This is a genomic window from Methylophaga sulfidovorans, assembly GCF_900114205.1.
GTDB lineage: Bacteria > Pseudomonadota > Gammaproteobacteria > Nitrosococcales > Methylophagaceae > Methylophaga > Methylophaga sulfidovorans.
The window spans coordinates 1-57,671 of record NZ_FOSH01000003.1 but is presented as its reverse complement, the minus strand read 5'-3'; the positions used below and the strand labels follow the sequence as shown (position 1 = coordinate 57,671).

Genomic DNA, 57,671 nt, shown 5'->3' with positions numbered 1-57,671 from the left:
CGAGTTTCATCGAGTACACGCTCAATTAACACTTCAACTTTGCCACCGCTATCCTTCACACCAAATAAGCGTGCAGGAATCACTTTGGTGTTATTAAACACCAATAAATCCTTGGGATTCAGCAGTGATAAAAGATCGGTAAATTGTAAATCCTGACGCTGTCCACTATTCCCATCCAAAAACAATAATCGACTGGAAGTTCGGTTTTCAGAAGGGTATTGGGCGATTAGCTCTTCAGGCAAATCAAATTGGAAGTCACTCGTTTTCATGGCGCGATCATAGCAAAATGTCTGTCAAAACAGCATTTAATTAATACTTATCACCACTATTCGGCTGCAATAAATTCATCTTTAGCTATTACGATCAACCAGTTAGATTTTGGCGTCGGTTACAAATGAAAATCGGTCTTCCCATCCACATGGGTAGACGTTATAATTTCGCGCTTAGGTTGCCGGGGTGGCGGAACTGGTAGACGCGCCGGATTCAAAATCCGGTTGGGGAAACTCAGTGTGGGTTCGATTCCCACCCTCGGTACCAACTTTTTTATACAAATCAATAGACTAGAATCTTAACAAATCCAGAGTGGCGGTAAAATGGCGGTAGCCATAATAACCCACACCATCCCACAGAAAATTTCTAACTAAATCAAATAGACAGTTTTCACACAGTACTCTCAGTGAAATCATTGGGCAGAACCATTTTTACTGCTTAGCAGAAAAATCACTTCAAAATAAAGTCTCGAAAAATATTACTTCCGAACACGACATAATCATTGGACTAATTCCATAAACAAGCTTGATTGAGACTCTACTTTTTTGAAAACTGCCAGACATCTGGATAAGAATAAAAATGAAACTAAACAGATAGCGCTTGTAATCTAGACATCCATTCATTGAATAAGATACATTCTTCTCTCATCCTTTCCACACCGACATCCATGGCAATGAGAGAGCCGTGTAACACTTTGTCGTAGCTCTTACATATCTCCATAATTCTTTTGCTTGGGGCTGTTACAGGACTATTGTTTATATGCTCAGGAGTTTGGAAAGCATTTCTTATTTGAATTAACTTCTGTTCTAACTGACTACCGATTTCGCTTGCAATAGATGCCGGACAGCTGAACAACAATGCCTCAAATTCATATAGCTGAATATAAGGTATAAACCTAGTCAAAGCATCATCACCGATATCTTCTTTCAACTTCTTAAGAAAATGCTCTATCAGAATGCGACTTTTATCAACCGGCTGATTCTGGCTAAGGGCTTCTTGTTTACCTGGAAAATCTTCAGGTAAGCCATAAAAATCGAAAAATGTAGTGCAAAACGAGTTCTCATCATCAAGTAGTCTATTTCGAATATCACGTAAAACTCTCTCGTATTTGAAATTACCACCTTTATGACCAGGTTTTCCTACCAAAGATGGGTAGAGATATATACCCTTGATTGCTAATGGTTCGCACAAAACCTCGTTTACAAACATTTCTTCTGTTTGCCCCTCACAGATAATGCATTAGCAAAATAAACATAGGCGGCAAACGCCCACTTTGGATGACATTAGGGGGTAATGTTTTTTGTTAAGTGGGGCTTGCCATAGAAAAAAAGCGGGCACCTAAAAAGCAACAATTGAAGCCGAGGAGAGAGTGAGAGAGGCGTTACTGATGCCCGCGATTCAGAAAATATAGCATTCAATTATGACTATTTTATGAATCGGCCAGACATCTTCGTTCGCTCTTTGACTTGGTCGAGGATAAAGACGTCTAGCTGTTTTGGTAACAAAGGCTTGAATAGGTCTTCTGCCCTGCTCCTGAACTGATATTTATCCCGAGTGTTTTTCAAGTAATCGTTTTATCAAGGCAAAAGATACTGGCTTTTCTTCTAATATCACATTGTCAGGTAGTGTCAGCGTTTTCGTTAAAGCAGCTTTATCCTGCTTGGTCATGATGATGATGTTGGCGTGCTGGGTCTCAGTGTTCTTTCTGATAGCACGGGCCATGTCTATCACATCAATATTATCGATATCCCAATCAATCATAATCAGGTTTGGTTTATAAAGGCCGGACATAATCAGCGCATCTAAGCCACTATCAGTTATGTGAATATTTGTCGGTAATCCTTCCTGCCACTGCAGTAACTGGGACTTGTATAATTTAGATAAATCGCGATCTTTATCCACAAGCAAAACTGTCAGTTGAGCATTCAGGTTGATCGTCGAGTTTTTTTGTCTTTTTAGTTCTTCCGGAATCGGTTTCCCTAATTTCTCAGCTAGTCGAATCACTTCATCCTCAGAGATTCGTCGATGCCCACCGAGTGTTTTTACAACGTTAATCAGCCCATTATTAGACCAGAGCTGTATTGTTCTAGCTGTAACACCAAGTAAGCTCGCAAGTTGAGTAGTGGTAAACAATCTTTTTTCCATAACAGTCACACCATATTAAGTTGTGTGCAATAGTTTACACTAATTTAATCACTTTTTTGATTTTACGCTTAGATTAGGAGAATAAGTAAAATTAGTTATAAATTTGAAAGATACAACCTCTCTATTGTACTAATATGAAAGACTGAGATTTTTGAAAGCAAGAGGCATTACTATGGATACGAGTTTGCATTCACTGGAAAATTTATTTCTCCAGCTGGGTTTAGATAATGACACTGCAGCCATGGATGAGTTTATAAAACAACATAAGCTAGAGGCTGACCAGCCTATTGAGCAAGCTGAGTTCTGGACAGCCTCACAAAGAGGTTTCATTCAGGAATGTTTATCAGAAGATTCAGACTGGGCAGAAGTCGTGGATCAACTGAATGTGCTTCTTCATGAATAACTAACGAATAGATCGATACGTTTCTAAACGATCACGCTTAGTCAAAACAATTTGCCATAGCTGCCCTTGCCGTGACTTGAAGAATCCGGCGCAGCTCATCAGATAATATTTCCACATCCGATAAAAGCGTTGGCTGTATTTTTGTGAGAGTTCTGGCCAGGCCTCTTCAAACTTATCCCACCAGGCCAGTAATGTCAGCGCATAATCTTGTCCAAAATTATGCCAATCTTCTATGACCATACGTTTGTTTAACACTGCTGCTATCTGTTCAGCTGATGGCAGTTGTCCATTTCTAAAAATATATTTATCAATCCAGGGATCAACACGATGGATGGTTTTGTAAATACCAATCGTATGTAGTAGAAATAAACCATCATCTTTCATTAAACGATTTACGGTGTCGAAATAAATGGGATAATTTTTTTCACCGACATGTTCAAACATCCCTACCGAGACAATCTTGTCAAACTGCCCTTGTAAGTCGCGATAATCGGTCAGACGAATTTCGACAGGTAAGCCTTTACAGCGTTGTTGAGCTAATTTTTGTTGTTCTTGGGAGATGGTGATACCTAAGACTTCAACACCATAATTTTTTGCAGCATGTCTGGCTAAGCCACCCCAGCCACAGCCGATTTCAAGTAATTTTTCACCAGGTTTAAGCTGCAATTTTTTACAGATCATATCCAGCTTATCCAGCTGAGCTTGCTCCAGTGTATCGGCCTTTTGCCAGAAACCACATGAATAACTCATCGTCGGGTCCAACATGGCCTCAAACACATCATTACCGATATCGTAGTGTTGCTCACCGACCTGATAAGCACGCTTTACCGTTTGCAGATTAAAAAAGCGATGTCGAAGACTTTGAAAAATTAGTGCGAACTTACCTACACCTACCAGATGCTCTTCAATATTGGCTCGCATGATTCGATAGAAAAGCTCATCCAGCTGTTCACTGTCCCATAGTCCGTCCATATAGCTTTCACCAAAGCCTAATGAACCTTTGGTTAATATCTGGGAATACACATCACGATGATGTACCTGGATATCCCAGGGTTGCTTGCCGTTAAAGCGCACATCACATTGTTTAGCTAAATCTCGCAGAATTGCGGGTGGAGAAAGGGATGCCTGACTTTGCGTTGAATAAATCAAGGCATCATCACTTTTATCATGTTGCTTGAATCTAGTCATGCCTTTCCCTACCTCCAGAGAGTGAGCCTGAGTAAATTGAAGAATTTGACTTATAAGTAAATTACCTAGTTAAAGCAGAAATTACAATTCGTATATTAACGTATGACATCATAAAAAAACCCGAGCAGACTTATGTCGTGCTCGGGTTTGTATTTCTGTAGAGCTTTATTATTATTCTGCTTCTTTAACGATCTGTGCTTGATGATAGTTTTGCAGACCCATTTTCTCAATCAGGCCAAGCTGTGTTTCTAACCAGTCAACATGCTCTTCTTCAGAATTTAAAATATCCTGAAATAAATCACGGGTAACGTAGTCACCAACAGATTCACAATACTTAATGCCTTCTTGTAAATCAGGAATGGCTTCTAGTTCGAGAGCTAAATCACTTTCTAGCATTTCTTTTGTGTTTTCACCGATACGCAGTGCACCAAGATCCTGCAGGTTAGGTAAACCTTCCAAAAATAAAACACGCTCGGTTAATTTATCAGCATGTTTCATTTCATCAATTGATTCATGATATTCATGTTCGTATAGATTATGTAAACCCCAATCTTTATACATTTTGGCATGAAGAAAATATTGGTTGATAGCTACCAGCTCATTTCCTAATACTTTATTTAAATATTCGATAACTTTTTTATCGCCTTTCATAACAATTCCTTATTTTTGTATAAAGTTGCCATGATTATCGTTTGTCTTATTCAAATGTCAAAGTTAAACGACTGTTTTAAAAATAAAATCGGAATTATTATCATCTAGATTGAAATATGGCCGAGGTATAGAACGAAAACTTTCAAGAGATATTTTGCAGGATAAAAATCAAAAACACCTTAGTGTTTATCAACTTAGATTAAATAAGGATGAAGAACTAAGCTCTGCTAGAAAGAGCTGACAGTGACAGATTTGACTGATGGTAATAATAAGAATCGCTAAGGATTAAACCGACTCAGCTATTGGTTGCGGGAATATCAAGCTTCGCCTGAGCAAGCAGAAGGCATTACATCTTCCTGCTGAAAATCATTCAATAAACGATTGACTTTAAATTGGCATTTACCACAACATGCAGATGCACCTGTCTGCTCACGAATATGATGCAGGCTATTTGCACCAGACTCCATCGCTTCGGTAATAGTGTCTGAATTTACATTGTTACAGATACATACAATCATTGCAGTGCCTATTTATGATGACCTTGATGTTAATGATAATGATTGTTATTTCATGAGTCAATTGTATTTTTAGATTATTCCTAAATAAAATGATGCATTTTTCACAAAGCCCATACATCAATACGTTATTCTTATGTTGCACACAATGAAAATTAAGGATGAATAGATGAAAATAAACCCAGCAACGGTGCTCATCGTAGAAGATCATCAGGATCTTGCGGCGAATGTAGGGGACTTTTTAGAAGAAGGTGGCATGACTGTGGATTTCGCTGCTGATGGTCTGACTGCATTAAAGCTATGCAGCCAGAATCATTATGATGCTGTGATCCTGGATGTGATGATGCCGGGTATTGATGGATTTGAAGTCTGTGAACGTATACGCGGTGAGTTACAGTTAGATATGCCCATTGTGATGCTGACAGCCAGAGATACACTGGATGATAAATTGAGCGGCTTTGAGTACGGTGCTGATGACTACCTGATCAAACCGTTTGAGATGAAAGAATTAGAGGCAAGGTTAATCTCGCATATTCGTCGCCATCGTGGTGAGATGGATACAAAATCATTACAGATTGCTGATATGGTGTTTGACCCGAAAACGATGCGCGTTACTCGTGCAGGAGAAACGGTCCGGCTCTCCCCTATCATGCTACAAATTCTGAAAATTCTTATGCGTGAATCACCTAAGCTGGTTACCCGTGAAAAACTAGAAACAGAGATCTGGGGCGAGGACACGCCGGATAGTGATACCTTACGCAGCCATCTCTATAACCTCAGAAAACTGATTGATAAACCTTATCAGCAACATTTATTACACACCATTCCAGGGGTCGGTTATAAATTGTGTGAAGAAAAAGACTTATAAATACTGAGTTTTTATCTGTGATTTAGGGAAATGCACACTTACTTCCGTGCCTTTGCCTAATTCACTGGTAACGCGAAGATGCCAGTCATATCGATTACATAAACGTTTTACTATGGTCATACCCAAACCATAGCCTTTCTCGTTGTTATTGCCCTCTCCTCGGTAAAAAGGCTCAAACACATTTTTGACTTGCTGTTCACTCATACCGACGCCACTATCGGTAACCGAAAAGCCCTGTTGCCAGATGGTTATGACCACATTGCCTCTGGGTGTGTAATTAAAGGCGTTACGCAATAAATTACTCATCAGAATCGAAACAACTGATTCAGGTGCTTTCACGACTAATTTCGCTTGTTCATCAATACGCACACTAATCTCTTTATCTTTGAATAGAGACTCAAGCGTATCAAGCTGTTTCAATGCCATCGCATTTATATCGACATCCTGAGCCGGCAGTACGGCCTTTTCTTCTCTGGCCAGTATTAATAAGGTTTCAATCAACGATTCCATATCATGTAAAGTGCGATAGACCCGTCGCATCGTTTTATCATTAGCAACATCATAACGACGCTCAAGCAATTCCATCGCACTTCTGATAACGGCAATCGGAGTTCTTAGTTCATGACTGGCATCACGAGTAAAATGGCGTTCTCTATCGATAAACAGCTCAAGACGCTGAGTAAATTGATCAAGTGCCCCTACTAAACTTGATACTTCATCATCAGGAATATCGCGTAATTCCTGCAAATCAAAATCAGGAAGACTGCCATATCTGATTTCGGCCTCTCTGACCGACTTAGCCAATTTCACAATTGGGGATACCGCTTTATGCGATTGGCGATAGGCTATCCACGCCAGAATATATAACACGACAAGAACACCAGCCAGCGGCAACATACCAAACAACAAAGCGAGACGAGATACTTTCACTTCATCAAAAAGCAGATAAAGTCGACTGTTACCTTTATCTTCTATATAGACAATCGGTGTTTGTTGATTCACTTGTGCCCGTTGATAACCTGGTGACAGGTTAACCAAATCTTTGGGTAAAGTGGAATAATCGCCATTAGTGATCAAATAGGCCTTTAAATTCATGGTATCGGGCGGAGAAAAATCTGGATTTTTCTCACGCATTTCCCAAAAATGCTGAGCTTCTCCCTCTAAGGCTTTGCGTACCAACATCCCTTCAACCATGGTTTTAGCTGCATAGATGCCACCAACGGTGACCAGACTAATTAAGACAACCTGTATCAGGAAAACTTTGATTAACTTGGCATGAAGAGTGGTTTTGTTTTTCGCCATCAGTCGCTCATTTTTTCACAAAAAGATAATGTCCCACTAACCACTGATTACCATTATCAAAGCCAAACAACTCGGCACACGCCATAAAAAACAAACGCCAGCGCTGTAACCAGGTATCAGCCTCATCGCCATAGACTTGACGAAATAAACGTAACACATTGGCCTCATTCTTATCGGTATTTTCCAGCCAGGCCTCGGCTGTTTTCTGATAGTGACTGCCATTAATCAACCATTGCTGCTGTATGGCTAGTTCGGACTGGAAATACAACAAGGTATCAGCAGAAGGCATCAGTCCACCGGTAAAAAAATAGCGTCCCATCCAGTTATCATCCCCTTCTGTTTCAAAGGGGTAAACCACTTCTCGATGACAGAAAATATGAACAAATAACTTACCTTCTGCTTTTAGCCAGTCACCAATCTTATCGAATAAGCGCTGGTAATTACGCATATGTTCAAACATCTCAACCGATACTACCCGATCATATTGCTGTTCCAGTTCCAGCTCATTAACGTCACAGGTAATCACCTGAACATTACTCAAACCTCTTTCAAGCAATTGTTCTTCAATATATTTTCTCTGAGAGTGAGAATTAGACACGGCGGTAATTTTGGCAAATGGCAGCTTTTCAGCCATATATATCGTTAACGATCCCCAGCCACAGCCGAGTTCGAGAATATCCTGACCATTCTTTAGATTGGCTCTTTCCAGGTAGATATCCAGCATGGCTTCTTCGGCATCATCGAGCGTCAGGCAACTGTTTGTCCAATAGCAACCACTGTACTTAAAGCGTTTACCTAATACTTCTTTATAAAATTCGGCAGGCACTTCGTAATGTTGTTCATTCGCCGCCTGTGTTTCTATCGCTATTGGGCTTTGTTTTAATTGCTCAATACAGTCTTGTTTACGCTGACTTAGCTTATCTGGTTCGGCAGCAAATTCTTCTTTTAAGCGTTGTTTCAATAACTGTCTTATCCCTATACGAATCAGACTATCCGGAAACCACTTCTTTTCGGCCAAATCAATCATGCCCATTTTTCTTTCTCCAAGGGATAAATGCACTGGTTGTTTTTTGATACTGTCGGTAAGCATCACCGCGACTTCTGATAGCCTGTTGTTCGGTATAGGGAATGCCTGTAATAAAATACAAAAAGGCAAACATCACCACAGGCATCAGCCATAACCACTCTCCACCAGCAATGCCGATGGCAATAACCGGGTAACTGAACCAGTGACACCATTCAAAAAAATAGTTGGGATGACGCGAATAAAACCACAAACCTTGCTGACAAACCTTGCCTTTATTGGCTGGATTTTGTCTGAACTCGGCCAGTTGTTTATCAGCAATATACACACCTATCCAGGCCGTCATGGTTAATAAAAACGCAATAACAAGCCATATAGGCTGAAACGACTCAACCTGAGCCAGCCACCAAATTGGTAAGGTAAATCCCCACGCCAATAAAGCCTGAAACTGAAAAAAGAAAAAATGATTGCGGTGGGTTTTATCCCCCCAATATTCACGGAGATAGCGATAACGCCCATCTTCAGGTTCTGAAAAAACCCGTGCTGAAAGGTGAACAAATAAGCGTAAATACCAAAGGCTCATTAATGCTGCACTGGCAACTCTTAATACTATGTCACCGTTCATCTGCCATGCGTACAAAATGGGTAAACTCAGCATCAACGCTGACCAGAGCACATCCACTACACCAGCATTATTGGTTTTCCCTTCGTATATCCAGCCTATCAGCATGGTGATACTGGCTATTAAAAGACTCAGCTCAAGCATGTCTTGCCTCCTCTTTTTCTCGCCAATGATTGGCAAAATGCATTAAAACAGGAATCCAGACAGCCCAGCTTATCGATACCACAGCTAATGCGAGGAATGGTGTGTGGAGTGTGACAGCACCAGCTTCACTGCCGGCATAATAAGATAAAGGAGCTGCGACAATACATAATAAAGCCAGTAAGACGGGTTTATATTGCAGCCAGCTTAGTGAGTGATTCAGGGTCAACATAAAGTTGATCCAAAGGCAGCCTATCCACCAAGGAGCGAGATGAATAAAGCTTTTATCGGCATAATTCATCAGATGCGTATTTAGCCATATACTGTCCAGGAGCATCCCGGCTAATAGCCCCAACAATATGAGCTTGATATCCGTTTTTTTCCATGGACTGAGCCATAACTGGATAGTCATAAACAATGCTGTTGCTAGTAAGGCATAACGGCTGCTCTCTGCTGCTGCCGAAAAAATACTGATAAACCAGACCAGCTGAAAAGCGATAAAGTTAAAGATATTAGCCACGTCCCGGAATCCACGATGGCTGTCGGTTTTCTGGTTTACTGAAGACTAAATGAACATCACTAATACTGCGTTCAATAAAACCACCTTCGCAGTAACAAAGATAGAACTCCCACATTCTTATGAAACGGTCGTCATAACCCATGGCTTTGACTTGTTCCAGCTTGTCGAAGAAACGTTCACGCCAGACTTGCAGCGTTTGAGCATAGCTTGTGCCGATATCTTCCAGATTGCTTAATTTCATCTCCGCTTTGGCTGCTGAGTTCACCAAGACACTCACGCAGGGAATAAAACTGCCAGGGAAGATAAAACGTTTAATAAAATCGACTGACTTAACAGCTTGCTGATAACGATGATCTTCCAGAGTAATCGCCTGAATTACGGCAACACCATCGGCTTTTAACAAGTCACTGCAACGCTGAAAAAACTCATCAATAAAATGATGACCTACCGCCTCAACCATTTCGATAGAAATAAGTTTGTCGTACTGGCCTTCTAAATCTCGATAGTCTTCCAGTAAAACCGTGATCTTGTCTTGCAAGTTATATTCACGGACACGACGAACGGCATAATCATACTGTTGTTGTGAAATGGTCGTTGTCGTTACCCGGCAACCATAATGAAGCGCTGCATAGACTGCACAACCGCCCCAACCTGTGCCAATTTCCAGTAAATGATCGTCCGGTTGTAAGTCCAGCTTGTCGCATAAACGGGCCAGCTTATTACTTTGCGCCTGCTCTAAACTTTCAGTTGAATCATAATAAAGTGCAGACGAATACATCATATGCTCACGATCCAGGAATAACTCAAATAAGTCATTTCCCAGATCGTAGTGAGCTGCAATATTCTTTCGGCTGCCAGCACGGGTATTTTTTCTCAGCCAATGCACGCCTTGCATTAATAAACCCGCCAGTCTGGCTATTCCCTCCTCCATGCCATCCACCAGATGACGGTTTCTCACAAATAAACGTATTAGTCGTGTTAGATCATCCACCTGCCACTCGGCATCCATATACGATTCAGCGACACCGACTGAACCACCTAATACCGCCGCTTCAAAAAAATGGGGATGTTTAACAAAAATATGACTTTTTAATTCAGCAGTCGAATCGCCAAATTCCAGCCGCAGCTCCGCCATTTCAATCACTAAAAATCCATCTTCAAGGTGTTTTAACTGCTTACAAAGAAGATGCAAACAAAGGCGATGAAACTTGCTGATTTTTAATTCACTTTGTCGTATAGCATGAATTGGCGGTGTCATGATTTATCCTTCAAAGATGATTTATTCTGATATTGACTGTTCTCGGACGATTCTTGTGGGTGACTATAGAAAGGTACTCTGCGTAGCCAGAGTTTTAGTGCATGCCAGTAAATACGCCAGACTATTTTGAGTGTCTGCATAGGAAAATCCAAAGGTAACTGTGACATGCTTTTTTGGTTAAGCGACTGAGCCTTCAGCATCATATCTGCCGTGAACTGTTTTTCATGATCACGAAACAGATGCATATCGATACTTAGTTCATCTTCACGCCAGAAGAAACGCCATTCATATTGAATATCCATTGGCATAAATGGCGAGATATGAAATTCTTTATCAAACACAGAAATCACCGACTGCGAAGACGTATTTTTCTCGGCTTTTAAGACATAACAATAACGCTCATCCCATGGCGTGTTATTGATATCAGCGAGCACATATTCAAGCTGGCCCTGATGATTAACACAAAAATAAAAGCTCACCGGATTAAAAACAAAACCGAGATAACGAGGATGTGTTAACAAATAGACCTTGCCCGAAAACTGTTCACCTGTGCGTTTAAAAATCAACGATTCAACCGTGGTTTTTAAATCACCGTTATGTCTACCAAGATAATCTTTACGCTTAAAACTAATCAGGTTAAAGCGCTCAACTGACCACCAGCGATTTCCCTCAAAGACGGATTCAATCTCATCCACATCCAGCATTAACATCGCAATCGGATACTGAAACTGGTGTTGCTTTGGTTGTAGGCGTGTATGGTTAATCTCGCCCTTCATCAGTGCAGTGGAAAACATCTATTCAGCCTTTCCATTAATTTGCTGCACAACGTTTAAGGCGCTTTTTACACCGTCTTCATGAAATCCCCAGCCCCAGTATGCCCCACAAAAATAAGTCTGCCGCTGACCTGAAATATCAGCCCAGCGTTGCTGTGCTGCCAAGGTTTTTTCGTTATACACCGGGTGGGAATAATGGCGCTCAAGTAATACTTTCTGAGGATCAACACGCTCAGCAGAGTTAAGAGAAACGACAAACTCCACCGGTGCCTCTAATTTTTGCAATGTATTCATATGATAAGACACCGTGCATTTTTCTTGTAAAGCCAGACTCACATATACATTCCAGCTTGCCCAGGCAGCTTCAGTAGGTGGCAGCACCGACTCATCTGTATGCAGTTGCATATGGTTTTTCTGATAATCGATATTACCCAGAACGGTGGCCTCGTCATAACTGGAATCAGCCAACATAGATAAAGCCTGATCGGAATGACAGGCTATAACAACGGCATCAAACACATGCTTTTTATCAGCCACGGTCAATACCACGCCATCATCAAGACGTTGAATTTTTTCGACAGCGGTCCCCTGATGGATCTGCCCGGTAAAGCGTTGCATAAATTGTTTTATATATTGGTTGGAACCGCCTTTCACCACACGCCACTGTGGCCGGGTAGTCAGCGATAACATCTTATGGTTGGCCATAAAGGCAATTAGGTAGCGAACCGGCATTTCCAGCAGACTGACAGATGGTCCGGACCATAAGGCACAGGCCATCGGTATCAGATGATCATCAATAAAAACATCACTGTAATGATGCTTTTTCAGATACTCGCCTACTGTTTGGGTATTATTGGGCTCTTTAAGGATATTGGGAGATTGTTTATAAAACCTCACAATATCGGTAATCATTCGATAAAAGCTGGGATTGATGATGTTTTTTCGCTGACAGAATAATCTATTGAGACTCGTGGCATTGTAATACAAGCCTGTATCAGCGTTATGCACAGCAAAACTCATTTCAGTGTCAAAGGCATCCACTTCAAATTCACGTAACAACTGACTGAAATGAGGATAGTTATATTCATTAAAGACAATAAAGCCGGTGTCTACTGACCATGTCTTACCAGCGATATCAATTTGATGGGTATCGGTGTGTCCGCCAATGTAATCATTAGCTTCATACAAGGTAACGTCATGCTGTTTTGATAAATACCATGCGGCTGTTACACCTGAGATTCCACCACCTACAATAGCAATCTTCATTTAATCACCTATATCCCTGCTCGGTGATCACGTTTGTCAGCTGAGATAGTTCGCATATCCCATATCAGCCCCAGTTTTTTCATAAAAACTAATAAGTAAAAGCTGATATCAATTTCCCACCAGTAAAATCCCTGCCGGGCTGATGATGCATGATAATGATGATTGTTATGCCATCCTTCTCCCAGTGTTAATAAAGCGAGGTAAAAGTTATTTCGACTATCATCCTTCGTGTTGTAACGACGTTTACCCCATTTATGTGCCAGTGAGTTAATCAGTAACGTTGCATGAAGTAAAACAACAGTAGAAATGAAATAGCCCCACACCAACATCTGCCAGCCATTGGTTTGCCACTCAGGTTTAAGCCAGTGCAGCCACTCACCAAAGCCAAACAAGGCTAGAGCAAGAACGACTGGCATCGCTATATCAAACCTGTCCAGCCAGCGTAGTTCGGGGTAGCGAGTCCAATCCTTCACCAGACTGTAATCGGCCTGAAAAAAACGTTTAGTCAAAAACCAGCCCATATGGCTCCATAAAAAGCCATCCTGTGGTGAGTGAGGATCTGATGTTGTATCAGCATGGCGATGATGCTGACGATGATGAGCAGCCCACCAGATCGGGCCACGTTGTGTTGAAGATGCACCTATCGCAGCAAACACAAACTGCACCGGCCTGCTTGTTTTAAAAGACTTATGTGCAAAATAACGATGATAAAACGCAGTGATGGCAAACATTCTGATGAAATACAAAAAGGCAGCAGTGAATACAGCAACAGGTGATACACCCACCCAGAAAACAGCAAGACAGGCTAAATGCAACACGATAAACGGGATGATTCTAAACCAATCAATCGTATTATCGGCCGAGGCATATACCGTGTCGTTATTACTATCAAACCAGTATCTGAGTGATTTCATATCAGTCCTTTAAAGATACTGAATAGCCTATTGAGCAATCTGTGAATTTGATGTGAAACAAGCTATGGTGCGGTTTCACCTTAAATTCACAGTATGGAGATTGTAATGCTATTGTGTTTCATTTTTTCAAATCGGGAAAGCAAATAGATGATGTTCAGACTATCACCCATGGTTATGGCAATATTTTTCTCCAGCCTCACATGGGCAGATAATAGTTTCCCTGATTCACTGCCAAACACATCACCGTCATTACAAAAATGTCATGAAACAGCTATTGATGTGATGGCATTTATTGATGTCGCCGATGCTGCTCTCTACCTTTTTGATTGCAATAAACTGCCAGAAATTCGTGGCGAGAAACAACTCTCATTTCTTTACCATCGTGCTATCAAGGGTGCTGATTTTGTTGAAGCGGCAGAAACCTTGCTAAAACGTAATTTATCGGTAGCTGACTACAAAGCTATTGAGGTGGAGTTAAAACGGTTTAATGCGGCTTATGAAGATGTTAAAGACGGCGACAGTTACGATATAAGACAAACGCAGAATGGTCTGTATTTATTTAAAAATGGCCGCCAACTTGCCCACAGCTCATCATCATTACTGGCAGAATCTTACTATCAGATATGGTTTGGCACTGACCCTTTTGATACTGATCTGAAACAAGACCTGCTCGCCCCCATATCAAATCAATATAACTAAGCTGAAGAATCAGCAACTGCTCTGTGTGTCGTACCCATTGTCTTTTTTTTCCACAGAAGTCCAACAGCTAATATCAGCAGACCACTCATGATGCCCGGTAAGCCTTCGTAGACGGCATTATGCAGACCAAAATAACGCCATGTTAATGCCACAGCCAAACCGGTAAACATCGCAATAATGCTAAGTCGTTGGCTAGGTCTGAACCCCATACATAAGGTAATAAGCAAAGGAGCAAACGCACTGGCCAGACCAGACCAGGCAAATATAACCAGGCTAAATACACTATCTGAACTGGTTAAAGCCCACAGTAAAGCGACCGTGACGATCCCTATCGTACTTAGTTTTAGGATCAAGGTGTTTTCGATATTGTGTGGCAGTAAATCATGTGTCACTGCTGCAGAACAATTCAACACCAATGAATCAGCGGTAGACATTGTTGCAGCAAATACTCCAGCCAGCACTAAACCGACCAGAGCTGGAGGTAATAACTCCATCGCCATTTTAGGTAGCGCCAACTCCGCATCAAAAGAATTTACATCGCCCAGATAAACGCGGGATAACATACCAACGCCAGTAGCCAGGCAGTAAAACGCAGTAAACCACAGGTAATACCACAAACGTGCTCGTATCATTTTATTGCCATGACTTAAGGCCATAAAACGAATCATCACATGTGGCTGACCGATGACTGAAAAACCAGCAAACATCCAACTGAGAGCAAATAAGACACCGCCAGTTAAACCGGGAAATACTAAATCTTGTGGAAATAAATTGAGAAAGCCATCGACTTTATCCATTTCATGGATAGCGGCTGAAGCACCTCCCAGAGAAGAAACCGCAATGACTAACATCAGGCTCATAGCCACAATCATGACTACCGATTGGGCAGCATCAGTCCAGATCGATGCACGAATACCACCAGCAAAACAATACAAGGTCACCATAACGGCACCGATAATTGCGCCAGTGTATGCCGGCCAGCCAAATAAAACATGCAGTGCTTTACTACCAGCAATCAGTTGAGCACCGGCGTAAGCCAGTAATAATACTAATGAAATCAAGGCGATTAAACGTTGCAAGACAATATCATTTTGTCCGTACCAATTGCTTAATACACCTGCATAACTTGGTTCAGCACTCTCACTGGTCGCACGACGCAAACGTGAGTGAACAAAACTAGAGGCAATCAGATCCCCTACAATCCAGCCAATCATGATCCAGATGGAAGCGAGCCCCGTAGCGTAGGTATAACCAATCACGCCAATAAACATATAACCACTGTTATTTGTGGCTACGGCAGATAAGCCAACAAGGCTGGGAGGAATGTCACTACTGGCTAGGTAATAATCTTTTTTGGTGCCGCGACTGAAAAAAACCGAACTCACACCAATAGCCACAAAAATGGCAAGAAATCCTAGAAAACTCCAAATCATGACATCCTCCTTTTGCAAAAAACCACCGCGCTAGGAGGCTTAACTTTCGACTGTATTTTTTAGTATGGCTTCCAATTCAGGATGTGACTTCAACGGCTCAAGCGCCGGATCATCATTACACTGTTCACGATAGGTATCGCTGCACTGAATAGCTTGCTTCAGATAACGGATAGCCTCATCAAACTGATTCATGGCAGTGTTGGCACATGCCAACTGATAAAAGGCATGACCATTTTCCGGATCAGACTCCAGGGCCTGATGACAGAGATTAGATGCCCACTGTGGTTCATCCAGCTCCAGTACCGCATCCGCTTTATAGGTTAATGCTTCAACATCATAGGGTCTTATCGCCATGATCTGGTCATATACCGCGATCTTGTTACTTGGGCTGGTTTCCTGCCCTGCTCTTAACCATAGCGACTGCACTTCCTGTGTGTTCTCAATCTTCTCGCGATTTTCCTCAATCTGTTGTGTTTCTTTACTCAGCTGCTGCTCAATAGCATGAAGACGTTTTTCATACTCATTAATCAAGCTGTTAATTTCTTGATCTGCCAATGTATGCACACGCTCTTTAATTTCACGAATAGACGACCAACCCACCAGTACCAGAACAGACGAAGCTGCAGCAATAAGATAGAAAAAATAGGTAACCGTATCGGTGGCATAGCCGACAGCCCTATCCGCAGCTGACAGTTCTTTATCAACTGTCATCTGAATCATTTCCGCTCGCTGAGCAGCCATATCAGTCCGCAGCTGTTTCAGCTCATCTAAAACATAGCGTTCTATAAAAGGGGTATAAAGAGGTTCTTTGAGGTTATTAACTGACTCACGCATCTGTTCATCAGTAGGAGCAGCCTGCTCAGCTGCAAATAGCTGAGCAGGTAACAATAGTGCAATAAATAAACTTATCGTTAAGAAGCGAGACATATAGCTCTACCATGATCGTGAATTTCTACCAGCACACTGTGCAGGCTCTTGATTGCATCATCATAATCATCTTCATTGACAATAAACTGCATATCAACCTGACGCATGGACTGATGCATGGCTAAAACACTGATGTTTTCTTTGGCAAGCGCACCAACTGTTTTTGCCAGAATACCCGGGATCTTCATATCACTGCCAATGGCAGAGACAATTGCTACCTTTTGTTGATTAATTTCAGCATCAACAAAACGCTCTTGTAACGCGTTACGAATACGTTTTATTGTTTTGAGATTAGCCGATAGATAATGTGTAATCGTATTGGCATTAATATCTTTAGAGATAATATGCGCTTTGAACCTGTCTATCATCGTCAGGATTTCACGATCATAAACGTCAATATTGCCTGCCATATCCTGATCAAAAAGTTCGAACGCATAGACGCCTTTACAGCCGGCAATAATCTCAACACATGGTGTCGCACTGACATAGTCGCCCGTGATTAATGTACCGGCATGTTCAGGCTCAAATGTATTACGTACACGCAGAGCAATCTCGTTTCTACGCAGGCCCTTAGCCGCTTTAGGATGAATGGCTTCCATTCCCAGATTGGCTAATTGGTCGGCAACATCATAGTTTGTACGACCAATTGGCACAGCATTGTCTTCACCCACTAAACGCGGGTCAGCACTGCTAAGATGGAATTCTTTATGAATGATCGCTTCGTTTGCTTCAGTCAGCACCGCAATACGACTAAAGCTCATTTCGCTGTAACCACGGTCAAACGTTGACATTAGACCATCGTCACTATGTGCATAGCCGGTGACGATAGGTAATTGTTTTTTAAGGTCAATATCCTTGAAAGCGACTTTGATACGCTCATCCAGAGGTAAGTGTCTGTCTGTTTGCCAGCCGGTTAAGTCAACAAAAATAGCATCAATGCCATCACGTTGAAGTAACTGGGTCATATTCCAGGCACTGTGAGCTTCGCCAATACTGGCCAGCATTTCACGTACAGTTTCAAGATGCATATCCAGCTCAAAGTGGCCATGCTGGCAGAGTCTTTGTAAATCAGCTAAGCAACGCTCAGCATCATCCAAGCGTTCACCAATAAATTGATTGGCTCGCTCAAGGTTGTCTGGTTTTTTGTAGAAGGTTTCATTGATAGCAAAGATCTTCTGCTTTAAGTCTGCTAAAGCTTGTTTCCAGCTATCATCATGCAGTCCGTTTGCAAATAAGCCGAACACACCTGGTTGTCCGGTCTTTTTATGTTCCAGCAACAGGTCGGTGATACCGCCATAAGCTGAAACAACAAATATTCGATTGTAGAGCGAGTCGTGATGAACCGGTTTCAGAATAATGTTATCGCGCACTGCAACATAGTCGCTCATAGAAGTGCCGCCGATTTTTTCTACCGTATGAAAACTCATTGTATTCTCTCTATTTCATCCTTTTTGGATTAGTATCTTGTTCACCGTTAAAACGACTAGTGAACAAGATATTCGTTGACTGATATAGCTTGAGGTAGGCACCGATCATGCCCTGATCGATGCCTGAGCAAGTTAGTCTTTAATAGTCTCTGCTTCTAATTCATAAGCACCATCTTTGTTATGAACTTCGGTGCCATGTAGTGGAGGGTTAAACACACATGCCAGTTTCATTTCTTTAAATGCACGCAGCATGTGTTTATCGTGTTTATCCAGGTTATATAAGGTACCTGGCGTGATGGCATATTTTTTCCCATCATCCAATGTTTCAACTTCACCTTCACCACTGATGCAATACACAGATTCCAGATGATTCTGATAATGCATTCTAAAATCAGCGCCTTCAAAGATAGTCGTAATATGGAAAGAGAATCCCATATTGTCATCTTTTAATAACAGGCGGGTGCTATCCCAATTACCATTAGGATCAACAATTTTACGGTCGGTTTTTTCTGCTTCCTGAAGTTGTCTAACAAGCATTTCATTTCCTCTTATTTGATTATTATCTGGAATAGAAACGGGCGGCAAACCACCCGTTTTCTTATAAGCAATTAAGACTGACGAGACATTTTCTCGACTTCTTCACTGACTGAATAATCACCTTCGAAGTAATCTTTTTCTTCTGGAATATTGTCAGCTTTAGCACAGACTTCTTTAATTGATTGCTCAAGAATGTCGATACCTTTTTCCAGGTTTTCTTGAGTGATAGTCAGTGGACATAAGAATTTGACCACGTGGTCATCGGTACCACTTGTCTCGATGATCAATCCTTTCTGGAAAGCGTTATGGGTGATTTTTCCAGCAATTTCACCACTCACACAGTTAATACCACGGAACATGCCACGACCATGTGAGTTAAAGTTGCCTTCACCATATAGCTCAACAATTTTGTCTACACGATTGGCAATGTACTCACCTTTTGCCTGTACTTCTTTAGCAAATTTGTCGTCTTTCCAATAGTTATCCAGCGCTGCCTTGGCAGTGATAAATGCAGGATTGTTACCACGGAATGTACCGTTATGTTCACCCGGTTTCCATTGATCCAACTCGGGTTTCATCAACACGATAGCGAATGGCAGACCGTAACCACTTAATGATTTTGATACTGTGACGATGTCAGGGTAGATACCCGCTTCTTCGAAGCTGAAGAAGGTGCCTGTACGACCACAACCTGCCTGGATATCATCGATGATCAATAGTACATCGTGTTTTTTACATACTTCAGACAGGCTCTTTAACCAGGTTGTTGAACAAGCGTTAATACCGCCTTCACCCTGAACTGTTTCAACAATTACAGCTGCAGGCTTGTCTACACCACTGCTTGAGTCTGAAAGTACTTTATCAAGATAATTAGTGGTATCAACGTCATCACCCATATAACCATCATAAGGCATACGTGTTGCACCACTCAGGCTAACGCCGGCACCACCACGATGATGACCATTACCAGTAATAGCCAGTGAACCTAATGTCTGACCATGCCAACCATTAGTAAATGAAACAATATTTTCTCTGCCAGTATATTTACGTGCTGTTTTTAACGCAGCTTCAACGGCATTGGTACCTGTTGGGCCGGTAAACATCACGATGTAATCAAGATCACGAGGCTTAAGAATGTTGTTATTAAAACTTTCTAAGAATTCACCTTTAGCACGAGTATGTAAATCCAGGCCTTGGGTAATCCCATCGTTATTGATGTATTCGAGAAGTTTCTCTTTGAGCAGGTCATTGTTGTGACCATAATTCAATGAACCAGCCCCTGCCAGAAAGTCAAGGTACGCATTCCCTTCTTCATCATAGATAAACTCGTCTTTGGCACGATTAAACATGCGAGGAAAAGAACGAGCGTAAGAACGAACTTCTGATTCAATTTCATCAAAGATTTTCATAGGTTTTTTTTCTCCTAATAGTATTTTTATTCGTGTCCAGATGTGCAGGAATTAATGACTTACAGCTCAAAAGGACCGACTTTAACCAACATTTCCGTTTCATGTTGGCCAGCAAAATGTTGTTGGCGATCAAACATCACAGAATGATTCAACTGTGTATTTAGTTTATTCGCCAGGCTCTCGAATAAGGCCCATGACGCACGATTATCGGGAGTGATCGTGGTTTCGATATATTTCACGGGTTTGCAGATATCACGTTCTAAGATGTGGCGGAGCATACGGCTTGCAAGCCCTTGTCCTCTTGCTTTTTCACCAACCGCGACTTGCCAGATAAATAAGGTGTCAGGCTGTTTAGGTAGAACGTACCCAGAAATAAATCCAACGAGGGTTCCATCCATCTCTGCAGCCACTGAAGTCTGAGAAAAATGACTGCTTTGCAGCAAATTACAGTACATGGAATTGGTATCAAGGGGAGGACAGGCTGAAATTAAATCAAAGACGGAGGCACCGTCTTCAGCTGTAGGCTCTTTTAATGTAATTGAAGCTTTTTCCGGTTTATTGTTAGTCATTATATAAATAGCTCTATTGTTTATATCTCTATTGTTTTTTTACTTGAAAAAAGCCTGAAAAATCTAGAAAACACATTACATTTCATAATAAACAGCAACTTGCGCAAATAATTCAGGCTGTTAATGATTTAATATATATAGTACACTAAATAAATATATTGTCCAGCCCGAGATTAATAACGTATATTCAATAGATGACATTACAGTTACATGACAACAAACAATGGCTTTGTTTTCTGATTGAAGATGAAACCTATGCACATGCAGTAAGTAAGATAAAGGAAGTTCACGACTATCTGATACCGGTGCCTGTACCTGGTTCACCTTCTTATGTGGAAGGCGTACTCAATATAAGAGGCGAAATAGTCACTATTGTTTGTAGCAGGAAATTATTAGGAATTGATGAGGCAGATAAGCATCGTCACATCATTATTATCGAATCACAGAATGGCTTAGTTGGTATTACTGTTGATGAAGTTGTGAAAATTACCTTGCTGGATTTACAACAAATGGTACCTGTAGAACAAAAAAATACTTTGAGCCCTATCTATGCCACTGTAAAACATAAACAACAGCTAATTATATTGGTCGATTTTGAACGTTGTTTTAATCAAATGGAAAATTATGAGTAAAACTATCGGTTTAAATTTAGATGCAGTTTATAATCTTGATCTAACTGATGAACAGAAGGATCACCTGTTGAACCAAATTGAAGAAGTATTGATTGCATTAAGACGCGTTATCCGTGCAACTGATTTGCACTCTAAATATCTTGCAAAGACAACTAGCCTAACCGCTCCACAAATTTTGCTGTTACAAAGCCTCAGAGATAAAGGGCAAATTACGATTGGTGAGCTTGCAAATGAAATGAGCCTGAGTCAGGCAACGGTGACAACCATTGTTGATCGTCTGGAAAAACGTGAACTTGTCTATCGTATGCGCTCTGAGTCGGATAAACGTAAAGTTCATGTGCATCTAACAGACAGTGCATTGGAAATCCTGAAAAAAGCGCCGATTCCTTTACAAGAGCAATTTACCCGCCAGTTTGGCGATCTACAGGAATGGGAGCAAACAATGATTATTTCTGCCCTCAAGCGTGTGGCTCAAATGATGGATGCCCAGCACATAGATGCCTCACCAGTTTTAGATATTGGTTTGTTAGACAGGCACGATGGCTTGATCGATACCCACACACCTTTTCTCGACGAAAAAGACAAAAGCTAATGCTTGAGTAATAAACTCAGTTGAGAGACAGGCAGTGGATGACTGAAATAAAACCCCTGAAACTCTGCACAGCCTAACTTTCTTAATACGTCAGCCTGCTCGCTTGTCTCAACACCTTCCGCAATAGTACAAAGCTGTAAGTTATCGGCTAACTGCACAATTGTTTGTGCTATCGCACAATCTTTACTATTGGTAACAATTTCTTCCACAAATGTACGATCAATTTTTAGGGTATCAATAGGAAAATTCTTCAAATAACTCAATGAAGAATATCCCGTACCAAAATCATCAATCGCCAGACGTACACCCAATTTTTTTAATGAGAAAAGTAATGGAATCGTCTCTGCGGTATCCTTTAACATAGCCGTTTCCGTGATTTCCAGTTCAAGTGTCTCTGGTAGTAAACCACTCTCTTTCAGGGTTTTTCTTACGGTTTCAAGCAGGTAAGATTGCGTGAATTGTGAAGCAGATAGATTCACAGCTATCCGATATGCACAGCCTGATTCTTGCTGCCACTGTCTCACCTGACAGCAAGCCTGCATCAATACCCAGTTCCCAATCGACAATATCAGACCTGTTGATTCAGCAATTTCAATAAAGTAGCCAGGCGTTAATAAGCCTTTTGTAGGGTGACGCCAACGCAGTAATGCTTCAAGACCAACAATCGCCATACTTTCAGCATCATATTGAGGTTGATAATAAACCTCGAACTGATCGTCGGACAGTGCTGCCCGTAAATCATTCTCCATTTCTAAACGTAATTTTAGGTAGTTATCCATGCTTTCAGAAAAGAACTGATAATTATTCCTGCCCTTCTCTTTTGCGTGATACATAGCTACATCAGCATGCTGTAACAGTGTCTCTACATTATGGCCATCATTAGGGTAAAGCGTAATCCCGACACTAATCGAAATATGTAAGTGTTTTTCACTAATAAAAAAAGGAGACGAGAAAGCACCAATGAGACGGTTTGCAATTTCAGCAACCTGCTCAACTCGACTTATATCATCAAGTAATACGGTAAATTCATCACCGGCTAAACGGGCAACCCGGTTATCAGTATCATAATTGGCTTTAGCCACCAGATCCGAATCTCTCACACATTCCCGTATCCGCTGTGCAGACTGGCACAACACTTCATCGCCAATGTGATGTCCATAGGTATCATTAATATATTTAAATCTGTCCAAATCCAGAAACATCAAAGCAAATTGCACCTGATGACGTTTTGCACTGGCAATAGCTGTTTCTAATTGTTCAATGAATAAACGTCTATTGGGTAAGTCGGTCAGCGTATCGTAATAAGCATAATAGGTAATTTCTTGTTCAGACTGTTTTCTTGAGGTGATATCGTGCAAAGTCCCGACAATCCGCCACTGACCATATTCAAAGCTAATATCTGTTCGTTCATTCACAAACAAAACACTGCCATCAGATCGGATTATTCGGTATTCGATATCGTATGACTGTTTTTCATAGATGGCTTGCTTAAGCGCTATGATTAATTTTGTCCGATCTTCAGGGTGTATTTTTTTCAGAGCAGATCGGACGGTCAGGTTCATTTCTTTGGGGAAGCCCAACATATCAAACATATCTGAGGAGCACTCAAGAAACTCTGACTCAAAATCCCACTCCCAATACACCAGATTAGCAATGGATTGCGCCTTAGCTAATTTGTTTTTATTAAGGCTTAATTCTTGTAAGGTTCTGTTAGCTTTTAGAATATAACGAACTCTGTGCTTGAAAAGTGGCCACTTTAGAGGTTTGGTAATGAAATCTGTCGCACCGGATTCAAATGCCTGCTCAATATCTTCAACATCATCAAGTGCCGTAACCATAACAATGGCACATTCTACGCCTTTAGGTAAGGCGCGCAGTCTGGCGCAACATTCAAAACCATTCATACCAGGCATGGAAACATCAAGTAATGTGATATCAGGCTTGTAAAGAGTGAATTGAACTATAGCTTCTTCACCAGAGGCAGCCTCAACAATCTGTAATTCAGTCGATGTTAAAGCTTGTGTCATTAACATCCTTGTGACTGGATTGTCATCAACAATTAACACCACTTGCTTTTTGATGGTATTTGCCATCAAATCCTCCGCCATTGTCCATTTAATAGTGACGTCAGTTCATCATAATAAGTATCTAGTTTATCTATATATGTATCAATTTGGTCAAGATTATTTTCTCGACCCAACTGTTCTATCTCTCTTGCCAGCTCAGCGATAGCTGTGGCACCGATATTCAATGAACTTGATTTAAGCGCGTGTGCAGATTTAAATAATTGTTCTGCGCTTTCCTCTATAAACGCCTGTTTAATTGCTTGTATCAAATCAGGCGTATGTTGCATATAGACCTGAAATATTTGTTGTACGATCTCATCGCCATTCTCGCCTATACCGTCAACAATCTCCATATTAAGGGTAGGATTCAACTCACTAACTTCTTTGTTGTTGTATGATCCTGAACCAGGCTCAATCGCTTTTCCTAAAAATTTATTAACTAAATCAATTAGTTTATTCAGTTCGATAGGTTTTATTAAAATATCATCAGCACCAGCAGCATAAAAATCTAACTTAACTTGTTCATTTGCATCTGCCGTTAATGCAATGATTGGGGTGGTAATCTGTAAAACCTTACGTAGATGATCTGTCGCCATAACACCATTCATCAAAGGCATGTGGTAATCCATGAATATCATGTCATAATTCTGTTCACTACATGATGTTATCGCCTCTTCGCCATTAGCCACCAGTGTCACTGTACAGCCAAGCTTTTCTAACAAACCCAAAGCGACAGACTGATTGACTTCATTGTCCTCTGCCACAAGTACATGATTCACTTTTTTTTCATCAATGGATGAATTGCTCTGAACTACCTCCTCAGGTAAGGTACTTGTCACCGAGACAATATCAACTGGAATCGTGAACCAAAAACTGTTTCCCTGAGTAGAAGTTTTCACTCCATGCTCGCCATGCATCAACTGAACTAAATAGGCATAAATAGTTAGACCTAAACCTAGTCCTGGATATTGCTGTTGATCATTTAACGAGGATTGCTGAAATGGCTCAAAAATACGTTCTTTTTCATCGTCATTGATAACCGTAGCAGAATCACTCACTGTCAATGTTAAAAAGTGCTGTTTATCCTTGGAGAATTCGCTGACAGAGAGTTCAATATCACCTTGCTCAGTAAACTTTATTGCATTATCAATGAGATTATTTAGAACATTTCTGAGCTTATGTGGATCGAGCATTACTTCCATGCCAGAACACGTCATATTTAAAGATAATATATTTTTCTTTTGTCTTGCTTTGGCGTAATTAACTTCAACCACAGACTTAAGAAAGCGATATAAATCAACTTGCTCGACCTCAAGAGTAAGTTGGTTTTCACTGAGTTTCGCATAATCTTGTAACTGGTTTACCACGTCTAATAAATGATGCATTGAATCATTTATTAGACTAATCGCTTCATTGCTTTTAGCCTCTGTTATATGCACCTTAAGCAACTCAATATAACTAATCACTCGAGACAAAGGCGTTTTCAGTTCCCGGCTAATAACACTAATCATCCCGGATTTAGCATCATCCGGCCGTGCAAGCCGGTTAATGGCATCACTTAGCACCTTATCTCGTTCGCTAAGATCTATCTCTAATTGCTGTTTTTGTTCTGTCAAAGCCTGTTTATCGGCATTAAGTTTGGTGAAGTTTTGCCTTAATATTTCAAACGCATTTCCACTACTGGGCACTGAGCTATCAGACTCTCCAGACACCTGGCGGAATAAGCGACTTAAAGGCAAAACATAACTTGTTGTAGAAAGCCATATTAATGCCAGCAAAAAACACACAGGATAAAAATAACCATACAAGACCAATAGAATAAAGGCTTAAATGGTGTATTAAGTAAGTACTTATCGACGGAGAGATAGACACTTGCTACAGCATTTTTGCTATCCAGTACTGGATACAGAAAATGAATAACATCAGAATCTGAATAAATCTGCTTTTTGGCTACTACTCCATCGTGTTGCCATTGTTCGATAATCTTATTTGAGATTGATGTGTTCTGCTTTTGATAATGCAAAAGGATCGTTCCATCTTTATCAAACACGATGGATTGCTTGATATATGGATAGGCTTGTAGCCATGACAATGAACCTTGCTTAACCTTAGAAACCGGTTTATCTGCCACTGCTAAGTTAGCTGATACAACCTGCAAGCTGCTCAAGCTGTTGTTGATTTGCCTTATCAATAAGTGATTTGTATTGAAAAAGAAAAGCGACAAGCAGCAGGATCGCCATCAATAAGATCATCCACCATCTGCTAGTTAAACTGCTCTTACTAAGCATAAACACAGCGGTCACTTAAAGAACGACAAGCTGTGTAAATAATAATGAATGGATAAATAGTGAAAATGGGACCGGATCAGGAAAAGGCAAATCAATTGTAGAAAGCTTACTATCTAAAAAACACATATTGCCCCTCCTTGTTGTTTCAACCTTGAAAATATTCATGACCTCTATACTCAGTTCACTCTATATGTTGTCGTCCTTATCTTGTATATATTTAATAATAATGAAAAAGTTTATGTTTTTAAGGTGCTGGATTAGGAATGCTTTGGTGAATAAGCTCGATTTCTGCCAGTAACTCTTCGGTTAATGTCAGTTCTTCACTAGCTATATTATTTTTAAGCTGCTCCATACTGGTTGCCCCGATAATATTAGTCGTTAAAAAAGGTCGTGAATTAACAAAGGCCAGTGCCATTTGGGCAGGATCGAGTTGGAAACGTCTGGCAAGTTCTACATAGCGGCGTGTCGCTTCAACTGCCTGAGGATTACTATATCGGCTGTAGTTAGGCCAGCGTGTTAGACGAGAATTTTCGGGTTGTTCATTAAGATATTTACCAGTCAGTACACCAAACCCTAATGGGGAATATGCCAGCAAGCCAACTTGTTCACGATGGCTAATCTCAGCACAACCTATTTCATACGTTCTGTTTAATAAGCTGTAGGGATTCTGCACACTGACCACCAGAGGTAAATCCATAGCTTTAGCCAATGTAATAAATTGCATAATCCCCCATGGGGTTTCATTGGATAAACCTATATGTCGAATTTTTCCTGCCAGAATTTGTTTCTTCAAACCTTGCAAAGTATCGATAATCGGTGTCAGATTTTGCTCATCAGCCGCTTGCTGATAACCCAGTCGACCAAAATAGTTTGTATTTCTTTCAGGCCAGTGTAATTGGTATAAATCAATATAGTCTGTCTTGAGTCTTTTCAGGCTGGCATCAACGGCAGCTTCAATTGTTTTTTCCTCAAATCGTGTACCACCACCCCTGATATGTGAAACCCAGTCGCCGCCAGGACCAGCCATTTTACTGGCAAGAATGATGTCATCCCGGCGACCTCTTTTTTGCAGCCAATTACCAATAATCTCTTCTGTCGCACCATAAGTCTCTGCACATGGCGGTATCGCATATAACTCTGCCGTATCAATAAAATTCACACCCTGGCTAACAGCATAATCCAGCTGTTCATGACCTTCCTGTTCTGTATTTTGCTCTCCAAAAGTCATGGTACCGAGACAAATACGACTTACATTCAGATCTGTATTACCAAGAGTATTGTATTGCATACGAACAGTTACCTTTTAATATCGATGGAAGGCATTAATCATACAGTAGCCATTTTATTTGCTAAACAAGGGATAAAAAAAAGGGTGGCTAAAAAAAGCCACCCTACTCCAAAAAGGAGATTTACGCAGATAGGATTACTGACGTACAGGTCAGTGAACGCCAGTGAAATTATGACTGCACGAATGAATAATTTATCCATTGGAATTAACGAATGAAAATGACTTAGTGAACAGCTAAATAAGAAAAAGGCGATGATGGAACCATCATCGCCTTCTCAAAACAGGGAGTAGAAATTACACCATTGACGATAGTCTCAGGTAACGTTATGACACGCTAGAGAAATATTGGTTGCAAAAAAGAATGTAAAGTTATGAAAAAAATAAGCCAGCTCATCGGGAATGAGCTGGCTAAAGGGTGGTTTGAACTGCTAACAAGGATAGTTCGATATCGATACTAGCACTCGGGCGCGAAATTTCTGTGAAATTTATTGACGGGCATAAACATCATTGTCGATATAAAATAACGGTTCATCATTTGCATCAATTCTGATATTTCTTCTAACAAATGATGGCTTCATATAAAACCAATTAAAAATCAAACACTTAATATTTTCTAATACGACTAAATAAATCATAAGTATTTTTTTGGTGCAATGATCTCTTAATTAAGGTGCATAAAAAAGGAAACAATATGCATTCACTTGCATTGCTAAAACCTATTCAATCTATTCTATGGAGCGTTGCTTTGCTTCTATTAGGGAATGGATTAATCAGCACTCTATTGACTCTACGAGGCACAACTGAAGGTTTTTCAAGTGCCATCATGGGTATCATCATGTCGAGCTATTTTATTGGCTTTATATGTGGAACCTGGGTGAGTGGAAGACTGATACGTCGCATGGGACACATCCGGACGTTTGCATTCTGTGCCTCTATTTGTGCCTCAGCTGCACTTTTACATATTATTTTTATTGATGCCTGGGTGTGGATTGTTCTGCGTTTCTTTTATGGGCTTGCCTATATTACCCTGATGACTGTCATTGAAAGCTGGCTAAACAGCCAGGCAGCAAGCCATGAACGCGGACGTATTTTTGCTTTTTATATGGTAGTCAATTTAGGTGCCTTAACACTCGCACAGCAATTGTTGCATATCGCCAGTCCCGATAAGTTTCTTCTATTTGCCATCGTCTCCATTCTGATTAGTTGGGCCATACTGCCACTTACATTAACGCGCCGAAACCAGCCGGTCATTAATTCAGCAAGACCAAAAAGCAGCTTAAAAAACTTATTAAAGATCGCACCGCTTTCAGTTGCAGGTTCAACTCTGTCAGGCTTAGCTATGGGAGCATTCTGGGCTATGACACCGATCTATGCCACAGAACTTGGCTACGATATTAGTGGAATTGCACTGATAATGAGTTTGACTATTCTGGGCGGTGCAGCTTTGCAGATCCCTATTGGGCGTTATTCAGATAAACACGATCGCCCCAAAGTCATCACCTGGGTGGTGACGTTAGCAGGCATCATCGCTCTATCAATTGCAGTTATTCCCTCTCAAACTGCATTATTAGCCATCTTTTTTATTTGGGGAGGCTTATCTTTCTCTATCTATCCGCTCTCAGTTGCACAGCTCATTGACCAATTACACCCTGACGAAATTGTTTCCGGTTCATCGGATATGCTGGTTCTTCATGGCTTAGGTTGTGCATTTGCACCCGTGATATCCGGTTCGCTAATGACTTTTATAGGCGCACAAGGATTGCCACTTTATATCGGCGCCGTATTATTAATTCTGGCGGCTTATACAGTCTATCGTCGCCGTCGTGTTGTTGATCTTGTCAGTGGAAATAATGCACATTTCGAACCTATGGTTCAGACCAGTTCCCAAGTGCTCAGCATGATGTTTGATCAACCACAAAGAGACTTATTTGATGATCCAAGCTTTTATGGAGAAGAAGAACGTGAGCGGATCATTAATGCTTTAAGACAAAGTGGCTCATGATCTGAATCGTTTTGAAAAACAAGAGAATAATTGGTCGGGACAGAAGGATTTGAACCTTCGACCCCTTGCACCCCATGCAAGTGCGCTACCAGGCTGCGCCATGCCCCGACGATAATATTGTTAATCTATTGATGCTTGAGATAAGCCCGATTAACGAGGTCGCTATATTAGCAAAGCCCGGCCTGAAAAAACAGGCCGGGCAATCGCTTTTTTAACTTTTAAGTGTGTTTTTCAGCTAGCGCTTGCCAAGTACTGACAACAGTATCAGGGTTAAGTGAAATACTGCTGATGCCACGCTCTAATAACCATTCAGCCAGGTCTTCATGATCTGAAGGTCCTTGACCACAGATACCGACATATTTATCCGCTTTCTTACATGCTGTAATAGCCATATCAAGCATCTTCAGTACAGCAGGATTACGCTCATCAAATGAACTTGCAACTAAAGCTGAATCACGGTCTAAGCCCAGCGTTAACTGAGTCATATCATTTGAACCGATAGAGAAGCCATCGAAGAATTCAAGGAATTCATCCGCCATCACAGCGTTGGATGGTAATTCACACATCATGATCAAACGCAGACCATTTTTACCACGTTCCAGACCGTTTTCTTTGAGTAAGTTAACCACTGACTCAGCTTCAGCTAAGGTGCGAACAAATGGGATCATTAACTCAACGTTTGTTAATCCCATTACATCACGAACACGCTTCATGGCTTCAATTTCAAGTTTGAAGCATTCTGCAAAATCTTCTGATGAATAACGTGAGGCACCACGGAAACCGATCATTGGATTTTCTTCTTCAGGCTCAAATAATGTACCGCCAATCAGATTAGCGTATTCATTTGATTTGAAGTCAGACATACGAACAATCACAGTCTCAGGATAGAACGCTGCAGCGATGGTGGATACGCCTTCAGTGATACGGCTGATATAGAACTCTACTGGATCACCGTAAGCCGTTGTACGTTCTTTAATCGCTTGCTTAACTTCACCTTCCATCTTGTCAGCATTCATCAATGCTTTTGGATGGATACCAATCATGTTGTTGATGATGAATTCCAGACGGGCCAGACCAACGCCTTTATTCGGTAACTGAGCAAAGCTGAATGCACGATCCGGATTACCGACATTCATCATAATTTTGACAGGTAACTCAGGCATATTGTCGAGTTCTTCCACACGGTGTTCAAACTCGAGTAAGCCAGCATAGATGTTACCTTCATCACCTTCGGCGCATGATACGGTGACTTCTGTGCCTTCTTGCACTTTTTCTGTAGCGTCGCCACAGCCAACAACTGCCGGAATACCTAATTCACGAGCAATGATCGCCGCATGACAGGTACGGCCACCACGGTTAGTGATAATCGCTGAGGCGCGTTTCATGATAGGTTCCCAATCAGGATCTGTCATGTCTGTTAATAATACGTCGCCTTCCTGGAATTTATTCATTTGATCAAGGCTGTTTAATAAACGTACTTTACCTTGACCAATTTTGCTGCCGATAGCACGACCAACTGAAATCAACTCACCTTGCTGTTTCAGAACAAATGTTTCACGAACATTTTTCTTGCTACGGCTTTGAACTGTTTCCGGACGCGCCTGAACGATGTAGATACGTCCGTCATTACCATCTTTAGCCCACTCCACATCCATTGGACGCTGGTAGTGTTTCTCGATAGTGACAACCATTTTTGCTAAAGACTCGACTTCTTCGTCACTCAGGCAGAAATGTAAACGCTCATCTTCATCAACATCAACTGTTTTAACCGGTGATGAGGCTTCACCAGAATAAACCATCTTAATTGCCTTATGACCAACAGTACGACGTAAGACAGATGGACGACCAGCTTCTAGTGTATTTTTATGAACATAGAATTCGTCAGGATTAACGGCACCTTGTACCACCATTTCACCCAGACCATAACTGCCAGTAACAAATACAACGTCACGGAAGCCGCTTTCAGTATCCAGCGAGAATGCCACACCAGCACTGGCAATATCAGAACGTACCATTTTTTGGATACCCGCTGATAAGGCCACTTCACTGTGATCAAAACCTTGGTGATCGCGATAAGCAATAGCACGGTCATTAAATAATGATGCAAATACTTCGCGAATCGCTTTTTTGATATTGTCTAAGCCGGAAACATTCAGGAATGTTTCTTGTTGTCCAGCAAAAGAGGCATCAGGTAAATCTTCTGCTGTAGCAGATGAACGAACCGCGAAACTGGCTTCTGAACCGTATTCTTTTTCCAGTGCAACGTATGCCTCATCAATGGCTTTTTCCATTGCTTCCGGATAAGGAAGAGTCATGATCCAATCACGAATTTCCTGACCTGTTTTTTGCAAAGCAGCGACGTCATCGACATCCAGCTCACGCAAGCGATCATTGATTTTACTCTGGAGGCCATCGTGCAGAAGAAATTCCCGGTAAGCATCCGCAGTTGTGGCAAAACCACCTGGGACATCAACTCCTAGAGGGGCGAGATTTTGCAGCATTTCACCTAAAGAGGCGTTTTTACCACCCACTCTGCCGACATCCTCCATGCATAGCTTATCCAGAGAGATAACATATTCCGACATAGTTATAACTACCTTGCTTTTATAGATTTATTAAACATTAAGACCGACTCTCTAACACGTTCTCTACCTAGACCAAGCGCTCGAACTACGCGACTAGAGATTTCTTCGATCGATGTATCGGTTGTTTCAAAAACGGCAACACCCGCTTTATCAAACATAGATTGTGCTTGTGCCAATTCAGCCTGACAAATTTCCAGTGAAGCATATTCACTTCCAGGGCGACGCTGGCGTCTGATTCGACTTAATGGCACAGGTTTAATCGTTAACCCAACAAGTTTATCAATATTATCCAATAAACATTGAGGTAATTCATCTGATGATAAGTCTTCTGGCGTAAGTGGATAGTTTGCCACTTTGAGTGAAAAGTTCATCGCCAAATAAAGACTGGTTGGTGTTTTCCCACAGCGAGAGACGCCAGCTAGAATAACATCGGCATCATTATAATGATCAGGTCTTACGCCATCATCATGTGTAAGAGCAAAATCAATCGCATCTAATCGGCGCTGGTATGTGGTATCACTGAATGCGATACGGGAAACACCTTGCTTGTGTGATGATTCCACACCAAAAAAGCTTTCAAGAGAGCCAATATAGCTATGAAACAAGCTGATGACACACGCATTTGCGCTCTCAATAATATATTGCTCATCATCGTGCACTAATGTGCTGAAAACTACAGGCTTAAGATTAGACTCGAGACTGGTTTCATTTATTTTTTCTCGTGCCTGCAACGCTTTTTCTGGTGTATCCACAAAAGCTAGCGTAATGGTCTCAAATTCCAAATCAGGGAATTGGGCAAGCAAACACTTTCCATAAGATTCGGCAGTAAGTCCGGTACGGTCTGAGACAAAGAAGACTTTCCGTATCTGTTCAGAATATTGTAGTTCTGTTTCTGTCATGTGTTAATCATGTGCCGAAATACAGGAATTGATCAACAAAAATTTATGCTTAGACAAATCAATGTTTACTCAATTCAGACCATACCGTATATATAAATTTAGTGAGGAAAAAGACTATCTGCGTCGCTTTCGATACTAAAATACGGCAATCAAAACCGTGAATAATCGCATCTTTTTACACGAAAAACCAGACTTAATCGTTATATTATTCAGTTTAAACATGGCGCACATCCGAGTAGATAGTGATATGAAACCAGGATATGAAAGGCATATATATTAATGAATGTATTTATCCATCCTAATGAAGCGCTTCACAATGAAGCAGCTCCACTCCCGTTAATCCCCGCCTGTGAACATTTTGCAGGTAATCGCCATATATTATTAAAAGCGTTCTCACTTCAGTCTGAATACGGTCCTGTTTTCGATATTACCTGTGATTGTGAAGACGGTGCGGCTTCGGGAGAAGAAATACAACATGCCAATATGCTTGTTGAGATTCTCAACAGTGAGCACAATATTCATCACATGTCCGGCGTCCGTATTCATGGCCGTGAGCATCCTGTATGGCAACAAGAAGTCGATATTTTGTTATCTGGAGCAAGAGAGAATATTCGTTACCTTACGATTCCAAAGGCAAATAATGCGGAAGATGTTGAGGTCATGATTGAATATATTCAGCAAGCTTGTGACAAATACCATCTAAAAGCTATACCTGCGATACATATTTTAATCGAAACACACGGTGCATTAAGAGATATCCATCAAATTGCAGCGATAGAACCTGTGCAAGTGCTGGATTTTGGCATTATGGACTTTATCAGTGCGCATCAAGGTGCCATCAGACATGATGCTATGTATAGTCCGGCGCAATTTGAACATGCACTGATTGTCAGAGCCAAAACAGAAATAGTAAGCGCCGCCGTAGCCGCTGGCTGTATCCCCTCACACAATGTCACCCTTGCTATTAAAGATGCCCAAAAAACCTTTGACGATGCCTACCGCGCGCGTCATCAATTTGGTTTTATGCGGATGTGGAGTGTTCATCCCGTTCAGATCAAAGCGATCATTGAGGCCATGTCTGCCAGTTTTGAGCAACTCCAGCTTGCCACTGATATTTTACTCACGGCACAACAGAACAGCTGGGCACCAATACGTCTGGACGATACGTTATATGATAAAGCTTCGTATCGTTACTACTGGCAACAACTGCAGCAGGCGCATGTTTCAGGTACCGCTCTGCCAATTGATGCACAACAGCGTTTTTTTAATTAAACGGTCGTTTGGAAAAGATGGCTCTGCTAGAAGGCAGGTTAACCAAGGCAAGCCAGATAACAAGTACCAATGACAATGAGTTGAATACAAAAAAGCCCATGTAAGCAATCTTACATGGGCCTTTTTTTAAGCGGTGAGAAACCTAATTTAAAAATGTTCTTAGTTCTTCAAGCTCTTTTAGTAGCTCTCGTACAATCTGCTTCTGATCTGTTTGATTTTCGGCAGTAGAACTTGTTTTTGCATCGGTTTCCAGTTGCTGTCTGGCGCCACCAATGGTGAAGCCTTGCTCGTATAACAAGCCACGAATCTCGCGAATCAACACCACATCATGCCGTTGATAATAACGACGATTACCTCGACGTTTAACCGGCTTGAGTTGTGAAAACTCTTGTTCCCAGTATCTTAGAACATGCGGTTTTACACCACATAGTTCACTCACTTCACCAATGGTGAAATAACGTTTTGCAGGTATTACAGGGAGTTCGTTGTTGTTACTTGCTTCCAGCATAATTGTCCACCCTTGCCTTCAATTTTTGTCCGGGTCTGAACGTGACCACGCGACGGGCTGTTATTGGGATTTCTTCACCAGTTTTTGGGTTACGGCCAGGCCTTTCACTTTTATCTCTTAACTCGAAATTACCAAAACCAGATAACTTTACTTGTTCACCTTTTTCTAGTGCCGTACGAATTTCTTCAAAAAACATTTCAACTAATTCTTTTGCTTCACGTTTATTGAAACCTAATTCGTCGTACAACTGTTCTGTCATATCGGCCTTAGTCAGTGCCATGTCTACCTCAAATTAATTCTTATTGTGTTATTAAACGATTTTAAGATCTTATCGTTGCATGAAGTTTTTGCGCCAGGGCTTCTGTCACATTATTCAGCAATGAGTCGACTTCATCATCTGTTAAAGTTCGTTCTTTATGCTGGAGTATAAAGGCTACTGCCAAACTCTTCTTACCAAGCTCGACTCCATCTCCACTATATACGTCAAATAATTGAAATGACTTAAGAATATCAGAATCGATCTCCCTCAGGCAATCTTCGATTTGACCGGCACTAATTGCATCATCAACCAATAATGCCAAATCACGACGTAATGCAGGGAATTTTGATAGCGTTTCGAATTCTGGTACATCTGTATCAAGTACGTCAGACAAGCTTAATTCAAACACATAAACCTTGCCATCAATATCGAGTGGTTTATTCAATTTTGGATGTAAAGCCCCCAGCCACCCTATAGCTTTGCCATTTTTATAAACACGTGCAGACTGCCCAGGATGCAATGCCGGATGAGACTCGACTTCAAATGTTATTTGACCACCGCCCAGTTTGAGCAGCGCTTCAACATCCGATTTGATATCAAAAAAATCGACATTCCGCGGCTTTTGAGACCATTGCTCGGCATATTGGCTACCATAGATCAAACCACCAATTTGACGATGCTGCTCAATATTCTCCAGCGTACCTTTAAATACACGTCCTACTTCAAACAGACGAATCCGTTCATGCTGGCGATTGGCATTATAAACCATAGCTTGCACTAAGCCTGACCATAGTGATGTTCTCATCACTGACAGATCAGCTGAAATCGGATTGGCTAATTTAATAGGCGCGGATGTGTCTTCAGCGAGTAATTGCTGAATTTTAGGTTCTACAAAACTGTAGGTTACGGCCTCATAATAACCACGGTCCACTAATACGTTCTGTAAACGCTCAACAGGTGTCAATGTTTCAGTAATGTTGGTAGTTAATACTGTTCCCTGAGGTCGTGTATTTGGCAATTTATCGTAACCATACAGACGCCCTAACTCTTCTATTAAATCAACTTCAATAGACAGGTCAAAACGGAACGAAGGCACCGATACTTGCCAGCCACCATCGACATCTTTGACAACGAGACCTAAGCGTGTTAACTGTTCAGACACCGTTTCTTTATCTAATTCTAGCCCGAGCACGCGTTTGATTCTGTCTGCTCGTAAATGAATGCTGGCTATCTCCGGTAAATCTTTTTCACTGCATTGTTCAATAACAGGACCCGCTTCACCACCCACAATTTCAAGCAATAAAGCCGTAGCCCGGTTCATCGCTGAGTTAGCTAATTCAGGATCAACACCGCGCTCGAAACGATGCGATGAGTCGGTATGCAAACCGTAGTTGCGTGCTTTACCAGCGATCGCTTCAGGTGCAAAAAACGCGGCTTCTAAAAATAAAGATGTTGTTTGTGAACTGACAGCAGACTCTTTTCCGCCCATCACACCCGCAAGCGCGAGCGGTTTCGTTGAGTCAGAAATTAATAAAGTCCCGGCCTGCGTTTCAATTTCTTGTCCGTCTAACAAGGTCAGTTTTTCACCCTGTTGAGATAAACGCACATTAATAGCTTGTTCGATCTTATCCAGATCAAAGGCATGCATAGGTTGCCCTAATTCAAGCATGACATAGTTGGTCACATCAACCACAGGACCTAAACTTCTTAAACCACTACGGCGAAGCTTCTCTTGCATCCACACAGGTGTTTCCGCTGCAGGATTAATATTTTCGATGACTCGTCCCAGATATCGTGGACAGGCAGCGGTTGCTTCAACCTTAACGTCAAACGTCTTAGAAGATGTAGCACTAATAGCTTCACATGCGACAGCCTTAATATCTTCTGAGGTCAGTACGCCCACTTCACGTGCTACACCAGCCACACTCAAACAATCACTACGGTTTGGTGTCAGATCGATATCAATCGCCTGGTCATCTAAATCCAGATAAACACGGAAATCTTCGCCAACAGGTGCATCATCAGCAAGCTCCATCAAACCATCAGCCGATTCCGTCAGGCCTAACTCTTTTGATGAGCACAACATACCAAACGATGGCACACCACGCAGTTTGGCTTGTTTAATTTTGAAATTACCGGGTAAAACAGCACCAATCACAGCAACTGGAATTTTTAGTCCTTCACGAACATTGCTTGCACCGCAGACAATATCCAGTAACTCATCGCTACCCACATTCACTTTTGTCAGACGTAATTTATCGGCATCAGGATGCGGCGTGACAGAGGTCACTTGTCCCACAACGACGCCTGAAAAATCACCTGCCACAGCCTCTAAAGCATCAACTTCGAGACCAGCACCAGTGAGTTTCTCTACTAAAGCATCTGTATCAAGTGCAGGGTTTACCCACTCTCGTAACCATTTTTCACTAAACTTCATTGTCTTATCTCGTCGCTTAACTGAATTGTTTCAGGAAACGTAAATCGTTTTCAAAGAACATACGTAAGTCATTAACGCCGTATCTCAACATCGCCATACGCTCAACACCTAAGCCAAATGCAAAGCCCAGATACTTTTCACTATCAATGTTGACGTGTTTGAATACATTTGGATGAACCATGCCGCAGCCGAGTATTTCAATCCAACCTGTATGACTACATACGCGACATCCTTCACCACCACAGATAACGCACTCAATATCCGCTTCAGCTGAAGGCTCAGTGAACGGAAAATAGGATGGACGAAAACGTACTTTTAATGGTTTCTCAAAGAATGCCTGCAGGAAGTCTGACAAAATACCTTTCAGATCAGTAAAGCTGATATTTTCATCCACCATCAGACCTTCAATCTGGTGAAACATCGGCGTATGCGTTAAGTCTGAGTCACAGCGATAAACTCTGCCCGGCGCAATCAAACGTAATGGTGGCTGTTCTTCTTCCATCACACGGATTTGAACCGGTGAGGTATGTGTTCTTAATAATTTATCGGCATCAAAATAAAATGTGTCATGCATGGCACGAGCAGGATGATGCTCAGGAATATTGAGGGCGGTAAAGTTGTGATGACCATCTTCAATTTCAGGGCCTTCAGCGACATCAAAGCCAATATTCTTAAAGTAACGTTCAATACGTTGTAATGTGCGTGTTACCGGGTGTAAACCACCAATCTCACTATTACGACCTGGTAATGTAACATCGACTGTTTCTGCGGCTAAAGCAGCTTGCATCGCCATTTCAGACAAGGTTTTATTTCTAGCGTCGATCAATGCAGAAACATCTTGTTTGGCAATATTTACCGATTTACCAATAACAGGACGCTCTTCAACGCCCACATTAGCTAACCCTTTCAGGTAGGCTGTGATTTTGCCTTTTTTACCTAAAAACTCAACGCGAACATTATCTAAAGTCCGATTATCATTCGCTTCTGCAATTGCCGTTTTAGCAGACTCAACAATGTCGTTTAAAGCTTGTAACTGTGTGTCCAGTTCAGCCATTATTACCCCCGTCTGAGGAACAATATTCAGAAACAAAAAAGGGCCGTTTTGGCGGCCCTTTTCTACTTACATGCAAACACGTAGGTTTAATCAATAAACCAACGATTTAGTTTGCCAGTGCAGCTTTCGCTTTTTCTGCAAGTGCAGCAAATGCAGCTTCGTCATGTACAGCGATATCGGCCAACACTTTACGATCAATTTCGATAGAGGCTTTTTTCAGACCATCGATCATTCTGCTGTAAGACATTCCGCACTCACGTGCAGCAGCATTGATACGTGCAATCCATAAAGTACGGAAATTACGTTTTTTCTGGCGACGGTCACGATAAGCATATTGACCTGCTTTTGTGACAGCTTGGACAGCTACACGGTATACGTTCTTACGACGACCGTAATAACCTTTAGCTTGATCAAGAACTTTTTTATGGCGAGCACGTGCTGTGACGCCGCGTTTTACTCTAGGCATTAGAAAACTCCCTCAATTACAGGTTAGGCAACATCTTACGAACTGACATGTGATCTGCTTTACAGATTGTCAGAGTAGAACGTAATTGACGTTTACGCTTAGTGCTTTTTTTGGTCAGGATATGACTGGTGAAAGCTTGTGAGCGCTTGAATTTTCCGCTACCAGTGCGTTTAAAACGCTTAGCAGCACCACTATGGTTTTTTAATTTAGGCATTGAATTAACAACTCCGCATTGAAAGTTTATATAGTTATTTTTTACTGTTAGGAGCCAAAACCATAATCATTTGACGCCCTTCTTTCTTAGGTCGTTGTTCAACACTAGACAGGTCTTTAAGATCTTCTGCAACTCGTTCGAGTAGCTTAAGACCCAAGTCCTGATGCGCCATTTCACGTCCACGAAATCGGAGGCTGACTTTAGTTTTGTTCCCGCTTTCTAGGAAACGTATCAGGTTGCGTAGTTTTACCTGATAATCCCCTTCTTCTGTTCCAGGTCGGAATTTAACTTCCTTCACCTGAATTTGTTTTTGTTTCTTTTTAGCTAGCGCTTTCTGCTTGCCTTCTTCAAACAAAAACTTACCGTAATCCATGATACGGCACACTGGTGGAGACGCTTGTGGCGCAATTTCCACCAAATCCAGATCAGCTTGTTCGGCTCGTTCTAACGCGTCTCTCAGCGTCACGATGCCAACTTGCTCACCATTAGAATCTGTTAATCGTACTTCTTTGGCTGTGATTTCTCCATTCAGCCTTTTTTGATCTGTAGCGATGTTCTAATCCTCTATAATTATTCGACCGCGACTCGCAACATCGTTCTGTAGCAAGCCAACAAAGTCCTCAAGTTGCATTGCACCTAGGTCTTCGCCTTTTCGAGTGCGTACTGCCACGGCATTATTTTCTGCTTCACGTTCACCCACAACAATTAAGTATGGTACACGACGTAAAGTGTGCTCGCGTATTTTAAAGCCAATCTTCTCGTTTCTCAAGTCCGAATCGACTCTAAATCCTTGTTTCTGCAAATTGTTGGTGATATTTCTGACATATTCAGATTGTTTATCACTGATTCCCATTACAACAACTTGCTTAGGTGCAAGCCATGTTGGGAATGCACCAGCATACTCTTCTATTAGGATACCGATGAATCTTTCTAATGAGCCAAGGATTGCCCTATGCAGCATAACGGGCACTTGTTTACTGCCATCATCTGCGACATATGCCGCATCCAGACGTCCAGGCATAGAGAAGTCAACCTGAATAGTACCGCACTGCCACACACGACCGAGACAATCTTTTAATGAGAACTCAATCTTTGGTCCGTAGAATGCACCTTCACCCGGCTGTAAATCCCAGTCCAGTTCTGCGGCATTTAATGCTTGTTCTAAAGCATGTTCAGCCTTATCCCATACCTCATCACTACCCACTCTGTTTTCAGGGCGAGTCGATAATTTAACGATGATTTCATTAAATCCGAAGTCAGCATAAACCTCATGTAATAATTCGATGAAAGTAGCGACTTCTGATTGAATTTGATCTTCAGTACAGAAAATATGCGCATCATCTTGGGTAAATCCGCGCAAACGCATCAGGCCATGTAAGGTGCCTGATGGTTCGTTACGATGACATGAACCAAATTCAGCCATACGCAAAGGTAAGTCTCTGTAACTTTTCAGACCTTGATTAAAAATCTGAATATGACAAGGGCAGTTCATTGGTTTGACGGCATAGTCACGATTTTCAGAATGCGTAGTGAAAATCATGTCACCGAATTTGTCCCAGTGACCAGACTTTTCCCATAAAGTACGATCAACAACCTGAGGTGTGCGCACTTCCTGATAACCGTTATCACGTAAAACGTCACGAATATAGTTTTCAACCACACGGTAAATGCGCCAACCATTATCGTGCCAGAAGATCATTCCGGTCGCTTCTTCCTGTAAATGGAATAAGTCGAGGTTCTTGGCAATTTTACGATGGTCACGCTTTTCAGCTTCTTCCAGACGATGTAAATACGCTTTAAGCGCTTTTTTATCTTGCCAGGCCGTGCCATAAACACGCTGCAACATTTCATTATCAGAATTACCGCGCCAATAAGCACCGGCCAGCTTCATCAATTTAAAGGCTTTTAATTTACCAGTACTAGGAACGTGTGGACCACGGCATAAATCGACAAAATCGCCTTGGCGATAAACCGATAAAGTTTCGCCTTGTGGAATATCTTCCAGGATTTCAGCTTTATAGACTTCACCCATGTCACGGAATAATTCGATACCCGCATCACGAGAAATTTCTTCACGAACCACAGGAAGATCTTGTTTTACAATATCTTCCATACGCTTCTGGATTTTGTCTAAATCATCCGGCGTAAATGCTTCTTTATAGGAGAAGTCATAATAGAAGCCGTCTTCAATAACGGGGCCGATGGTGACCTGAGCTTCAGGATAAAGCTGCTTCACAGCCTGAGCCATTAGATGCGATGTAGAGTGACGAATGACATCCAGGCCATCTTCATCACGCTCGGTGATAATAGCTACCTCGGCATCGTGGTCAATGACAAATGACGTATCAACCAGCTTGCCATCAACTTTCCCTGCTAACGCAGCACGAGCTAAGCCTGTACCAATATCAGCGGCAACATCATGGATAGAAACGGGATGATCAAATTGGCGTTGAGAGCCATCGGGAAGTGTTACTGAAATCATTATGAAATCCTGGTTGTGGCCGATACAAAGGGCCTTAAAAACCAAAAAAGCGCCTGAGCGCTTTTGAATATACTGGTAGGCACGAGTGGATTCGAACCACCGACCCCCACCATGTCAAGGTGGTGCTCTAACCAACTGAGCTACGTGCCTGCCGTGAAGCTGCGAAATTATACGCAGCTACCGACAGATTGCAAGCCCTTTAGATAACTGCTGGGCCCAGCGCGACCTTACGTAGATGTTCCAGATCATCACGCAACTTGGCAGCCTCTTCAAATTCAAGGTTTTGCGCGTGTTTGTACATGGCGTTTTCAATCTGCTGAATACGTTTAGCCAGTTGCTGCGGTGTAAGTGCGGCGTACTTGGCTTGCTCTTTGGCAACTTCTGCGGCATGTTTGTCGTTAGCCGGTTTGGACATTGCCTCGTCCATCCCCATTCGAATGGCTTTTTTGATGCCCTGAGGCGTAATGCCATGTTCTTCATTATAGGCAATCTGTTTTTCCCGACGACGGTCAGTCTCATCAATCGCACGTCTCATAGAGCCGGTGATTTCATCGGCATACAAAATAGCTCGACCATTCAGGTTTCTGGCAGCACGCCCTATTGTTTGAATAAGAGATCGATCGCTGCGAAGGAAGCCTTCTTTATCTGCATCCAGTATTGCTACTAATGAAACTTCCGGTATATCCAAACCTTCTCGTAATAAGTTGATACCGATAAGCACATCAAACTCACCGAGCCGTAAATCACGAATAATCTCGACCCGCTCTACGGTATCGATATCAGAATGCAGATAACGCACTTTGACATTGTGCTCACGTAAATACTCGGTCAGATCTTCTGCCATGCGTTTAGTTAGCGTAGTAATTAATACCCGCTCACCAATGGCAGCACGCTTATTAATTTCAGACAAGACATCGTCCACTTGCGTCCCTACTGGTCTGATTTCCACTTGTGGATCGACAAGCCCTGTTGGCCTGACCACTTGTTCAACAATCGTGCTGGAGTGTTCATTTTCATATTTGCCCGGTGTGGCTGAGACAAAGATGGTTTGTGGGGCTAACTTTTCCCATTCTTCAAACATCAAAGGTCGGTTATCTAAAGCAGAAGGCAAACGGAAACCATAATTGACCAGAGTCTCTTTTCTGGAACGATCACCTTTATACATAGCACCAATTTGCGGCACCATAACGTGGCTTTCGTCGATCACCAGAATGGCATCATCTGGCAGGTAATCGAATAAGGTCGGGGGAGCTTCTCCCGGACTACGTCCTGATAAATGTCTGGAATAGTTTTCAATGCCGTTGCAATAGCCAAGCTCCAGTAACATTTCGATATCAAAGCGGGTGCGTTGTTCTAAACGCTGTGCTTCCACCAACTTATTATCGGCATTCAAATGTTCCAGCCGTTCTTTTAACTCTTCTTTGATTGCATCAACGGCTTTCAATATATTTTCGCGCGGTGTGACATAGTGCGTTTTGGGGTAAATGGTAATACGACCTAGCCTTTGCAGGATTTCACCAGTGAGTGGATCAAAATAGCTTATCTGCTCAACTTCATCGTCAAATAACTCCACTCTGACGGCATCACGTTCAGATTCTGCCGGGAAGATATCAATAACCTCCCCTCTGACCCGATAAGTACCACGATGCAGTTCAACATCGTTGCGGCTGTATTGCAGCTCAGTCAGACGTCGCAAAATATTCCGCTGACTGATGACATCACCTTGCACCAAATGTAAAACCATCTCAAGGTAGGCATCTTTTTCACCCAAACCATATATACAGGACACACTGGACACGATAATCGCATCCCGTCTTTCCAACATGGCTTTGGTTGCCGACAAACGCATTTGTTCAATCTGCTCGTTAACCGACGCATCCTTATCTATAAAAGTATCTGAAGATGGTACGTAGGCTTCCGGCTGATAATAATCATAATAGGAGACAAAATATTCCACCGCATTGTTGGGGAAAAAGTCTTTCATCTCACTATATAATTGCGCGGCTAGTGTCTTATTCGGTGCCAGAACCATTAGCGGTCGGCCCAGAGCTTGCGCAACATTGGCAATGGTAAACGTTTTACCTGAACCTGTTACCCCAAGCAGGGTTTGCCACATTTCACCGTTTTCCAAGCCTTCAATCAAAGTCTTGATTGCGGTTGGTTGATCTCCGGCGGGAGAAAATTCGCTGACTAGCTGAAAATGTTTACTCATACGTCTTTAGCATCGATTATGTTTGGCGTATATTATTGAGATATTTATCAATTTACCGTGTTAAATGAAGGAAAGATTTTGACTATCAAGCTCTCCCAACGTGTTCAAAACATCAAACCGTCTCCGACTTTGGCTATCACAGCACGCGCTGCTGCGCTGAGAGCCGAAGGCAAAGATGTTATTGGTCTGGGTGCAGGCGAACCCGACTTCGATACTCCTGAACACATCAAACAAGCTGCCATTGAAGCTATCCACGGCGGCAAAACAAAATACACGCCAGTAGATGGCACAGCAGATTTGAAAGATGCCATCATCAAAAAGTTCTCAAGAGATAATGGGCTCGAGTATGCCGCGAATCAAGTCTTAGTTTCCGTCGGTGGAAAACAAAGCTTTTTCAACCTGGCTCAAGCCTTTATTGAAGCAGGTGATGAGGTCATCATTCCAGCACCATATTGGGTATCATACCCTGATATGACACTACTTGCTGACGGTGTGCCGGTTATTATCGAAGCGGGTCAGGAAAATCAGTTCAAAATCACACCTGAACAACTTGAAGCGGCTATTACTGATAAAACCAAACTGTTCGTTATCAATAGCCCATCTAATCCAACAGGCATGGCTTACAGCTTGAAAGAGCTTGAAGCACTGGGTGAAGTATTACGCAAACACCCAAACATTCTTATTGCCACTGATGATATGTACGAACATATCTACTGGGCTGATGAACCGTTCTGCAATATTTTGAATGCCTGCCCGGATCTATATGAAAGAACACTGGTCATGAATGGCGTTTCAAAAGCGTATTCAATGACTGGCTGGCGTATTGGTTATGCAGCGGGTCCAGCACCACTGATTGCTGCAATGAAAAAAGTACAATCGCAAAGTACATCCAACCCGGCATCTATCTCTCAGGCAGCGGCTGTGGAAGCATTGAATGGTGATCAGTCATGCATCAAAACCATGCTGGCCGAATTCAAAAAACGTCATGATTTTGTTGTAGCTGAATTAAACAAAATGCCTGGCGTTGATTCATTAGAAACTGACGGCACTTTTTATGTTTTCCCAAGCATCGCTGGTGTACTGGAAAACAAGCCTGACCTTAACGATGATATGGACTTTGCTGAAGCTTTATTGGTTGAAAAAGGTGTAGCGGTTGTCCCAGGAACAGCGTTTGGATTGAAAAATCATATTCGCCTGTCAATCGCTACCAGCGAAGACAATCTCCGTAACGCACTGATTCGTATCGCCGAATTTATTGCATAGAAAATTATTCAAATTTAGGCTTGACCTACACAGGTCAAGCCACTAGAATAGCCATCTTTCTGTTCCCCGATAGCTCAGTTGGTAGAGCAAATGACTGTTAATCATTGGGTCGCTGGTTCGAGTCCAGCTCGGGGAGCCAAAGAATACAAAGCCTCAGAGTTTCATGCTCTGAGGCTTTTTTGTTTCAGTGTAACTCAGGTGTAACTTCTCACAGTGATTGCCAGTTATCTACAGTGAAGCAAGGCACTCAGGTATTGCGCAATTATTTACAAATTATTAGCTGTAATCTGTACCATAACCACCTTAAAGACGATAGTCTATCTTTTGGCGTAAAGATACGAGAATGTGCTCTGATGGTATCTAATTCGCTGCCCGCCTGGCACATCAGGAGTGAGGGCTTCCACTAACATAAGCAATTATTAACCTACATTTTTCCATACACTGGCACATGTCATCACCACTGTTCCCAGTCTCAGAGTTCATTTTTTAAAGTGATGAAAGATAATCCGCACTTAATTAACATAACCCCATACAGAAAGCTCTAACTCCCAAAGTCATAAGAAGAGGTCATCGATAGTCGTTAACTTAGGTTTATTCCCATAGGCACGGAGCATAAGTCAGATTTAAACCAGATAACATTTAATCACTCTTTAGATTGCTTCTGCCAACACTTCAAAATCAAATTTTTTGAGCTGTTTTGTGTCTACTTTTAGACTAGCCTGCCACAAATCATAGTTTTCCTGTAGTCTCATCCAGCTTTTTGCACTACGCCCTAACACAATCGAAAGTCTGACAGCCATTTCTGGTGATAAGTCAGACTTACCGTTCAACAGTCTATTGAATGTACTGGGGCTTACTTTTAAAGCTTCAGCAATTTTATTTGCAGATACCTTATCGAAGGGATCAATATATGTACGTTGGATCAATTCGCCAACATGGGGTGGGTTAAATTGTTGTAAAGTCATTAGTGATAATCCTCATAATTAACTAAATAAGCGTCACCGTCGATAAACTCAAAAACAATTCGCCAATTACCGGAAACCGTTATTGAATGTTCCCCTGCTCTATCCCCTTTTAACGGGTGCAGGTGATAACCGGGCAGGTCCATATCTTCTATACAATCAGCAGTATCAAGAAATGCAAGTATATCTCGCAACCTTGCTGAGTGGTTTGGTTGAATCCCAACAACGCTACCTGTTAGGAAAAATTTTTTTAGACCTTTATGTTTAAAACTTTTAATCATGTAATAATTATCTCATAAAAATACCTCATTGCGCAACACGCAATAAATATAACCATTAACTATTTTTTCATTCTTTTTAAATGCATTTGTAGACTTATTCTCGATGTACCAAAACATCGTCAGAGGTGGTATCTAACTATATAGAACTTGATTGCAGCTTAATCCCCGTGGGCACGGGGAACACACCACACCGATACGTCCACCAGCTGGTAAAAGCGGTTCATCCCCGTGGGCACGGGGAACACATCAGGACGTAGCAGATAAGTTCTTAGCTAAACGGTTCATCCCCGTGGGCACGGGGAACACAGAGCGGCTTTTGATATCGCTGAGTTTATGGTCGGTTCATCCCCGTGGGCACGGGGAACACCCCACGCCGCAAGTCCTCGATGAAGATGGCCGCGGTTCATCCCCGTGGGCACGGGGAACACGCGATTCTCAGCCGAACCTGTTATCTCAACTTTGGTTCATCCCCGTGGGCACGGGGAACACCAACCATTCCACGTCATCACCGATGATTAATGCGGTTCATCCCCGTGGGCACGGGGAACACACTTATTGTACACAATTGATTTACCAAATAAATTTCTACAATTTATTTTCTACCAACTGAAATAGTTTTATTTTCCATTTTGTTAAAGAGCGTCTTTTTCATCCACGGGCAAAAAAGAAACCAGTCTTAAGCCATCCATTTCTATAGGTATTCGTCTATTTTGTCCTAGCGTTTGAAAATCAAACCCTGATTCGGTATTGGTGGCCCATGCCATAACGATATTGCCTTCATCACAAAACACTTCACACTGTTGCCAGATCATTTCTCTAATTCGTCTGGAAACATCACCAACGTAAACCCCAGCTCTGACTTGCAAAAGCCAAACAGCAAGTCGCCCTCGCAGTCTAGGAGGAATGTTTTCAGTGACAACGACTGTCATAGCCATTGTTTACTCACTTCTATGACCTTCATCACCAATATGTTCGGCATTGGGTATCGCTGGAGGTACTGACTCAGGGGCTGGTTCAGGCGGCGAAATTTCACCTGCAGCAAGCACCTCTTCAATAAGCGGAATAATCTTTCTGAGGACTTTCTGTTCTCGAAATAAATCACGACATGCAAGCCTGACTTGTTTATCTGGATGCGTTGGGTTTTGGGATGCGATTCGAAACGCCAATGGCACGACATTATCGAACTTAAAAATATCAGCGATATCGTAAACAAAGGAGAGAGGCTTACCTGTATGAATAAAACCTACCGCTGGCGCATAACCTGCTGCGAGCACCGCCGCTTCGGTAATGCCGTATAAACAGGCTGTAGCAGCACTCAAACATTGGTTAACCACATCGCCCGCTTCCCAATCTTTTGGATCATAACGACGGCCATACCATTTAACGCCGTATTGTTTTGCCAATAATTTATAAGTATTGCGAACTCGCGCGCCTTCTATACCTCGTAATTGTTCAATACTCCTGCGTTGCGGTGGTACCTCTCCGAAGCGTAACTCATACATTTTTCGAACAACTTTAAGTCGCAAACTATCATCTAACGCCAGTTTTGCCTGATACAGCAAACGGTCAGAGCGAGCGCCACCTGGTTGTCCAGAGGCATATAACCGCACGCCAGCTTCGCCGACCCAAACTAATAAAGTGCCAACCTGTGCGGCCAGACGAACAGCAGCATGGGAAACTCGGGTGCCCGGCTCCAACATAATGCAGGCAATACCACCAACAGGAATATGTGTGCGGACACCATTTTTATCTATCAAAACAAAGGCGCCATCCTTAATATCAACCTTGCCATATTGAAGAAAAATCATAGAAACCCGATCTTTCATCGGGATCGGCTTCAATGGAAGATAGGAAGATGGGTCAGCCATTGTTACTGTCCCCTTGAAGCATCAGGGCATTTTCATTCGACAATAAAATCTGCATCTGCCGGATCGCTACTTCATTCAGTCTGACAAGACGTTCAGACTGCCCCTTTTTCTGCTCGATAATATGGGCATTCAACGACTCCAAGTTGGCCAAACACACCAACTGATGCAGATTAGCGTGATCACGCATATTACCTTTTGTATCCGAATTAGATTCTCGCCATTGTTTGGGAGTTAATGTAGAACTCTTTAACCCAGCTTCCTTTTTAAACCCGTCGAATTCGACGGATTTAAAGGCAGGGTTATTTAATCGTTCCCAAATACCCAAACATTCAATGATGTTGCGACTCCTTAGCCAATTACGAATGAGGTCATCTGTTCTTTCACTGTTTTTGTATCGAGCGATATCGGTAATACAGATATATTCGATGCCATCTTTGGTGAGCGTGGCAACATTCCGCTCCAGAACTGTTAGCTTAGGTTTCATCTATTCGTCCTTGAGTAAAAAGTCGCATCCATTTTATAAACGACGAATGAGCATCAAACCGCAGCCAAAGGCTTTAGCTGGACCAAACCCTGTATAAAGTTGATCAATAAATCTATCGGGGTCACTGACGGTTAAAATACCTTCGTAATCCATACTACTAAACCCAGCATGTCGTCCTTTTTCAGGAAGAGCATTCCAGCGGTAACTGCTTACTTGTAGACTTTTTCCAGAAAGCACAAACCCCATATTTTCACCACGACTTGATAACCAGTGTTTTGCCGCATTATCCATTTCGTTTTTTAGCGCCTCATCGAGATACTTCCTTCCTTTTGTATCGACAAAATCTTGATGTGTAAGCAAGCGCTTTTTCAGTTCTCCTTTTCTCCCTTCAATGGGTAAGCCACGACTTTCATTCGCTTGTTTTAACCATTCTGACTGCGCATTCATCACCACATCATGACGAACGGAGTTCTTTTTCCCTTCCAGGGATTTCGATACCGTTGGGTTAGCTCGTAAGCGAAAAGCCAATTGATCGCCGTCAGACAAACACGGCTGAAACTGCTTTGACTCAATAGTAAATATCAGTGAATCATGCTTTGGTTCAGATTTTGAAAGTACATAGTAAAGCGGAAGATTACGTGGCGCGCTCAATTGCTCTCTCTGGCTCTCTTCACGAAATAAGAAGCGCTCTCCTTGTTCAAATAAATCCCATAACAGACGGTGCATTCCGTAACTACGATCTTTTAGAATCAATCCGAGTTGTGATTCCTGTGCTATCGATGGGTTCAAGGCGATTTTGGAAAGATACATCAGGCCTCCTTAGCCAAATCGGCATCATTCATCCAGCAATATTCTTTACGTTGTTGGAATTGCCAGCGTTGACGGGATAACGGCTTATCATGACGCGTTAATTGCTGTACTTGTTGTTTTGAAAAACCACCCTCCTCTTTGGCAAAATCACTGATATTTCCTTCCCAGTAATAGCGAGATAAGGAGTCCTGTGGTAACCAACGCGTTTCACTCATCCATTCTGGAAGAGGTTTATCTGGTGAGCTATAAAGCAGTGGCTGAACTGCATAGTTTTCCAGCGCCCGCAAAAAACCATCTGCTTCAATAATTTTTGGATCTAGCGGCGCCGCCAATGGGCATGATTTACGGCCCAAATAAAGGTGAAACTTGGGATTACGCAAAGCCTGCTGTAGTTCAGCCAACGGCCACTTAGCCTGTTCATTTGCTCGTATTGCCACCACGGCTTGAGCATCAACGTAATATTCACGAGTGGATAATACGGTCCCCAAACGTTCATGTCCGGTCACGATTTCATCACGTCGAGTTCGATAATGAAATTTACCAACAGAATCTGGCGCTTGCGCCGTATGGTAGTCTTTCAACAACCGTCCAGCACTCAGCACCTTAACAGCTTGCTGATACGTATTCGTCAGATTCATATGTGCATCATCATTTTCCCGCCGAAGACCAAGAGCCGCTCCGAGTAAACCAACAATAGCCGACTTGCTGGGATAATTGCTGCTATGTCGCATTTCACCAACAGCAATCTCCCCCCAACTCGCCATAGATCCATACAGTCTGAAGACCAAATATTCCATAGCCGTCTCCTTACTCGGAAATAAAAGCAAGCAACTCTTTTAAACTTCCTTTGCCTTCTGGGACATTCATATCGTAGCGAGCATCTGCACAATCACCATAGACAGTATCGAAATTATCACATTGTTTTTTCAAAGCTTTAATCGCCTCATCACCATAATCTTCAGCATTTTTACTAACAGGTTTCAGATAAGCCACTGATAACGATCGAGGTTGTTGTTCGCCCTTTTCAGCCAATACATAGGAAGCGTAAGCCCGACTGGCAAAACTATTTTGTTTTCCTTCCGGTGCAACTTTTACAGCAGCTTCAGTCAATGCAGAAATCGCCTTATTAGCCAATGCTTCATCACCATTCAGGTTCTCAACCAATTGTTCTTTATTGATGCAGATATAGGAATAAAACAGGCCAGCCGCAAACCCCGTTTCACCAATATGGGCGGCGCCAGCATCTTCACTGTGATCGTTTAAATCATCAACAGCAGTGAAATAGTCGTCTTCAATCACAACAGGGTGAACAGAAATCGCATGTGCTACTTGGCAAGCAGCATCAACATTAAAGGCAGGTTTAGATGCCAACATTCTACCAAACAAAGCGATATCCACCGACATATCCTCTTTTCGCAGTAACTCTAATTCTTCTTTAGTGGGTTCACGCTCTTCAGTGATCAAGGTAGCCACCAAATCATCAATCGCTTGCTGTTCTGACAAACTGATATGAACCAGTTGTTCTATTTCAAGATCTGCATTAGGGTCACTCTTATCAACTTTTTTCATCTTTCCGAATTGACCAGAAATTTCTTGAGCCCATTGACGTGCTTTCTTCTCGGCAATATCAGCCCCGATTAGCTTTTCATAGATCTTAATGCCCAATATTTTTGAACGCGTACCCAAGTGTCCGGCTAAGGCAGACTGAAACAGCTCAGATGTTCGCCAGTTGCGTTTCAGACTTTGTGACGACACCCGTAAGCGATCTGTGCCACCCATCTTTGCCGTTTTTGGACGGCCCATATCATCACGGTTCAGATTGGCAGGTGGGTAAGAAGTTAACAAATGTAATTGAAGAAAACGGCTCATTATCGTGCTCCTTGATACAGTTAATCTTTATAGACTGAGTAATATTCGCTGGCCCATTTCACTGCCAGGCGTTGTTGAGGTTTACTAGCTGGTGCGGTACGGAATTCATGTAACCAATGCAGAATCGAATCTGCCAGGTCAGCAATATTGGCCTTGCCATTTAATAACGCAACAGCACGACAAACCCGACGAAAAAAATCTTCTGGTGTGCGGCTTTTTTGCAACTGCTGAAAACGCAGTTCTGACATAACAGCTTTTGAACCGCCCTCTTTAGGGGATGCCAGTGCTTTTGCAAAGGACTTGCTGTCATCTAGATTTTTTACCCGTGAGAGAACAGCAGCCACCATGGCTGCATCTGTTATGGGCAAGACCGCTTCGCCAGCAGTCCAACGTGAGGGCATTTGCTGCAAAAAATGGGCAAAAGCAGGCGTTAGTAAAATATCATCGGGGTTTTCAGCCCTCCGCAAAGATGCCCGATCTCCACGGTTTTCATCTAGCCACGACCACCAGCTTTTTAATTTTTCTGCATCTGCTTCACTAATATAACGCCTGTTAGCCATTGGCCACCTCCTTATCCTTCATCACGGCTGACTGATCTAATGATTTCAAAGACTTTATTGAGTAGAGTTTTTTATTCAAATCTGTACGGGCCCGAGTAATCCGTTTCATATCCATATCTTCTGTATCGCCTTCCATAACCCAGTAGTCAAAAACCTCAAATGCCGCGTTCCTTATCTTATTAACCCACTGCTTTGCCACATCCGGCGGCATAAAACGGGTATGAGCTGGTTGAGCAGACAACACATAAAGTTGCTTGTAAAAGTCCGCCTCTGTTGCCTGCCAAAAATCATAATCAATCATTGAGGTATCGCCTTTGGCGTCTTTAGGCCGGGAAAACCAGGCTTGTTTTATCTGACCACGCAATGTAGAAACCACCTCCTTGGCGCTCTGAACCATACTCTGTACAAAGCTTACAAATTCCTCACGATAGTCTTTATCAACATAAATAAGTGGCATCTTCTGCTCATACCAACAACGTGCTTTCATGTTGTCCATGTCGTAGCCAAAGCACCACAGACGAGCCACATCTATAACGTCTTTTCCTTGATATTGAAGCAGCTCAATTTTTTCTTCGTTAAAGGAACGTATCACTCTTGCCGCCCTGTCACCATTACTGTCATCCTGCCAGACAAAACCTAACCAGTGGCGATACCCCAAGCCACCTTGCTGACCTTTCAGGCTTAAAGGTGGTTCTTTGTTTTCTGGATCAATGCGATAAGGTGTAAGCGGATGCACCCAGGGTCCTTCATAGTTAATGCCATAGTTTTTCGTTTCGAAATGACTAAGCAAATGTTCGTTTTTTTCGCCACATATATCGCAACATCCTGTCTGTAAGTTATCGAAATCAAAACGAATACGACGAGGCATTCCCCAGTACATTTGCAAAGGGTTAACGTCCTCTGGTGTTGTATTAACACCAGTTTTATCAGAAATTCGGGTAGGTGCCAGCCAAGGGAATATCAACGAATTCAATCCATTCGAAGCCGAAGAAAAGTCCTCTTGTGGCAGGATGTTAAGCCACAGCTTTTGCCAAAGAGTAGCGTGGTCTGATTGAGGCATCACCAAGGTAGTCATCGGCCCACCACCCCTTAACCCCACACGATGCCCAACACCACCGGAGGGGGCATTTGTTTGCAAGGTAAATAACGCAATGGCAGCACAAGATTCGCAGATTTTTTCAACTTGCCCACCTTTTACAAAATGATCGAGATTGTCTTTTAATGTCTTTCCTCCTGGAGCTTCGATCAATAACGAGGCAACACCTTTTAGCTCTCCACCCAACGAATCAAAATCTTGTAAGAATCTAGGACCTGATTTTTTACTGAACTCAAAAGCACCCGAAAACCTTCCAAATTTTTCCTTTACTTCATCTTCACTCGAAGGGCTTACCGAATACTGAAACCATTCATCTTCATCAATAGGGGGGAGAATTGTTTGCAACAAGCCGATTAAGAGCTGGTACATCGCGCCATAAAAATCAGCTCGTGGAGCGACAATATCAATAACCGGATTATCGATTTCAACTATTTGCCACGGTGCAATTTTTTCTTTTGTGCCATCCTGTCGAACAACAGGTATCCATGCATCTTCAATCAAGTTCATAACGCCTCCTTCCCAAAATTCCAACCATCTTTTTCATCATAAACAGACTGCAATTCAGCTACCAATGGCCAGATTTCTAGCCACTTTAGCGCCGACACCTGCTCTTTAAGCGTATCTATCCTTTGCTTCCATTCAGGGGAAATCAGCTTTTCAGCCTTTTTCCACTCAGCTTTAGGTATTTTGATTTGGCTCAGCGCCCAGAGATAAGCACCGCTATCTGCATAGGGTTGTAACTTGCCCTCCACTTCTTTTACCAACACAACATCCACTGTCTCTGCACCTAAGCGAGTGGGTATATGAATATCCTCATCCCAGCCACTGTTGTGAGCTGCACTTTTGTAGCTATAGCCACGCTCCATACAAAGCAGGTTAAATTCCCCCATACTTCGCTGAACTTTCTGTTCAGCGAAAGCTTCCATTGAGGCGTGCTCTAGATATTCAGGAATATCAACAGCATCTATCCCATATACTGACTCGATCAAATCTCTGGCATCAGTTGGCATGGTAAAACTACCTCGTTTTTGCAACTGCAAAATACTCCGCCACAACTTACCAATATCTGGGTAAACATATGCCGTTCCTGGAAGGGTCTGCGTGAGCCATTGTGAATTTTCCACCAACTCGGGATCGGGTGATAACACATACAAACAAGGTGTAGCACGTTGTTCAGAGCCACTGATTACATTGCCAGTGCTATCACGAGTGTGCCTTTGTAAACGACCCGCACGCTGTATAATCAAATCAATGGGAGCCAAATCGGTAATCATGACATCAAAATCCAAATCAAGACTTTGCTCAACCACCTGAGTTGCGATTAACACTTGGCCGTCCCGTTCTACTTGAGCTGACTCTTTCCCAAACCGTGCTAACACATCCCGTTCAATAGCTTGCCGATCAATCATGGCATAACGACTGTGGAATAGTGTCAGCTTATCCTTGGCAAGCCATTCTTCATCCGTTAATCTCTGGTAGCTTTCACGGGCATCTTTGACTGTATTTCTTATCCAACAGACACATTGTCCCTGCTCCACTGCAGTTTTGATTTTCTCCATTACCTCATTTTCATCAGGTAGTCTGCTCATCTTTACTGTTCGGCAAACAGACTGGCGTGTTTCAACGGCTTCTTCTTTGATAACTCCTTGCCTAACTTGTGTAACTAAAGGATAGGCATCTTTTTCTTGAATAACCGGAAGCCTCTGTTCATTGATATTCCAGCCTCCACCCAACTGAAAGGCTTGAACAAAACGCTGGCGAGATGAAAATGGCAATGTTGCAGATAATAAAATAGTGCATCCACCCTGAGCAGCATGAGCTTGAATCAAAGATTCCAATAATCGCTGCATGTATGGATCAAAAGCATGAACTTCATCAACCAGTAATACTTTATCGGCCAATCCCAATAATCGCAGAGATTGATGTCGAGCCGGCAAAACACCTAATAATGCTTGATCAATTGTGCCAACTCCAACATCTGACAGCAGTGCTTTCTTACGACTGTCCGCCAGCCACTGATTACAATATGCACTGGCAGATACATCGTCGTGGTCGTACTGCTTATCTGTCAGTTGTTCACTCAAGTTGATGCTCTGCTGAAATGCTTCCGACTGCTTGCTGGCCCCATGAGCCAAGACGATTGAAGGTAACACTTCGTCACCATACAATGACTGGTAGCTTTTTGATAAACGTTCATACATAGCATTGGCAGTTGCCATAGTCGGCAAGCCAACATAAAGCCCTTTTGCTACCCCCTGAGCCATCAACCGATGCACAAGAACCATTGCGGCTTCTGTTTTCCCCGCACCAGTCACATCTTCTAAAATAAACAGCTGCGGTTCCGCTTCTAATGCAACTGTCTGCGCATAGTTCTGTAGCGGTGTCGGCGAAGTAATAAAATCAAATTGATCGGTTATTGAATTAAAGGGACGAATGCTTTTGGGTAAAAAGGCAGCCGATGCCAATGCCTGTTCAGCAGATGGAAGAGCCACCGATTGCCAGTATGTTGTTAGTGAGGTTTCCGTATCGCTATAGAGAAAATGTTGTTGATCCGAGCCTAACCAGTCAGCTAAAACAGCAACCCCAGCCAACTGCCACGAAGCGAGTTTAAAGCTACTTTTATCTATGGCTTCAAGAGGTTCTAGATCAGGCATCCATTCGTTGATAACTGCTCGAACAAACGCTTCTGCTGCTATTTCATCCTCTTCCAGACTATGGCTGCGTACAGCCTTTTTGGCCTTGCTAGTTTCCAGTGGTTGCCCATGATGCCCAAAAACAATCTCAAGCCAAGGCCTCAGCAAAGAAAGCTCATGTTTAGAAATCAGATCTTCAAGCTGTTTTTCAAGTACTTTTATCCACAAACCAATCCCCAATGCATCATGACGCACCAGATAATCACAGCGTGAGTCAGGCTCTACCAATTTGGGTGACATATGAGGAACCAAACCTTGAAATCCTCTCAAAAATTTCCCGAGGTCATGAAGCATTAAACAGAATACAAAAAATTGCTGTAGCCATTCTGGCGATAGAGACAACCGTGAAGCCAAGCGTTGGCAGAGTTCTTTATCGGGCTCTAACAGCCAAAATCCCACCGCCGCTACATCCAGACAATGATAAGGCAACAAGTGGTAGGCTGGGCCTGATTGTTCAGGATCTTTTTTGGCTTTGCCCCAATAACGAAAATAAGCAGGTATGTCAGTCACAATTATATTTCCAATTTTGATATTGCCATCTTCTCAGGCTTAAGTCCTAAATCCTGAGACTTACACATATTTTTTTAATGTTATTTCCAGTTCATGTTTTATTTCATGTCGAAGTGTTTCGGGCGTAAGCACTTCAATATCACTGCCAAAATGCAGTATGTCTCGCACCAGTTCACGGGTATCACTATATGGGATTGACAACAGGTACTCTCCGGCATCAGTCCACTCACTGAGTTGATTAGGATGCCAGCTTTCACGGCTGACGCGTCTGGAAATTTTTGCAGAAAATTTTAGTTGAGCTATACCCTGCACTTGTCCGGAAAAAATGCCATAACCAGGCATAACATGGGCATCGAGCTGTTTGGCCTCAATACTTACCGCAGTAAATTCAAGCTGATTAGCCTGACGAATGGCATCTAGCAGAAAGGTACGTAATGCCTGTTTTTGATGACACCATGCATCGAGGTACCAGTTATCACGGTAATAAATCAAACGTTGTGGGCTGATAATACGTTTGTTGGTGGCACCTGTTCGCCAGTGCCAATAGTCAATTTCAAGTTGTTGCCGGGTAAGCAGTGCATGTGCCACATTGGCAAAATGCTCGGGTTCACAAAGTCGTTGCCATTGGCTGGCAACCTTAATCCGGTTTTGCCAGTCTTGCTGGGTGATATTCTGCTTTTGTAGCAGTTGTTTGAGCCGCTCTGAAATCGGCTGCAATAGTTGTTTGATAACTTCAGGCTGAAGCGTTTCGTTTAACTGTTCCAATATGGCGAGAGAAACAATCTCCTTTCCGCTAAACCAAAGTCCAGGTAATTCATATGTTTCATCCTCTTGCAGATCATAGAAATACCCCAAACCTCTTTGATTCTTTATCGGTGCCCCTAATACATCACACATGAAGTTACGCGCAATATGAAAGGTATTTTTGCTGATGTCTAAATGATCGAGAATGTCATCTAACGGCGCCGGATAACGTCGGCAGGAGAAAAACTTATGTAATGCAAAGACTCTCTCTATGTCCATGAGGTCTCCCAAAATTCACTTAATATGATAAGTGAATTAATAAATTTAGGGGCTGATCCAGATAATACTTAAAAAGGTATTATCTGAGCATGAGAAAAAGCCGATTGAGCTGGTACAAGCAACAGCGATTAATTG

Annotated in this window: 55 protein-coding genes, 4 tRNA genes and 1 CRISPR repeat array (1 of these 60 running past the window's edge); of the genes, 10 read left to right on the top strand and 49 right to left on the bottom strand. The window is 42.2% G+C overall.

The genetic code is table 11. From position 1 onward, the window contains the following. Positions 1–269: the 5' portion of a tRNA preQ1(34) S-adenosylmethionine ribosyltransferase-isomerase QueA gene (queA, locus tag BM232_RS02925; RefSeq protein WP_091711693.1), read on the bottom strand. It extends 775 nt beyond the left edge of the window; only the first 269 of its 1,044 coding nucleotides appear in the window; it begins with the start codon at positions 267–269; its stop codon lies off the left edge, out of view. Positions 270–450: 181 nt separating this feature from the next. Here queA and BM232_RS02920 point away from each other — a divergent pair. Then, positions 451–537, top strand: a tRNA-Leu gene (locus BM232_RS02920). 318 nt (positions 538–855) lie between these two features. Here the strand turns inward: BM232_RS02920 and BM232_RS02915 are convergent. Together BM232_RS02915 and BM232_RS02910 are read right to left on the bottom strand one after the other, a co-directional pair. Continuing rightward, a complete protein-coding gene (locus tag BM232_RS02915; protein WP_281248264.1) occupies positions 856–1,503 on the bottom strand; it encodes a DUF4276 family protein in 648 nt (215 codons plus the stop codon). 312 nt (positions 1,504–1,815) lie between these two features. Continuing rightward, the gene (locus tag BM232_RS02910) at positions 1,816–2,415 is read right to left on the bottom strand and encodes a helix-turn-helix domain-containing protein (RefSeq protein ID WP_091711691.1); all 600 of its coding nucleotides are present in this window, start codon (positions 2,413–2,415) and stop codon (positions 1,816–1,818) included. A 172-nt stretch (positions 2,416–2,587) separates the two neighbouring features. Between BM232_RS02910 and BM232_RS02905 the strand changes: the two genes are divergently transcribed. Then, positions 2,588–2,818, top strand: coding sequence for a DUF2789 domain-containing protein (locus BM232_RS02905; RefSeq protein WP_091711690.1), 231 nt, complete (start codon positions 2,588–2,590; stop codon positions 2,816–2,818). Here BM232_RS02905 and cfa read toward each other — a convergent pair whose 3' ends face one another. The 3 genes from cfa to BM232_RS02890 all read right to left on the bottom strand — a co-directional run bounded on the left by cfa (position 2,819) and on the right by BM232_RS02890 (position 5,175). Next, complete coding sequence (gene cfa / locus BM232_RS02900; protein WP_091711689.1) at positions 2,819–4,006, bottom strand: cyclopropane fatty acyl phospholipid synthase; 1,188 nt, start codon at positions 4,004–4,006, stop codon at positions 2,819–2,821. A 171-nt stretch (positions 4,007–4,177) separates the two neighbouring features. Next, a complete protein-coding gene (bfr, locus tag BM232_RS02895) occupies positions 4,178–4,657 on the bottom strand; it encodes a bacterioferritin (RefSeq protein WP_091711688.1) in 480 nt (159 codons plus the stop codon). Between the two features lie 317 nt (positions 4,658–4,974). Next, the gene (locus BM232_RS02890; RefSeq protein ID WP_091711687.1) at positions 4,975–5,175 is read right to left on the bottom strand and encodes a (2Fe-2S)-binding protein; all 201 of its coding nucleotides are present in this window, start codon (positions 5,173–5,175) and stop codon (positions 4,975–4,977) included. 166 nt (positions 5,176–5,341) lie between these two features. On the opposite strand from BM232_RS02890, the gene BM232_RS02885 reads away from it, so the two are divergent. Continuing rightward, positions 5,342–6,040, top strand: coding sequence for a response regulator transcription factor (locus tag BM232_RS02885; protein ID WP_091711686.1), 699 nt, complete (start codon positions 5,342–5,344; stop codon positions 6,038–6,040). Here BM232_RS02885 and BM232_RS02880 read toward each other — a convergent pair. From BM232_RS02880 to BM232_RS02845, 8 genes are read right to left on the bottom strand one after another with little or no spacing between them, the layout of a single operon-like run. Continuing rightward, entirely contained in the window at positions 6,035–7,342 is a 1,308-nt protein-coding gene (locus BM232_RS02880) for a sensor histidine kinase (RefSeq protein WP_091711685.1), read from the bottom strand. The two genes, BM232_RS02885 and BM232_RS02880, sit on opposite strands and share 6 nt — an antisense overlap. Before the next feature lie 7 nt (positions 7,343–7,349). Next, complete coding sequence (locus tag BM232_RS02875) at positions 7,350–8,432, bottom strand: SAM-dependent methyltransferase (protein ID WP_245752800.1); 1,083 nt, start codon at positions 8,430–8,432, stop codon at positions 7,350–7,352. After that, entirely contained in the window at positions 8,362–9,132 is a 771-nt protein-coding gene (locus BM232_RS02870) for a DUF1295 domain-containing protein (protein WP_091711683.1), read from the bottom strand. The genes BM232_RS02875 and BM232_RS02870 overlap by 71 nt, the downstream gene beginning before the upstream one ends. After that, positions 9,125–9,649 carry a DUF2878 domain-containing protein gene (locus tag BM232_RS02865; protein WP_091711682.1) on the bottom strand — a complete coding sequence of 175 codons (525 nt, stop codon included), beginning with the start codon at positions 9,647–9,649 and terminating at the stop codon, positions 9,125–9,127. The genes BM232_RS02870 and BM232_RS02865 overlap by 8 nt, the downstream gene beginning before the upstream one ends. Beyond that, a complete protein-coding gene (locus BM232_RS02860) occupies positions 9,642–10,907 on the bottom strand; it encodes an SAM-dependent methyltransferase (RefSeq protein ID WP_091711681.1) in 1,266 nt (421 codons plus the stop codon). Before BM232_RS02860 ends, BM232_RS02865 begins: the two co-directional genes overlap by 8 nt. Further along, the gene (locus BM232_RS02855; protein ID WP_091711680.1) at positions 10,904–11,701 is read right to left on the bottom strand and encodes a DUF1365 domain-containing protein; all 798 of its coding nucleotides are present in this window, start codon (positions 11,699–11,701) and stop codon (positions 10,904–10,906) included. Before BM232_RS02855 ends, BM232_RS02860 begins: the two co-directional genes overlap by 4 nt. Then, a complete protein-coding gene (locus tag BM232_RS02850) occupies positions 11,702–12,946 on the bottom strand; it encodes an NAD(P)/FAD-dependent oxidoreductase (RefSeq protein WP_091711679.1) in 1,245 nt (414 codons plus the stop codon). Between the two features lie 8 nt (positions 12,947–12,954). Beyond that, entirely contained in the window at positions 12,955–13,860 is a 906-nt protein-coding gene (locus BM232_RS02845; RefSeq protein WP_091711678.1) for an acyl-CoA desaturase, read from the bottom strand. A 147-nt stretch (positions 13,861–14,007) separates the two neighbouring features. Here BM232_RS02845 and BM232_RS02840 point away from each other — a divergent pair, with 147 nt between their 5' ends. Continuing rightward, positions 14,008–14,559 (top strand): chalcone isomerase family protein, encoded by a 552-nt coding sequence (locus tag BM232_RS02840; RefSeq protein WP_091711677.1) that lies wholly within the window; start codon positions 14,008–14,010, stop codon positions 14,557–14,559. Here the strand turns inward: BM232_RS02840 and BM232_RS02835 are convergent. The 6 genes from BM232_RS02835 to ectA all read right to left on the bottom strand — a co-directional run bounded on the left by BM232_RS02835 (position 14,556) and on the right by ectA (position 20,861). Beyond that, positions 14,556–15,992 carry a sodium/proline symporter gene (locus tag BM232_RS02835; RefSeq protein ID WP_091711676.1) on the bottom strand — a complete coding sequence of 479 codons (1,437 nt, stop codon included), beginning with the start codon at positions 15,990–15,992 and terminating at the stop codon, positions 14,556–14,558. The genes BM232_RS02840 and BM232_RS02835 overlap by 4 nt on opposite strands. 39 nt (positions 15,993–16,031) lie before the next feature. Further along, positions 16,032–16,919, bottom strand: a complete 888-nt coding sequence (locus BM232_RS02830) for a TPR end-of-group domain-containing protein (protein WP_091711675.1) — start codon at positions 16,917–16,919, stop codon at positions 16,032–16,034. Beyond that, on the bottom strand, positions 16,904–18,346 hold the full coding sequence (locus BM232_RS02825) for an aspartate kinase (protein WP_091711674.1): 1,443 nt from the start codon (positions 18,344–18,346) through the stop codon (positions 16,904–16,906). Before BM232_RS02825 ends, BM232_RS02830 begins: the two co-directional genes overlap by 16 nt. 132 nt (positions 18,347–18,478) lie before the next feature. Beyond that, on the bottom strand, positions 18,479–18,883 hold the full coding sequence (locus tag BM232_RS02820) for an ectoine synthase (RefSeq protein WP_091711673.1): 405 nt from the start codon (positions 18,881–18,883) through the stop codon (positions 18,479–18,481). Between the two features lie 71 nt (positions 18,884–18,954). Then, entirely contained in the window at positions 18,955–20,292 is a 1,338-nt protein-coding gene (gene ectB / locus BM232_RS02815) for a diaminobutyrate--2-oxoglutarate transaminase (protein WP_091711672.1), read from the bottom strand. A 59-nt stretch (positions 20,293–20,351) separates the two neighbouring features. Beyond that, on the bottom strand, positions 20,352–20,861 hold the full coding sequence (gene ectA, locus BM232_RS02810) for a diaminobutyrate acetyltransferase (RefSeq protein WP_091711671.1): 510 nt from the start codon (positions 20,859–20,861) through the stop codon (positions 20,352–20,354). Positions 20,862–21,055: 194 nt separating this feature from the next. Between ectA and BM232_RS02805 the strand changes: the two genes are divergently transcribed. Together BM232_RS02805 and BM232_RS02800 are read left to right on the top strand one after the other, a co-directional pair. After that, on the top strand, positions 21,056–21,493 hold the full coding sequence (locus BM232_RS02805) for a chemotaxis protein CheW (protein ID WP_091711670.1): 438 nt from the start codon (positions 21,056–21,058) through the stop codon (positions 21,491–21,493). After that, entirely contained in the window at positions 21,486–22,085 is a 600-nt protein-coding gene (locus BM232_RS02800) for a MarR family winged helix-turn-helix transcriptional regulator (protein ID WP_091711669.1), read from the top strand. The genes BM232_RS02805 and BM232_RS02800 overlap by 8 nt, the downstream gene beginning before the upstream one ends. Here BM232_RS02800 and BM232_RS02795 read toward each other — a convergent pair. The 4 genes from BM232_RS02795 to BM232_RS02780 all read right to left on the bottom strand — a co-directional run bounded on the left by BM232_RS02795 (position 22,082) and on the right by BM232_RS02780 (position 27,727). After that, the gene (locus BM232_RS02795; RefSeq protein ID WP_091711668.1) at positions 22,082–24,178 is read right to left on the bottom strand and encodes an EAL domain-containing protein; all 2,097 of its coding nucleotides are present in this window, start codon (positions 24,176–24,178) and stop codon (positions 22,082–22,084) included. The two genes, BM232_RS02800 and BM232_RS02795, sit on opposite strands and share 4 nt — an antisense overlap. Further along, on the bottom strand, positions 24,178–25,929 hold the full coding sequence (locus BM232_RS02790; RefSeq protein ID WP_143092252.1) for a hybrid sensor histidine kinase/response regulator: 1,752 nt from the start codon (positions 25,927–25,929) through the stop codon (positions 24,178–24,180). Before BM232_RS02790 ends, BM232_RS02795 begins: the two co-directional genes overlap by 1 nt. Then, entirely contained in the window at positions 25,917–26,318 is a 402-nt protein-coding gene (locus BM232_RS02785) for a hypothetical protein (protein WP_143092251.1), read from the bottom strand. The genes BM232_RS02790 and BM232_RS02785 overlap by 13 nt, the downstream gene beginning before the upstream one ends. Before the next feature lie 365 nt (positions 26,319–26,683). Next, positions 26,684–27,727, bottom strand: coding sequence for an NADP(H)-dependent aldo-keto reductase (locus BM232_RS02780; RefSeq protein WP_091711665.1), 1,044 nt, complete (start codon positions 27,725–27,727; stop codon positions 26,684–26,686). Between the two features lie 691 nt (positions 27,728–28,418). On the opposite strand from BM232_RS02780, the gene BM232_RS02770 reads away from it, so the two are divergent. Further along, complete coding sequence (locus BM232_RS02770; RefSeq protein ID WP_091711663.1) at positions 28,419–29,729, top strand: MFS transporter; 1,311 nt, start codon at positions 28,419–28,421, stop codon at positions 29,727–29,729. 31 nt (positions 29,730–29,760) lie between these two features. Here the strand turns inward: BM232_RS02770 and BM232_RS02765 are convergent. The 3 genes from BM232_RS02765 to BM232_RS02755 form a co-directional block, all read right to left on the bottom strand. Further along, positions 29,761–29,837 (bottom strand) — tRNA-Pro (locus tag BM232_RS02765). Positions 29,838–29,947: 110 nt separating this feature from the next. After that, on the bottom strand, positions 29,948–32,314 hold the full coding sequence (gene ppsA / locus BM232_RS02760; RefSeq protein WP_091711662.1) for a phosphoenolpyruvate synthase: 2,367 nt from the start codon (positions 32,312–32,314) through the stop codon (positions 29,948–29,950). An 8-nt stretch (positions 32,315–32,322) separates the two neighbouring features. Continuing rightward, a complete protein-coding gene (locus tag BM232_RS02755) occupies positions 32,323–33,213 on the bottom strand; it encodes a pyruvate, water dikinase regulatory protein (RefSeq protein ID WP_091711661.1) in 891 nt (296 codons plus the stop codon). Positions 33,214–33,492: 279 nt separating this feature from the next. Here BM232_RS02755 and BM232_RS02750 point away from each other — a divergent pair, with 279 nt between their 5' ends. Then, the gene (locus BM232_RS02750) at positions 33,493–34,485 is read left to right on the top strand and encodes an HpcH/HpaI aldolase/citrate lyase family protein (protein WP_091711660.1); all 993 of its coding nucleotides are present in this window, start codon (positions 33,493–33,495) and stop codon (positions 34,483–34,485) included. Between the two features lie 142 nt (positions 34,486–34,627). Here the strand turns inward: BM232_RS02750 and BM232_RS02745 are convergent, their stop codons facing one another. The 10 genes from BM232_RS02745 to uvrB form a co-directional block, all read right to left on the bottom strand. Next, complete coding sequence (locus BM232_RS02745) at positions 34,628–34,993, bottom strand: MerR family transcriptional regulator (RefSeq protein ID WP_091711659.1); 366 nt, start codon at positions 34,991–34,993, stop codon at positions 34,628–34,630. Then, positions 34,977–35,273 (bottom strand): integration host factor subunit alpha, encoded by a 297-nt coding sequence (gene ihfA / locus BM232_RS02740; RefSeq protein ID WP_091711658.1) that lies wholly within the window; start codon positions 35,271–35,273, stop codon positions 34,977–34,979. Before ihfA ends, BM232_RS02745 begins: the two co-directional genes overlap by 17 nt. Positions 35,274–35,313: 40 nt before the next feature. Further along, positions 35,314–37,689, bottom strand: a complete 2,376-nt coding sequence (gene pheT / locus BM232_RS02735; protein WP_091711657.1) for a phenylalanine--tRNA ligase subunit beta — start codon at positions 37,687–37,689, stop codon at positions 35,314–35,316. A gap of 16 nt (positions 37,690–37,705) precedes the next feature. Beyond that, on the bottom strand, positions 37,706–38,743 hold the full coding sequence (gene pheS, locus BM232_RS02730; RefSeq protein ID WP_091711656.1) for a phenylalanine--tRNA ligase subunit alpha: 1,038 nt from the start codon (positions 38,741–38,743) through the stop codon (positions 37,706–37,708). 106 nt (positions 38,744–38,849) lie between these two features. After that, positions 38,850–39,209 carry a 50S ribosomal protein L20 gene (rplT, locus tag BM232_RS02725; protein WP_091711655.1) on the bottom strand — a complete coding sequence of 120 codons (360 nt, stop codon included), beginning with the start codon at positions 39,207–39,209 and terminating at the stop codon, positions 38,850–38,852. 16 nt (positions 39,210–39,225) lie between these two features. Next, complete coding sequence (rpmI, locus tag BM232_RS02720; protein WP_007145589.1) at positions 39,226–39,423, bottom strand: 50S ribosomal protein L35; 198 nt, start codon at positions 39,421–39,423, stop codon at positions 39,226–39,228. Between the two features lie 34 nt (positions 39,424–39,457). Next, positions 39,458–39,976 carry a translation initiation factor IF-3 gene (gene infC / locus BM232_RS02715; protein ID WP_091711654.1) on the bottom strand — a complete coding sequence of 173 codons (519 nt, stop codon included), beginning with the start codon at positions 39,974–39,976 and terminating at the stop codon, positions 39,458–39,460. Between the two features lie 3 nt (positions 39,977–39,979). Next, positions 39,980–41,905, bottom strand: a complete 1,926-nt coding sequence (gene thrS / locus BM232_RS02710; RefSeq protein ID WP_091711653.1) for a threonine--tRNA ligase — start codon at positions 41,903–41,905, stop codon at positions 39,980–39,982. Positions 41,906–41,978: 73 nt separating this feature from the next. Then, positions 41,979–42,055, bottom strand: a tRNA-Val gene (locus BM232_RS02705). Between the two features lie 49 nt (positions 42,056–42,104). Beyond that, a complete protein-coding gene (uvrB, locus tag BM232_RS02700) occupies positions 42,105–44,117 on the bottom strand; it encodes an excinuclease ABC subunit UvrB (protein WP_091711652.1) in 2,013 nt (670 codons plus the stop codon). A gap of 78 nt (positions 44,118–44,195) precedes the next feature. On the opposite strand from uvrB, the gene BM232_RS02695 reads away from it, so the two are divergent. Together BM232_RS02695 and BM232_RS02690 are read left to right on the top strand one after the other, a co-directional pair. Then, positions 44,196–45,380 (top strand): pyridoxal phosphate-dependent aminotransferase, encoded by a 1,185-nt coding sequence (locus tag BM232_RS02695; protein WP_091711651.1) that lies wholly within the window; start codon positions 44,196–44,198, stop codon positions 45,378–45,380. A 63-nt stretch (positions 45,381–45,443) separates the two neighbouring features. After that, positions 45,444–45,519: transfer RNA gene (locus BM232_RS02690), tRNA-Asn, on the top strand. Between the two features lie 511 nt (positions 45,520–46,030). Here the strand turns inward: BM232_RS02690 and BM232_RS02685 are convergent. The 12 genes from BM232_RS02685 to BM232_RS02630 form a co-directional block, all read right to left on the bottom strand. Next, on the bottom strand, positions 46,031–46,345 hold the full coding sequence (locus BM232_RS02685; protein WP_007145594.1) for a HigA family addiction module antitoxin: 315 nt from the start codon (positions 46,343–46,345) through the stop codon (positions 46,031–46,033). Next, on the bottom strand, positions 46,345–46,623 hold the full coding sequence (locus BM232_RS02680) for a type II toxin-antitoxin system RelE/ParE family toxin (protein ID WP_007145595.1): 279 nt from the start codon (positions 46,621–46,623) through the stop codon (positions 46,345–46,347). Before BM232_RS02680 ends, BM232_RS02685 begins: the two co-directional genes overlap by 1 nt. Positions 46,624–46,779: 156 nt before the next feature. Further along, positions 46,780–47,173: direct repeats of the CRISPR family, unit length 28 nt; unit sequence GGTTCATCCCCGTGGGCACGGGGAACAC. Positions 47,174–47,255: 82 nt separating this feature from the next. Beyond that, the gene (gene cas2e / locus BM232_RS02675) at positions 47,256–47,558 is read right to left on the bottom strand and encodes a type I-E CRISPR-associated endoribonuclease Cas2e (RefSeq protein WP_040576246.1); all 303 of its coding nucleotides are present in this window, start codon (positions 47,556–47,558) and stop codon (positions 47,256–47,258) included. A 3-nt stretch (positions 47,559–47,561) separates the two neighbouring features. Beyond that, the gene (gene cas1e, locus BM232_RS02670; RefSeq protein ID WP_091711650.1) at positions 47,562–48,491 is read right to left on the bottom strand and encodes a type I-E CRISPR-associated endonuclease Cas1e; all 930 of its coding nucleotides are present in this window, start codon (positions 48,489–48,491) and stop codon (positions 47,562–47,564) included. Continuing rightward, the gene (locus BM232_RS02665) at positions 48,484–48,975 is read right to left on the bottom strand and encodes a KilA-N domain-containing protein (protein ID WP_091711649.1); all 492 of its coding nucleotides are present in this window, start codon (positions 48,973–48,975) and stop codon (positions 48,484–48,486) included. The genes cas1e and BM232_RS02665 overlap by 8 nt, the downstream gene beginning before the upstream one ends. A gap of 33 nt (positions 48,976–49,008) precedes the next feature. Further along, the gene (cas6e, locus tag BM232_RS02660; protein ID WP_091711648.1) at positions 49,009–49,785 is read right to left on the bottom strand and encodes a type I-E CRISPR-associated protein Cas6/Cse3/CasE; all 777 of its coding nucleotides are present in this window, start codon (positions 49,783–49,785) and stop codon (positions 49,009–49,011) included. Beyond that, complete coding sequence (gene cas5e, locus BM232_RS02655) at positions 49,785–50,582, bottom strand: type I-E CRISPR-associated protein Cas5/CasD (RefSeq protein WP_091711647.1); 798 nt, start codon at positions 50,580–50,582, stop codon at positions 49,785–49,787. Before cas5e ends, cas6e begins: the two co-directional genes overlap by 1 nt. A gap of 10 nt (positions 50,583–50,592) precedes the next feature. Beyond that, positions 50,593–51,654, bottom strand: coding sequence for a type I-E CRISPR-associated protein Cas7/Cse4/CasC (gene cas7e / locus BM232_RS02650; protein WP_091711646.1), 1,062 nt, complete (start codon positions 51,652–51,654; stop codon positions 50,593–50,595). Positions 51,655–51,674: 20 nt separating this feature from the next. Continuing rightward, on the bottom strand, positions 51,675–52,214 hold the full coding sequence (casB, locus tag BM232_RS02645) for a type I-E CRISPR-associated protein Cse2/CasB (RefSeq protein ID WP_091711645.1): 540 nt from the start codon (positions 52,212–52,214) through the stop codon (positions 51,675–51,677). After that, on the bottom strand, positions 52,207–53,817 hold the full coding sequence (gene casA / locus BM232_RS02640) for a type I-E CRISPR-associated protein Cse1/CasA (RefSeq protein WP_091711644.1): 1,611 nt from the start codon (positions 53,815–53,817) through the stop codon (positions 52,207–52,209). The genes casB and casA overlap by 8 nt, the downstream gene beginning before the upstream one ends. Further along, positions 53,814–56,513, bottom strand: coding sequence for a CRISPR-associated helicase Cas3' (gene cas3 / locus BM232_RS02635; RefSeq protein ID WP_218153284.1), 2,700 nt, complete (start codon positions 56,511–56,513; stop codon positions 53,814–53,816). Before cas3 ends, casA begins: the two co-directional genes overlap by 4 nt. A 60-nt stretch (positions 56,514–56,573) precedes the next feature. Beyond that, a complete protein-coding gene (locus BM232_RS02630; RefSeq protein WP_091711643.1) occupies positions 56,574–57,536 on the bottom strand; it encodes a helix-turn-helix transcriptional regulator in 963 nt (320 codons plus the stop codon). Positions 57,537–57,671 lie beyond the last annotated feature (135 nt).

Bases quoted from the DNA above. Each gene is read 5' to 3' on its own strand.
- BM232_RS02910 (WP_091711691.1), bottom strand. From the start codon at position 2,415: ATGGAAAAAAGATTGTTTACCACTACTCAACTTGCGAGCTTACTTGGT.
- BM232_RS02905 (WP_091711690.1), top strand. From the start codon at position 2,588: ATGGATACGAGTTTGCATTCACTGGAAAATTTATTTCTCCAGCTGGGT.
- cfa (WP_091711689.1), bottom strand. From the start codon at position 4,006: ATGACTAGATTCAAGCAACATGATAAAAGTGATGATGCCTTGATTTAT.
- bfr (WP_091711688.1), bottom strand. From the start codon at position 4,657: ATGAAAGGCGATAAAAAAGTTATCGAATATTTAAATAAAGTATTAGGA.
- BM232_RS02890 (WP_091711687.1), bottom strand. From the start codon at position 5,175: ATGATTGTATGTATCTGTAACAATGTAAATTCAGACACTATTACCGAA.
- BM232_RS02885 (WP_091711686.1), top strand. From the start codon at position 5,342: ATGAAAATAAACCCAGCAACGGTGCTCATCGTAGAAGATCATCAGGAT.
- BM232_RS02880 (WP_091711685.1), bottom strand. From the start codon at position 7,342: ATGGCGAAAAACAAAACCACTCTTCATGCCAAGTTAATCAAAGTTTTC.
- BM232_RS02875 (WP_245752800.1), bottom strand. From the start codon at position 8,432: ATGCTTACCGACAGTATCAAAAAACAACCAGTGCATTTATCCCTTGGA.
- BM232_RS02870 (WP_091711683.1), bottom strand. From the start codon at position 9,132: ATGCTTGAGCTGAGTCTTTTAATAGCCAGTATCACCATGCTGATAGGC.
- BM232_RS02860 (WP_091711681.1), bottom strand. From the start codon at position 10,907: ATGACACCGCCAATTCATGCTATACGACAAAGTGAATTAAAAATCAGC.
- BM232_RS02855 (WP_091711680.1), bottom strand. From the start codon at position 11,701: ATGTTTTCCACTGCACTGATGAAGGGCGAGATTAACCATACACGCCTA.
- BM232_RS02850 (WP_091711679.1), bottom strand. From the start codon at position 12,946: ATGAAGATTGCTATTGTAGGTGGTGGAATCTCAGGTGTAACAGCCGCA.
- BM232_RS02845 (WP_091711678.1), bottom strand. From the start codon at position 13,860: ATGAAATCACTCAGATACTGGTTTGATAGTAATAACGACACGGTATAT.
- BM232_RS02840 (WP_091711677.1), top strand. From the start codon at position 14,008: ATGATGTTCAGACTATCACCCATGGTTATGGCAATATTTTTCTCCAGC.
- BM232_RS02835 (WP_091711676.1), bottom strand. From the start codon at position 15,992: ATGATTTGGAGTTTTCTAGGATTTCTTGCCATTTTTGTGGCTATTGGT.
- BM232_RS02830 (WP_091711675.1), bottom strand. From the start codon at position 16,919: ATGTCTCGCTTCTTAACGATAAGTTTATTTATTGCACTATTGTTACCT.
- BM232_RS02825 (WP_091711674.1), bottom strand. From the start codon at position 18,346: ATGAGTTTTCATACGGTAGAAAAAATCGGCGGCACTTCTATGAGCGAC.
- BM232_RS02820 (WP_091711673.1), bottom strand. From the start codon at position 18,883: ATGCTTGTTAGACAACTTCAGGAAGCAGAAAAAACCGACCGTAAAATT.
- ectB (WP_091711672.1), bottom strand. From the start codon at position 20,292: ATGAAAATCTTTGATGAAATTGAATCAGAAGTTCGTTCTTACGCTCGT.
- ectA (WP_091711671.1), bottom strand. From the start codon at position 20,861: ATGACTAACAATAAACCGGAAAAAGCTTCAATTACATTAAAAGAGCCT.
- BM232_RS02805 (WP_091711670.1), top strand. From the start codon at position 21,056: ATGACATTACAGTTACATGACAACAAACAATGGCTTTGTTTTCTGATT.
- BM232_RS02800 (WP_091711669.1), top strand. From the start codon at position 21,486: ATGAGTAAAACTATCGGTTTAAATTTAGATGCAGTTTATAATCTTGAT.
- BM232_RS02795 (WP_091711668.1), bottom strand. From the start codon at position 24,178: ATGGCAAATACCATCAAAAAGCAAGTGGTGTTAATTGTTGATGACAAT.
- BM232_RS02780 (WP_091711665.1), bottom strand. From the start codon at position 27,727: ATGCAATACAATACTCTTGGTAATACAGATCTGAATGTAAGTCGTATT.
- BM232_RS02770 (WP_091711663.1), top strand. From the start codon at position 28,419: ATGCATTCACTTGCATTGCTAAAACCTATTCAATCTATTCTATGGAGC.
- ppsA (WP_091711662.1), bottom strand. From the start codon at position 32,314: ATGTCGGAATATGTTATCTCTCTGGATAAGCTATGCATGGAGGATGTC.
- BM232_RS02755 (WP_091711661.1), bottom strand. From the start codon at position 33,213: ATGACAGAAACAGAACTACAATATTCTGAACAGATACGGAAAGTCTTC.
- BM232_RS02750 (WP_091711660.1), top strand. From the start codon at position 33,493: ATGAATGTATTTATCCATCCTAATGAAGCGCTTCACAATGAAGCAGCT.
- BM232_RS02745 (WP_091711659.1), bottom strand. From the start codon at position 34,993: ATGCTGGAAGCAAGTAACAACAACGAACTCCCTGTAATACCTGCAAAA.
- ihfA (WP_091711658.1), bottom strand. From the start codon at position 35,273: ATGGCACTGACTAAGGCCGATATGACAGAACAGTTGTACGACGAATTA.
- pheT (WP_091711657.1), bottom strand. From the start codon at position 37,689: ATGAAGTTTAGTGAAAAATGGTTACGAGAGTGGGTAAACCCTGCACTT.
- pheS (WP_091711656.1), bottom strand. From the start codon at position 38,743: ATGGCTGAACTGGACACACAGTTACAAGCTTTAAACGACATTGTTGAG.
- rplT (WP_091711655.1), bottom strand. From the start codon at position 39,209: ATGCCTAGAGTAAAACGCGGCGTCACAGCACGTGCTCGCCATAAAAAA.
- rpmI (WP_007145589.1), bottom strand. From the start codon at position 39,423: ATGCCTAAATTAAAAAACCATAGTGGTGCTGCTAAGCGTTTTAAACGC.
- thrS (WP_091711653.1), bottom strand. From the start codon at position 41,905: ATGATTTCAGTAACACTTCCCGATGGCTCTCAACGCCAATTTGATCAT.
- uvrB (WP_091711652.1), bottom strand. From the start codon at position 44,117: ATGAGTAAACATTTTCAGCTAGTCAGCGAATTTTCTCCCGCCGGAGAT.
- BM232_RS02685 (WP_007145594.1), bottom strand. From the start codon at position 46,345: ATGACTTTACAACAATTTAACCCACCCCATGTTGGCGAATTGATCCAA.
- BM232_RS02680 (WP_007145595.1), bottom strand. From the start codon at position 46,623: ATGATTAAAAGTTTTAAACATAAAGGTCTAAAAAAATTTTTCCTAACA.
- cas2e (WP_040576246.1), bottom strand. From the start codon at position 47,558: ATGGCTATGACAGTCGTTGTCACTGAAAACATTCCTCCTAGACTGCGA.
- cas1e (WP_091711650.1), bottom strand. From the start codon at position 48,491: ATGGCTGACCCATCTTCCTATCTTCCATTGAAGCCGATCCCGATGAAA.
- BM232_RS02665 (WP_091711649.1), bottom strand. From the start codon at position 48,975: ATGAAACCTAAGCTAACAGTTCTGGAGCGGAATGTTGCCACGCTCACC.
- cas6e (WP_091711648.1), bottom strand. From the start codon at position 49,785: ATGTATCTTTCCAAAATCGCCTTGAACCCATCGATAGCACAGGAATCA.
- cas5e (WP_091711647.1), bottom strand. From the start codon at position 50,582: ATGGAATATTTGGTCTTCAGACTGTATGGATCTATGGCGAGTTGGGGG.
- cas7e (WP_091711646.1), bottom strand. From the start codon at position 51,654: ATGAGCCGTTTTCTTCAATTACATTTGTTAACTTCTTACCCACCTGCC.
- casB (WP_091711645.1), bottom strand. From the start codon at position 52,214: ATGGCTAACAGGCGTTATATTAGTGAAGCAGATGCAGAAAAATTAAAA.
- casA (WP_091711644.1), bottom strand. From the start codon at position 53,817: ATGAACTTGATTGAAGATGCATGGATACCTGTTGTTCGACAGGATGGC.
- BM232_RS02630 (WP_091711643.1), bottom strand. From the start codon at position 57,536: ATGGACATAGAGAGAGTCTTTGCATTACATAAGTTTTTCTCCTGCCGA.